This is a genomic window from Vreelandella titanicae, assembly GCF_014697095.1.
GTDB classification, from domain to species: domain Bacteria; phylum Pseudomonadota; class Gammaproteobacteria; order Pseudomonadales; family Halomonadaceae; genus Vreelandella; species Vreelandella titanicae.
The window spans coordinates 4,704,956-4,762,626 of sequence record NZ_CP059082.1 but is presented as its reverse complement, the minus strand read 5'-3'; the positions used below and the strand labels follow the sequence as shown (position 1 = coordinate 4,762,626).

52 protein-coding genes (2 of these 52 running past the window's edge) are annotated in these 57,671 nt (G+C 55.8%); 27 read left to right on the top strand and 25 right to left on the bottom strand.

Translation table 11 applies throughout. The features are described 5' to 3' along the window. From HZS52_RS21970 to sucD, 5 genes are all read left to right on the top strand, one after another. Positions 1-824 carry the 3' end of a 2-oxoglutarate dehydrogenase E1 component gene (locus HZS52_RS21970; RefSeq protein WP_027959716.1) on the top strand. The gene continues 2,011 nt to the left of window position 1, outside the view, so only the last 824 of its 2,835 coding nucleotides appear in the window; its start codon lies beyond the left edge, outside the window; its stop codon occupies positions 822-824. 38 nt (positions 825-862) lie between these two features. Beyond that, a complete protein-coding gene (odhB, locus tag HZS52_RS21965) occupies positions 863-2,437 on the top strand; it encodes a 2-oxoglutarate dehydrogenase complex dihydrolipoyllysine-residue succinyltransferase (RefSeq protein WP_190373695.1) in 1,575 nt (524 codons plus the stop codon). A 125-nt stretch (positions 2,438-2,562) separates the two neighbouring features. Beyond that, positions 2,563-4,002 carry a dihydrolipoyl dehydrogenase gene (gene lpdA / locus HZS52_RS21960; RefSeq protein WP_190373694.1) on the top strand — a complete coding sequence of 480 codons (1,440 nt, stop codon included), beginning with the start codon at positions 2,563-2,565 and terminating at the stop codon, positions 4,000-4,002. A gap of 146 nt (positions 4,003-4,148) precedes the next feature. Continuing rightward, positions 4,149-5,315 (top strand): ADP-forming succinate--CoA ligase subunit beta, encoded by a 1,167-nt coding sequence (sucC, locus tag HZS52_RS21955; protein WP_009287299.1) that lies wholly within the window; start codon positions 4,149-4,151, stop codon positions 5,313-5,315. Beyond that, positions 5,315-6,187 (top strand): succinate--CoA ligase subunit alpha, encoded by an 873-nt coding sequence (gene sucD / locus HZS52_RS21950; RefSeq protein ID WP_009287300.1) that lies wholly within the window; start codon positions 5,315-5,317, stop codon positions 6,185-6,187. The genes sucC and sucD overlap by 1 nt, the downstream gene beginning before the upstream one ends. Positions 6,188-6,277: 90 nt before the next feature. On the opposite strand, the gene HZS52_RS21945 is transcribed toward sucD, so the two are convergent. Both HZS52_RS21945 and HZS52_RS21940 read right to left on the bottom strand, forming a co-directional pair. Next, a complete protein-coding gene (locus HZS52_RS21945) occupies positions 6,278-7,303 on the bottom strand; it encodes a glucosaminyl phosphatidylglycerol flippase (protein ID WP_022520464.1) in 1,026 nt (341 codons plus the stop codon). Continuing rightward, positions 7,281-8,399 carry an N-acetylglucosaminyl phosphatidylglycerol synthase gene (locus tag HZS52_RS21940; RefSeq protein ID WP_190373693.1) on the bottom strand — a complete coding sequence of 373 codons (1,119 nt, stop codon included), beginning with the start codon at positions 8,397-8,399 and terminating at the stop codon, positions 7,281-7,283. Before HZS52_RS21940 ends, HZS52_RS21945 begins: the two co-directional genes overlap by 23 nt. Before the next feature lie 115 nt (positions 8,400-8,514). Here HZS52_RS21940 and HZS52_RS21935 point away from each other — a divergent pair, with 115 nt between their 5' ends. The 6 genes from HZS52_RS21935 (at position 8,515) to rfbC (ending at position 15,426) form a co-directional block, all read left to right on the top strand. After that, positions 8,515-8,871, top strand: a complete 357-nt coding sequence (locus tag HZS52_RS21935) for a PHB depolymerase family esterase (RefSeq protein ID WP_263364985.1) — start codon at positions 8,515-8,517, stop codon at positions 8,869-8,871. Between the two features lie 316 nt (positions 8,872-9,187). Beyond that, positions 9,188-10,813 (top strand): methyl-accepting chemotaxis protein, encoded by a 1,626-nt coding sequence (locus HZS52_RS21930; protein WP_190373692.1) that lies wholly within the window; start codon positions 9,188-9,190, stop codon positions 10,811-10,813. An 814-nt stretch (positions 10,814-11,627) separates the two neighbouring features. Beyond that, positions 11,628-12,728, top strand: a complete 1,101-nt coding sequence (locus HZS52_RS21925) for an NAD-dependent epimerase/dehydratase family protein (RefSeq protein WP_039859311.1) — start codon at positions 11,628-11,630, stop codon at positions 12,726-12,728. Between the two features lie 15 nt (positions 12,729-12,743). After that, positions 12,744-13,520, top strand: a complete 777-nt coding sequence (rfbF, locus tag HZS52_RS21920; RefSeq protein ID WP_190373691.1) for a glucose-1-phosphate cytidylyltransferase — start codon at positions 12,744-12,746, stop codon at positions 13,518-13,520. A gap of 7 nt (positions 13,521-13,527) precedes the next feature. Further along, on the top strand, positions 13,528-14,874 hold the full coding sequence (locus HZS52_RS21915; protein WP_190373690.1) for an NAD(P)H-dependent oxidoreductase: 1,347 nt from the start codon (positions 13,528-13,530) through the stop codon (positions 14,872-14,874). A 3-nt stretch (positions 14,875-14,877) separates the two neighbouring features. Next, positions 14,878-15,426: a dTDP-4-dehydrorhamnose 3,5-epimerase gene (rfbC, locus tag HZS52_RS21910; RefSeq protein ID WP_190373689.1), complete on the top strand. Its 549-nt coding sequence runs from the start codon at positions 14,878-14,880 to the stop codon at positions 15,424-15,426. A gap of 106 nt (positions 15,427-15,532) precedes the next feature. On the opposite strand, the gene HZS52_RS21905 is transcribed toward rfbC, so the two are convergent. Further along, positions 15,533-17,473, bottom strand: coding sequence for an exoribonuclease II (locus HZS52_RS21905; protein WP_190373688.1), 1,941 nt, complete (start codon positions 17,471-17,473; stop codon positions 15,533-15,535). Positions 17,474-17,646: 173 nt separating this feature from the next. Between HZS52_RS21905 and HZS52_RS21900 the strand changes: the two genes are divergently transcribed. After that, positions 17,647-18,444, top strand: a complete 798-nt coding sequence (locus HZS52_RS21900) for an HAD family hydrolase (protein WP_190373687.1) — start codon at positions 17,647-17,649, stop codon at positions 18,442-18,444. A 221-nt stretch (positions 18,445-18,665) separates the two neighbouring features. On the opposite strand, the gene HZS52_RS21895 is transcribed toward HZS52_RS21900, so the two are convergent. After that, complete coding sequence (locus HZS52_RS21895; RefSeq protein WP_155705729.1) at positions 18,666-18,806, bottom strand: hypothetical protein; 141 nt, start codon at positions 18,804-18,806, stop codon at positions 18,666-18,668. A gap of 64 nt (positions 18,807-18,870) precedes the next feature. Beyond that, entirely contained in the window at positions 18,871-19,656 is a 786-nt protein-coding gene (locus tag HZS52_RS21890; protein ID WP_190373686.1) for a hypothetical protein, read from the bottom strand. Between the two features lie 280 nt (positions 19,657-19,936). On the opposite strand from HZS52_RS21890, the gene HZS52_RS21885 reads away from it, so the two are divergent. The 6 genes from HZS52_RS21885 (at position 19,937) to HZS52_RS21860 (ending at position 26,735) form a co-directional block, all read left to right on the top strand. Beyond that, entirely contained in the window at positions 19,937-20,662 is a 726-nt protein-coding gene (locus tag HZS52_RS21885) for a response regulator (RefSeq protein ID WP_009287305.1), read from the top strand. Further along, the gene (locus HZS52_RS21880) at positions 20,659-22,170 is read left to right on the top strand and encodes an ATP-binding protein (RefSeq protein WP_022520452.1); all 1,512 of its coding nucleotides are present in this window, start codon (positions 20,659-20,661) and stop codon (positions 22,168-22,170) included. The genes HZS52_RS21885 and HZS52_RS21880 overlap by 4 nt, the downstream gene beginning before the upstream one ends. Positions 22,171-22,281: 111 nt before the next feature. Further along, positions 22,282-23,541 carry an ABC transporter substrate-binding protein gene (locus tag HZS52_RS21875; RefSeq protein ID WP_190373685.1) on the top strand — a complete coding sequence of 420 codons (1,260 nt, stop codon included), beginning with the start codon at positions 22,282-22,284 and terminating at the stop codon, positions 23,539-23,541. Positions 23,542-23,634: 93 nt separating this feature from the next. Beyond that, on the top strand, positions 23,635-24,561 hold the full coding sequence (locus tag HZS52_RS21870; protein WP_190374957.1) for a carbohydrate ABC transporter permease: 927 nt from the start codon (positions 23,635-23,637) through the stop codon (positions 24,559-24,561). Beyond that, positions 24,554-25,432, top strand: coding sequence for a carbohydrate ABC transporter permease (locus tag HZS52_RS21865; RefSeq protein ID WP_009287309.1), 879 nt, complete (start codon positions 24,554-24,556; stop codon positions 25,430-25,432). The genes HZS52_RS21870 and HZS52_RS21865 overlap by 8 nt, the downstream gene beginning before the upstream one ends. Positions 25,433-25,613: 181 nt before the next feature. Continuing rightward, entirely contained in the window at positions 25,614-26,735 is a 1,122-nt protein-coding gene (locus HZS52_RS21860) for an ABC transporter ATP-binding protein (RefSeq protein ID WP_022520449.1), read from the top strand. A 96-nt stretch (positions 26,736-26,831) separates the two neighbouring features. Here the strand turns inward: HZS52_RS21860 and HZS52_RS21855 are convergent, their stop codons facing one another. The 5 genes from HZS52_RS21855 to HZS52_RS21835 all read right to left on the bottom strand — a co-directional run bounded on the left by HZS52_RS21855 (position 26,832) and on the right by HZS52_RS21835 (position 32,330). Next, positions 26,832-28,472, bottom strand: coding sequence for a BCCT family transporter (locus tag HZS52_RS21855; RefSeq protein WP_190373684.1), 1,641 nt, complete (start codon positions 28,470-28,472; stop codon positions 26,832-26,834). Positions 28,473-28,581: 109 nt separating this feature from the next. After that, positions 28,582-29,619 (bottom strand): YcjF family protein, encoded by a 1,038-nt coding sequence (locus tag HZS52_RS21850; RefSeq protein WP_138799963.1) that lies wholly within the window; start codon positions 29,617-29,619, stop codon positions 28,582-28,584. Next, on the bottom strand, positions 29,616-31,019 hold the full coding sequence (locus HZS52_RS21845) for a YcjX family GTP-binding protein (RefSeq protein WP_190373683.1): 1,404 nt from the start codon (positions 31,017-31,019) through the stop codon (positions 29,616-29,618). The genes HZS52_RS21850 and HZS52_RS21845 overlap by 4 nt, the downstream gene beginning before the upstream one ends. A 188-nt stretch (positions 31,020-31,207) precedes the next feature. After that, positions 31,208-31,399, bottom strand: coding sequence for a hypothetical protein (locus HZS52_RS21840; RefSeq protein ID WP_022520445.1), 192 nt, complete (start codon positions 31,397-31,399; stop codon positions 31,208-31,210). A 61-nt stretch (positions 31,400-31,460) separates the two neighbouring features. Next, complete coding sequence (locus HZS52_RS21835; protein WP_022520444.1) at positions 31,461-32,330, bottom strand: D-hexose-6-phosphate mutarotase; 870 nt, start codon at positions 32,328-32,330, stop codon at positions 31,461-31,463. Between the two features lie 138 nt (positions 32,331-32,468). Between HZS52_RS21835 and HZS52_RS21830 the strand changes: the two genes are divergently transcribed. The 4 genes from HZS52_RS21830 to HZS52_RS21815 all read left to right on the top strand — a co-directional run bounded on the left by HZS52_RS21830 (position 32,469) and on the right by HZS52_RS21815 (position 37,300). Then, entirely contained in the window at positions 32,469-32,711 is a 243-nt protein-coding gene (locus tag HZS52_RS21830) for a GlsB/YeaQ/YmgE family stress response membrane protein (protein ID WP_008958536.1), read from the top strand. Positions 32,712-32,876: 165 nt separating this feature from the next. Next, entirely contained in the window at positions 32,877-35,354 is a 2,478-nt protein-coding gene (locus HZS52_RS21825) for a DUF1266 domain-containing protein (protein WP_190373682.1), read from the top strand. A 95-nt stretch (positions 35,355-35,449) separates the two neighbouring features. Next, positions 35,450-36,082, top strand: coding sequence for a C40 family peptidase (locus HZS52_RS21820; protein WP_223827989.1), 633 nt, complete (start codon positions 35,450-35,452; stop codon positions 36,080-36,082). A 27-nt stretch (positions 36,083-36,109) separates the two neighbouring features. Next, complete coding sequence (locus HZS52_RS21815) at positions 36,110-37,300, top strand: MFS transporter (RefSeq protein ID WP_190373681.1); 1,191 nt, start codon at positions 36,110-36,112, stop codon at positions 37,298-37,300. A gap of 177 nt (positions 37,301-37,477) precedes the next feature. Here HZS52_RS21815 and HZS52_RS21810 read toward each other — a convergent pair whose 3' ends face one another. The 5 genes from HZS52_RS21810 to HZS52_RS21790 all read right to left on the bottom strand — a co-directional run bounded on the left by HZS52_RS21810 (position 37,478) and on the right by HZS52_RS21790 (position 42,330). Next, complete coding sequence (locus HZS52_RS21810) at positions 37,478-38,092, bottom strand: ABC transporter ATP-binding protein (RefSeq protein ID WP_039859317.1); 615 nt, start codon at positions 38,090-38,092, stop codon at positions 37,478-37,480. Then, entirely contained in the window at positions 38,085-38,909 is an 825-nt protein-coding gene (locus HZS52_RS21805) for an ATP-binding cassette domain-containing protein (RefSeq protein ID WP_041157873.1), read from the bottom strand. The genes HZS52_RS21810 and HZS52_RS21805 overlap by 8 nt, the downstream gene beginning before the upstream one ends. A gap of 63 nt (positions 38,910-38,972) precedes the next feature. Beyond that, on the bottom strand, positions 38,973-39,773 hold the full coding sequence (locus tag HZS52_RS21800; RefSeq protein WP_009287317.1) for an ABC transporter permease: 801 nt from the start codon (positions 39,771-39,773) through the stop codon (positions 38,973-38,975). Beyond that, the gene (locus tag HZS52_RS21795; protein WP_039859319.1) at positions 39,770-40,750 is read right to left on the bottom strand and encodes an ABC transporter permease; all 981 of its coding nucleotides are present in this window, start codon (positions 40,748-40,750) and stop codon (positions 39,770-39,772) included. The genes HZS52_RS21800 and HZS52_RS21795 overlap by 4 nt, the downstream gene beginning before the upstream one ends. Beyond that, positions 40,741-42,330, bottom strand: coding sequence for an ABC transporter substrate-binding protein (locus tag HZS52_RS21790; RefSeq protein WP_190373680.1), 1,590 nt, complete (start codon positions 42,328-42,330; stop codon positions 40,741-40,743). The genes HZS52_RS21795 and HZS52_RS21790 overlap by 10 nt, the downstream gene beginning before the upstream one ends. 108 nt (positions 42,331-42,438) lie before the next feature. Here HZS52_RS21790 and nikR point away from each other — a divergent pair, with 108 nt between their 5' ends. Next, a complete protein-coding gene (gene nikR, locus HZS52_RS21785) occupies positions 42,439-42,840 on the top strand; it encodes a nickel-responsive transcriptional regulator NikR (RefSeq protein ID WP_027959689.1) in 402 nt (133 codons plus the stop codon). A 53-nt stretch (positions 42,841-42,893) separates the two neighbouring features. Here nikR and HZS52_RS21780 read toward each other — a convergent pair whose 3' ends face one another. After that, positions 42,894-43,376: an FKBP-type peptidyl-prolyl cis-trans isomerase gene (locus HZS52_RS21780; RefSeq protein ID WP_022520436.1), complete on the bottom strand. Its 483-nt coding sequence runs from the start codon at positions 43,374-43,376 to the stop codon at positions 42,894-42,896. A 176-nt stretch (positions 43,377-43,552) separates the two neighbouring features. Here HZS52_RS21780 and HZS52_RS21775 point away from each other — a divergent pair, with 176 nt between their 5' ends. Further along, a complete protein-coding gene (locus tag HZS52_RS21775) occupies positions 43,553-43,834 on the top strand; it encodes a hypothetical protein (RefSeq protein WP_027959688.1) in 282 nt (93 codons plus the stop codon). 86 nt (positions 43,835-43,920) lie between these two features. Here the strand turns inward: HZS52_RS21775 and HZS52_RS21770 are convergent, their stop codons facing one another. From HZS52_RS21770 to HZS52_RS21730, 9 genes are all read right to left on the bottom strand, one after another. After that, positions 43,921-44,391 (bottom strand): outer membrane lipoprotein, encoded by a 471-nt coding sequence (locus tag HZS52_RS21770; protein WP_022520434.1) that lies wholly within the window; start codon positions 44,389-44,391, stop codon positions 43,921-43,923. Positions 44,392-44,710: 319 nt separating this feature from the next. Beyond that, complete coding sequence (locus HZS52_RS21765) at positions 44,711-46,309, bottom strand: isocitrate lyase (protein WP_022520433.1); 1,599 nt, start codon at positions 46,307-46,309, stop codon at positions 44,711-44,713. A 400-nt stretch (positions 46,310-46,709) separates the two neighbouring features. Beyond that, positions 46,710-47,135, bottom strand: coding sequence for a GNAT family N-acetyltransferase (locus HZS52_RS21760; protein WP_039860133.1), 426 nt, complete (start codon positions 47,133-47,135; stop codon positions 46,710-46,712). A gap of 143 nt (positions 47,136-47,278) precedes the next feature. Continuing rightward, entirely contained in the window at positions 47,279-48,469 is a 1,191-nt protein-coding gene (locus HZS52_RS21755) for a cupin domain-containing protein (protein WP_022520430.1), read from the bottom strand. A 63-nt stretch (positions 48,470-48,532) separates the two neighbouring features. Further along, entirely contained in the window at positions 48,533-49,918 is a 1,386-nt protein-coding gene (gene purB / locus HZS52_RS21750; protein WP_190373679.1) for an adenylosuccinate lyase, read from the bottom strand. Positions 49,919-50,001: 83 nt separating this feature from the next. Continuing rightward, positions 50,002-50,640 carry a high frequency lysogenization protein HflD gene (gene hflD, locus HZS52_RS21745; RefSeq protein WP_039860134.1) on the bottom strand — a complete coding sequence of 213 codons (639 nt, stop codon included), beginning with the start codon at positions 50,638-50,640 and terminating at the stop codon, positions 50,002-50,004. Further along, positions 50,637-51,824, bottom strand: a complete 1,188-nt coding sequence (gene mnmA, locus HZS52_RS21740; RefSeq protein WP_141439641.1) for a tRNA 2-thiouridine(34) synthase MnmA — start codon at positions 51,822-51,824, stop codon at positions 50,637-50,639. Before mnmA ends, hflD begins: the two co-directional genes overlap by 4 nt. An 82-nt stretch (positions 51,825-51,906) precedes the next feature. Beyond that, positions 51,907-52,347 (bottom strand): NUDIX hydrolase, encoded by a 441-nt coding sequence (locus tag HZS52_RS21735; RefSeq protein WP_190373678.1) that lies wholly within the window; start codon positions 52,345-52,347, stop codon positions 51,907-51,909. After that, positions 52,347-52,982 (bottom strand): pseudouridine synthase, encoded by a 636-nt coding sequence (locus HZS52_RS21730; RefSeq protein WP_190373677.1) that lies wholly within the window; start codon positions 52,980-52,982, stop codon positions 52,347-52,349. The genes HZS52_RS21735 and HZS52_RS21730 overlap by 1 nt, the downstream gene beginning before the upstream one ends. 175 nt (positions 52,983-53,157) lie before the next feature. Here HZS52_RS21730 and HZS52_RS21725 point away from each other — a divergent pair, with 175 nt between their 5' ends. The 3 genes from HZS52_RS21725 to clpA all read left to right on the top strand — a co-directional run. Next, the gene (locus HZS52_RS21725; protein WP_190373676.1) at positions 53,158-55,392 is read left to right on the top strand and encodes an NADP-dependent isocitrate dehydrogenase; all 2,235 of its coding nucleotides are present in this window, start codon (positions 53,158-53,160) and stop codon (positions 55,390-55,392) included. A gap of 338 nt (positions 55,393-55,730) precedes the next feature. Beyond that, a complete protein-coding gene (gene clpS / locus HZS52_RS21720) occupies positions 55,731-56,039 on the top strand; it encodes an ATP-dependent Clp protease adapter ClpS (protein WP_035538640.1) in 309 nt (102 codons plus the stop codon). A gap of 139 nt (positions 56,040-56,178) precedes the next feature. Then, positions 56,179-57,671, top strand: partial view of an ATP-dependent Clp protease ATP-binding subunit ClpA gene (clpA, locus tag HZS52_RS21715; protein ID WP_022520422.1) — the 5' portion only. Its footprint extends 784 nt past the window's final position; 1,493 of the gene's 2,277 nt are visible here — the first part of the coding sequence; it begins with the start codon at positions 56,179-56,181; its stop codon lies off the right edge, out of view.

Sequence of the window (57,671 nt, the reverse complement as noted above, 5' to 3'; positions counted from 1 at the left end):
TGTTGGCATTTGAGTACGGCTACTCAACCACTGCTCCGAATGACTTGGTGATCTGGGAAGCTCAGTTTGGTGACTTCTTTAACGGCGCCCAGGTGGTCGTGGATCAGTTCATCTCGTCGGGTGAAACGAAGTGGGGCCGGGTGTGTGGTTTAACCATGCTGTTGCCACACGGCTACGAAGGCCAGGGCCCGGAGCACTCTTCGGCGCGTTTGGAGCGCTTCCTGCAAATGTGTGCTGAGCACAATATGCAGGTCTGCGTACCCACCACGCCCGCACAGATTTATCATCTACTGCGTCGTCAGGTGATTCGTCCGCTGCGCAAACCGCTGGTGGTGATGACACCTAAATCGCTGCTGCGTCATAAAGAAGCGATTTCGAGCCTTGAAGATCTCGCTCACGGTAAGTTCCATATGGTACTCGCCGACCAGGCAGATCTGGCGCCGAAGAAGGTCACACGCGTTGTGCTATGTGCTGGCAAGGTCTACTACGACTTAGCCGCTTGGCGCGCTGAGAATGAGCGTCATGACACGGCAGTTGTGCGTATTGAGCAGCTATACCCCTTCCCGAAAGAAGAGCTTCTGGAAGCGCTGCAAGACTATACCAACGTAGAAGATATTGTGTGGTGCCAGGAAGAGCCGCTTAATCAGGGCGCTTGGTACTCCAGCCAGCACAATATGCGTGCAGTGGCCGACATGCTGAAAGATGGCCTTGGTCGCGAGTTGAAATTTGCAGGACGTCCTGCCTCTGCTGCTCCAGCAGCTGGCTATATGTCCGTCCACACTGAACAGCAGCGCCAGCTGGTGGAAGACGCTTTTAATTTATAAGCGACCACCGGATTTAGAGAACATATAAGGGAAACGACATGGCTACTGAGATCAAAGCGCCAACCTTTCCGGAATCCGTTGCCGAAGGCACAGTGGCGGCGTGGCATAAAAAGCCGGGTGACAGCGTTGAGCGTGACGAGCTGATTGTTGAGATCGAAACCGACAAAGTGGTGCTGGAAGTCGTCGCACCGGAAGCGGGAACCCTGACCGACGTAATGGCCGAAGAGGGCGATACGGTTGCGTCAGAACAGGTGCTGGGCAAAATCGGCGAAGGCAGCGCGTCTGGCAGCCAAAAAGAAGAGAAATCTTCGGGCGATGACAGCGCTGAAAAATCCGAAGAGAAGTCTGAAGGTAAGAAAGAAGAGAAAAAAGCCAGCGGTGGCGGCAAGCAACACGACGTAAAAGCCCCCAGCTTCCCTGAGTCAATCCAGGAAGGCACCGTGGCGACCTGGCACAAAAAAGTCGGTGAAGCGGTCCAGCGCGATGACGTGCTGGCCGACATCGAAACCGATAAGGTTGTGCTGGAAGTGGTCGCTCCGGCCGATGGCGCCCTGGCTGAAATTAAAGCCGAAGAGGGTAGCCAGGTTGAATCTGAAGCGATTCTTGCGACCTTCACCGAAGGGGCCGGTGGCGACAGTGGAAGCGAAAGCGGTGGCGATTCAGCGTCCGCTAAAGCAGACAGCAGCGATGGCGATGGCGCCGACGAGAAAGTCGGTGACAAAATCCTCGCTCCGGCCGCACGTAAAATGGTTGCCGAGCATGACCTGGACGTTGCCAAGATTGAAGGCACCGGCAAAGGTGGCCGCATCTTGAAAGAAGACGTTCAGAAAGCGGTCAAAGACGGTTCTGCCAAGAAAGCAGCAAAATCGTCTGCACCAGCGAAAGCTGCCGCGGCACCAACTGCCGAAGGTGAGCGCATCGAGAAGCGCGTACCGATGAGCCGTCTGCGTCAGACCATCGCCAAGCGCCTGGTTCAGGCGCAGCAAACCGCGGCGATGCTGACTACCTACAACGAAGTGGACATGACCGAGATCATGGCCCTCCGTGCGCAGTACAAAGAGACGTTCTTAAAAGCTCACGACATTAAGCTGGGCTTTATGGGCTTCTTTGTAAAAGCGGCTTCAGAAGCGCTCAAGCGGTTCCCGGACGTTAACGCCTCTATCGACGGCACCGACATCGTTTATCACGGTTATCAGGATATCGGCGTTGCGGTATCCACTGACCGTGGTTTGGTCGTGCCGGTACTGCGTGACACCGACAGCATGAAAATTGCTGACGTCGAGCGCAAGATTGTCGACTTCGGCAAGCGTGGTCGTGACGGTAAGCTGGGCATGGACGACATGATCGGCGGCACCTTTACCATCACCAACGGTGGTACCTTTGGCTCGCTGATGTCGACTCCGATCATCAACCCGCCGCAAACCGCCATTCTGGGCATGCACAAAATCCAGGATCGTCCGATGGCCATCAACGGCAAGGTCGAGATTCGCCCGATGATGTATCTGGCGCTCTCTTACGACCACCGTATGATCGACGGCAAAGACGCCGTTCAATTCTTGGTCACTCTCAAAGAGTTGCTGGAAGACCCGGCACGTCTGCTGCTAGATATCTAAAAAAGCGTAAGCGTCATATTGATTCAGTACGCTGATGCTTAACCAGGATATATCTGCAATCGCACTCAGCCTCCCGCCCGGTTCGAGTTAAAATGGGGGGAGGCCAGCAAGCTAAAGGAGCCAACATGGCTGATAAGTTTGATGTGATCGTTATTGGTGCCGGCCCTGGCGGTTACGTCGCCGCCATTCGTGCCGCACAGATGGGCCTAAAAACGGCCTGTGTCGAAAAATGGGTTAATAAGGAAGGTAAGACAGTTCACGGCGGCACTTGCCTAAACGTGGGCTGTATTCCCTCGAAGGCCTTGCTGGAAACCTCGCACAAGTTTGTTGAGGCCCGTGACCATTACGCCGAGATTGGTATTGAAATCAGCGATGTGTCAACGAACATTGCCAAGATGCTTGAGTTCAAGGATCAGGTCATCGCCAAGAACGTCGGCGGTATTAGTGCGTTATTCAAAGCCAATGGTGTTACCGCCCTTGAAGGCACCGGCAAAGTAGTCGCGTCTAAGCAGGTCGAAGTTACTGGCCATGATGGTGAAAAAGCCACTTATGACGCTGACAACATTGTTATCGCAGCGGGCTCTGTGCCGGTTGAGATTCCGCCGACCCCGATGACCGAAGGCTTGATCGTTGACTCTAGTGGTGCGCTTGAATTTACCGAGGCACCTAAGCGCCTGGGTGTGATTGGGGCTGGCGTCATCGGTCTCGAACTGGGCAGTGTGTGGAGCCGCCTGGGCAGTGAAGTCACTATGCTTGAAGCCATGGACAGTTTCCTGCCGATGGTGGATACCGCCATCGCCAAGGAGACCCAGAAGCTACTCAAGAAGCAGGGCCTGGATATCAAACTCGGCGCTCGTGTGACCGGTTCGGAAGTCAAAGGCGAAGAAGTCGTTGTGAAGTACAGCGATGCCAACGGCGAACAAGAGATGACCTTTGACAAGCTCATCGTTTGTGTTGGCCGTCGCCCCTACACCAAAGGCGTAATTGACGAAGGCGTTAGCGTTGAGTTGGATGAGCGTGGCTTTATCTTTGTCGATGACCAGTGCCGTACCAACGTCCCGGGCATTTATGCTATCGGCGACTGTGTACGCGGCCCGATGCTGGCGCATAAAGCCTCTGAAGAAGGCGTTATGGTGGCCGATATTATCGCTGGCCATAAGGCTGAGATGAATTATGACGCTATTCCTAGCGTGATCTATACCGCACCAGAAGTGGCTTGGGTCGGTATTAACGAGCAGGAAGCCAAGGCTGCTGGAATTGAGATTAAAATGGGTTCTTTCCCGTTTGCAGCTAACGGTAGGGCGCTCGCCAACAACGCTTCAGATGGCATGGCTAAGATCATCGCTGATGCGGAAACTGACCGCATTCTCGGTATGCACATTGTGGGTCAACACGCTGGCGAATTGATTGCCCAGGGTGTGATTGCCATGGAGTTCGGCTCCAGCGCTGAGGATTTGGCATTGACGTGTTATGCGCACCCAACGACTGCTGAAGCAATTCATGAAGCAGCGCTTGCGGTAGATGGTCACGCGATTCATATGGCCAATCGCAAGAAGCGTAAGTAATTTAGTTAAACAACGAAGCGCCACCTTTTAAGGGTGGCGCAAACTTTCGGCTTTGTCTTAATCCACAAAGATCGAAAGAACGGGGATGGCCAGTTTTTTAGAAACTGATCATCGTTCGAGTCACATGCAACCAATGGCATGAATCGATGAATCTTCACGAGTATCAAGGTAAACAGCTGTTTGCCGACTATGGTCTACCAGTGTCTAAAGGCTTTGCAGTCGACACGCCCGAAGAAGCGGAAGAGGCTTGCAAAAAAATCGGTGGTGACATGTGGGTGGTTAAAGCCCAGGTTCACGCCGGTGGCCGTGGTAAAGCGGGTGGCGTTAAGCTGATTAAAGACCCGGCTGAAGCCAAAACATTTGCAGAGCAGTGGCTGGGTAAAAACCTGGTAACCTTCCAGACTGACGAAAAAGGTCAGCCTGTTGCCAAGATTTTGGTTGAGACCTGCACTGACATCGCCGATGAGCTGTATCTCGGTGCCGTGGTTGACCGTACTACCCGTCGTGTGGTCTTCATGGCCTCCACCGAAGGTGGTGTCGAGATCGAGACGGTTGCAGAAGAGACGCCGGAAAAGATTCTGAAAGCCGAAATCGATCCGCTGGTCGGCGCGCAGCCGTACCAAGCGCGTGAGCTAGCCTTTGAGCTGGGCCTGAAGGGCGACCAGATCAAGCAGTTCACCAAGATTTTCCTGGGTCTGTCTCAGTTGTTCCACGACAAAGACCTGGCGCTGTTGGAAATTAACCCGCTGGTCGTCACTGAAGAAGGCAATCTGCACTGCCTCGACGCCAAACTGGGTCTGGATAGCAACGCTCTATACCGTCACCCTGACCTGCAGGCCATGCGTGATCCTTCGCAAGAAGATCAGCGTGAAGCCGATGCGGCGAAGTGGGAACTTAACTATGTCGCGCTTGATGGCAACATCGGCTGCATGGTTAACGGCGCAGGTTTGGCCATGGGTACCATGGACATCGTCAACCTGAGCGGCGGCAAGCCCGCTAACTTCTTGGACGTTGGCGGCGGCGCCACCAAGGAGCGCGTGGCAGAAGCGTTCAAAATCATCCTCTCTGACGACAATGTTAAAGCCGTACTGGTTAACATTTTCGGCGGTATCGTTCGTTGCGACATGATTGCTGAAGGCATTATCGGTGCCGTTGAGCAAGTGGGTGTCAACGTACCGGTTGTCGTACGTCTGGAAGGTAACAACGCCGAGCTGGGTGCTGAAAAACTAGCATCTAGCGGTTTGAACATCATCGCGGCTACCAGTCTGACCGACGCGGCTCAGCAGGTCGTTAAAGCGGCGGAGGGCAAGTAATGAGCATCCTGATCGATAAGAACACCAAGGTCATCTGCCAGGGCTTTACCGGTGGCCAAGGCACGTTCCACTCCGAGCAGGCGATTGCCTACGGTACGCAAATGGTCGGTGGTGTTACGCCGGGTAAAGGCGGCCAGGAGCACCTCGGTCTGCCCGTTTTCAACACCGTGAAAGAAGCGGTAGCGAAAACCGGCGCGGAAGCCAGCGTTATCTACGTACCGGCGCCGTTCTGTAAAGACTCGATCCTTGAAGCGGCGAATGCCGGTATCAAGCTGATTGTGTGCATCACTGAAGGCATCGCCACGCTAGACATGCTCGAAGCCAAAGTGAAGTGCGACGAGCTGGGTGTACGTCTGATTGGCCCGAACTGCCCAGGTGTTATCACCCCCGGCGAATGCAAAATCGGCATCATGCCGGGTCACATTCACCAGCCGGGCCGCGTAGGTATCGTATCTCGTTCTGGTACCTTGACCTATGAAGCCGTCAAGCAGACCACTGATCACGGTTTTGGTCAGTCTACCTGTGTGGGCATCGGCGGCGACCCGATTCCGGGCTCTAACTTCATCGACATTCTTGAGATGTTCGAGAAAGACCCGAAAACCGAAGCTATCGTCATGATCGGCGAAATCGGTGGCACGGCTGAAGAAGAAGCGGCGGCTTACATCAAAGCTAACGTTTCCAAGCCCGTGGTTTCCTACATTGCCGGTGTTACTGCACCTCCTGGCAAGCGTATGGGCCACGCGGGCGCGATCATCTCTGGCGGTAAAGGCACCGCTGACGAGAAGTTTGCTGCTCTAGAAGACGCTGGTGTTAAAACCGTGCGCTCTTTGGCTGAAATCGGTGATGCGCTGAAAGAAGTGACTGGCTGGTAAGCCATTGACGTTTAGCTGCACGTTATAAGGGCGCCCCTCGGGGCGCCCTTATTCATTTCTGCACATTTAATGTTGTTCTGGCTAATGTTGCTATGGCGTCGGTGAGCGACGCAGCATGCGATAGCTATACAGTACAAAGAGCGGCGCGCCTGCCGCCAAATATAAATGGTAGCTGACCAACCGCCACACCAGTACCGCTGCTGCGGCCTGCTCGCGCTCCATCAACGGTAACAACAGGCTTCCTACGCCCACCTCCGCAGCACCCGCGCCGCCGGGCAGAAAACTAAATTGGCTGGCTGCCATCGCCAGCATCTGGGTCAAGAATGTCCACATCCAGTCCGCATGGCCACCTACTCCCAGTACTGCCAAATAGAGCAAGCTGTAGCGCATGAGCCAGTGCGCCGTCGTCAGCGCTAGCATGGTGATCAATATACTGCGCGGGAGCTTAAGGGTGACCTTTAACGCATGCCGACAGCGCAAGAGGCGCCGTACGAGCCAGCGTCGCTGATATCGGCTTGGCCATGGCGTGTTCACGCCGGGTGAACGCAATAGGCTGGGTAGATAACGCATTACGACAATCACCAGCGCTGCCATGAACGCTAATCCTACCAGTGCCCACTGCACGAGCGACTGATGTGGCCATTGGGTGTCGCTTAGCATTGAAAAGAGCACCAGGCCGCTCAGCATGGCCAGGAAGAACAGTAAATCGCAGCCTTGATCAATCAGGAACACCGCCGCGCCCTTGGCAGGCGGGAAACCGCGCCGCGCAAGCAACAACAACAGGGTTGCTGGGCCACCGCTGCCGCCTGGGGTGGCGCACAGGGCAAACTTGGACGCCAGCTCGATACCCAGCGCGCCGCGCTGGCCGAGCCTGCCCGCACGGCCACCCAGCATCAAACGTAGCCTTGCTGCATTCAGGTTCCAGCACAGAAAGGCCATCACCAGCATCAATAACAGCAGCCCAAGTGGGAAGTGTTTGACGCGCTGCAGTGCTTCAGCGCCACCCAACCAAGCAGTGAGCACTAGCGGTGCAATCAGCGCTAAGGCAATCATCACACCATGGATGGGTCGCCACTTCAGTAGCTGACGGCGACTAGTGGTGTTGGTGGAGTGCATACGGTTGGCTGCCGTGGCAAAGCTGCTGATAGTGCTCCAGCAGGGAATGCATGACACCATCCCAGTTGAAATGGCGCTCTACATGGCGGCGCGCATAGCGCCCACTGGCGGCGACATCATTACTGAACAGTGCCACACACGCCTCCGCCATGGCAACGGGGTCGAGCGGTTTGCATAAAATACCCGCCCCCAGCGGCACGTTTTCTGCCAGCGCCCCTGCGTTCGCTGCTATTACTGGAATGCCGCTTGCCATCGCTTCCTGAGCAATTAAGCCGAAGGTTTCTCGGGTGCCCGCATGTAACAGCGCATCGCTACTGGCTAGCGCCTTCGCGACCTCGTGGGCGCCACAACAGCGATCAACGATGGTGACATTACTGGGTACGTGATGTGGCATGCCGGGCCCCATCAGCAGCAAATGGTAATCGCTGCCTAGCTGACGCATCGTCGTAAGCAGCACATCAATATTTTTCTCGCGGGAATTGCGGCCCACAAAGATCAGCAGCTTTTTGTCGCTGGGTATACCCATGGTTTGGCGAAACGCAGAGTCACACTGCTGGGGATTGAATTGCGCCAAATCGACGCCCAATGGCTGAACGCGAACGTTATCGATGCCCCAGTCATTCAGTCGATTCGCCATCGCGTTACAGGGTGCCAGCACGCTATCAAACTGGCTATAAAGCGTCGTGACATAGCGGGTTAAGCGTTTCTCAACATAGCGCCCAAAGCGATCACCCATCAGGCGCGGAAGATCAGAGTGATAAAAGCCCACCACAGGCACGCCGAGGCGTTGCCCCGCATCGAGCGCCGCCCAGGCCGTTACATAGGGGTCGCCAGCCTCTATCAGATCGGGCTTCAGATCAATCAGTGCATCACGCCACGGAGAACCGCGTAGCGGAAAGCGGTAACCTTGCCCCAAAGGAAGGTGTAACGCCGGTAGCGTGTGGTGGTCGCCAAGACTATCCCGCTCCGCCCCCGGCACCAGCAGGCTGGTACGCAGCTGTGGAATACGCGAGAAAACACGGTGTTTGGCCTGCAAATAGGTACGCACACCGCCGCTGGCGGGGGCATGAAACATCGTCACATCGGCAATGTGCAAGCTAACCTCCAACCCCAAAGAGTGTCATCGTTTCACCATAAAGGAGAAATAAGTCAGTTCAGAGACAACGGAGCCCGTTCGTGTCTATGTGGCAGGGCGCTCGGCAGGCGCCGCCATGGCGACCACTCTGGCGATGATTTACCCGGATATCTTTGCGGCGGTAGGCGTGCACTCTGGGCTGCTCCACGGCGTGGTCAAGAGTTTCCCCGATGCCTTGGGGGTCATGCAGGGAGGCACAGGGCCCCTCGCTGGCGGTAACAAAGCAAAAGGAGCCGGGTGGGCGTCGGATGTGCCAGCGATTATGTTTCATGGCGACCGCGACACCACCGTGCTCCCCCGCAGCGCGGATCGCGTGGCCGCCCAGTACAGCACATCGCGTCAAGCAGGAGCGACGGTAGTGCAAGGCAACGTTCCAAGGGCCGCGGCTACACCTGTACCACCCACCGTGATGCTTCGGGTAAGCCATGCTTAGAGCAGTGGCGTATCCATGGGGGCATGGCTTGGTCAGGAGGTAGCAAAAAGGGCAGCTATACCGACCCTCAAGGCCCTGACGCTGCCCGGGAAATGCTGCGGTTCTTCTGTCAGCATCGGCTGATAGTGTCATAGAACTGGCCGATATCGCTCAGATTATGTCTAGTCTGTCAGTAAGTTAGCGCAGGTGAGACGCGCTGGTATAGTAGATACTCTTTGATTATGTATAAAAGTTGACAATAGTTTGCAAAGGTTGAGTTACAGTTTTCATTCTTGTTGCCTAAAATCCTAGCTCTTTCACTTGTTAGGATTTGGCAATGCTTTCACGGTTCAAGATCGGTACACGGCTCGCACTGGCTTTTGGCTTGGTCTCGCTATTGCTTTTGGGCACTTTAATAGCGGGAATTATGGGCATCACCTTCACCAAGGATACTGCCCAAAAAACCTTGGACACGGACGTAGCACTCGCAAGCAATGCCGCAGAAATTCAGCGGCTGGCATTGCAAGCGCGGCGTTTTGAAAAAGATATCTTCATCAATATCGACAGTAGTGATCGGGTAGCGGCTTACCAGCAAAGTTGGACGGCGACCATCGAAGCAATACAGGCCGCCTTCCAGGCGGGTAGCCAAATTGCCGATAAGGATAGCCTCGATGCTTTGTACCAACAGGCAGGAAGAGCCCTCCAGGGGTATGAAGAGGGTTTTTTGTCAGTCTATCGCCAAATTGAACTAGGCAGTATTACCGAAACCTCTCAAGCCAATCTGGCTTTCGGTGAGCATAAAGAGAGTATCTACCAGCTTGAGGAGTTGGCTGATGAAATTAGCCTAGTGGCTGCTGAAGGGGTCAAGACGGCTAACGAGGCGATAAATGCCGAGTATCGTTTGGCTATTTGGCAGCTTTGTATTTTCGCGGGGGTGGCGTTGTTGATGGCGCTGGCGCTGGCAATTGCTATTACGCGTAGCATTGTATTGCCTTTGCGGAGAGCGGTTGAGGTTGCTAGGCGCGTTGCGGAAGGAGATTTGCGACACGATATCGTAACCACAGGACGTGATGAAACGGCTCAGTTATTAACCTCCATGGCCGAAATGAGTAAAGAGCTCACTACCTTGGTCGCATCACTACGTGACTCTAGCGAGAATGTCTTGAACGGAGCCAATGAAATTGCCCAAGGTGGGCAGGAGCTCGCCGCTCGTACTGAGCAGCAAGCAGCTGCCTTGCAGGAGACGGCTTCAAGTATGGAGGAGATGACGGCAACGGTTCGCCAGAATAGTGATTCAACCAAAGAGGCTGATACGCTGGCCCATAATGCTTCGCAACAGATGCAAAGCAGTGGTGAAGAAGTTTCCCGAAGTGTGGAATTAATGCGCGAAGTGACAGCCGCATCGCTAAGCATGGATAAGATCGTTGAGGCCATCGATACGATTGCATTTCAAACCAATATCCTGGCTTTAAACGCCTCCGTTGAAGCGGCGCGTGCTGGTGATAAAGGCCGTGGATTTGCAGTGGTCGCTACAGAAGTTCGTGCGCTAGCAAGCCGCAGTGCCGCTTCAGCAGGTGAGATTCGTAGTATGCTCGACGATACGCGTAGCAAAATAAAGCTATGTTCTGACCAAGCGGAGCGAGGCGCTGCGACCATAGGTGAGACGGAAGCGGTGATCCAGCGCCTCGCTATGCTGATGGTCGAGGTCTCCTCTGCCACTCGGGAGCAAAGCAGTGGTATTGAGCAGATCAATACTGCTATTACTGAAATGGATTCTACCACTCAGCAAAACAGCACCTTGGTTCAGCAGTCGACTAATGCAGCATTTTCCCTGGAAGATCAGGCTGGGCGACTTCGCGAGCTGGTAGCTGCCTTTCAAATAGATGAAGCTGTTGTGAAAAAAGCAACAGAGTACAAGCCTGCAATGGCCTTATCCTCGGCTGCAAGACAAGCAGAGTTCTAATAATCTGATAACAACAGTGGCGCCTCAAAGGCGCTGCTGCTTTTTAATGGGCTAATAAAGTTTTTCACTAGGTTGTGCCATCAGGAAGTGGTCCTCTTCGCGCAGCGAACTGACAAGCGTATAACACTCTAATTCTTCGGTCTGGGTACGCTCTTTTTTGTCATCAATCACTCCTCTGCCGTAGTCAATGGGAACAAACACCACTGGCATCAACGCCGAGGCTTTATCATAGGCTGGGTGAGCTGCTAGTAAGACTGATTGATGGCAGATTTTATAAAAAGTATATAGAGAAATAAAAAGCAATGTTTGAAAAAAGCACTCTTTTTTTTGCTTTATTACATGAAAAAAATAGTACTGCAGACTAGATTTTTAACCCGCCTCTATTCTTGACAGTAAAAGCGGTGTCACTTATCTTTAAAATGTAATCTTTGGTAATTTTTATGTTTCTTATTGTAATATGTGTGGATGTGTGGCTTTTCATGAGGGCTACCGGAAGAAATTTAATTATAAAGATCATAATACATTGATTTTTTAATACATTAAAAATCTAGTGCTGGAGTGTAGTGTTGTTAGTTTACATGTGATTTTTACTTATATAAGCAGTAGTCACATTGTCCGGCTTAAGTGTTTCTGATTGGGAAGTGGCAATTTTTTTATTGCTTTAAAGTATCCTTGTGTTACCTGCTATACACTTTTTAGTCCAGAAATATGCAATGCAACAAGTAGGCATGAATAAAAACATCGGAATTAAATAAGCTTGAAAATAAGAGCGTAGGGAAACTCGTTTAATTGACGATAATGGCGAGGTGGTATTTTGAAAATCTTGGTCATAGGGAACATGGGCTATGTTGGCTCCGTTGTGGTGCGGGAGCTAGCCTTACGTCACCCATCCGCCACTCTTCATGGGTATGACACTGCCTACTTCGCACACTGTTTGACGAATGCCGAACTTCTTCCTGAGCGCTATCTCGACCAGCAGTTTATGGGGGATGTGCGAGATATTCCGGCTGATTTTTTTGAAGGTTATACGGCTGTAGTTCAACTGGCGGCGATTTCCAATGACCCCATGGGAGACCGTTTCGCCGCAGTGACAGCTGAGGTCAATCAGCAGGCGACGGTTGAGATTGCCAAGGCAGCGGCTCAGGCGGGGGTAGAAAACTTCGTTTTTGCCTCAAGTTGCAGCATTTATGGCATCGCTTTAGGGGCTCCGCGCAGTGAGTTGGATCCCGTGGCTCCCGTTACCGCCTATGCCTGCTCGAAAATAGCAGCTGAAGAAGCGTTAGCCGGCATTGGGGGCGACATGGTGATTACCAGTTTACGCTTTGCGACTGCTTGCGGAATGTCAGAGCGTTTACGGCTGGATCTGGTGCTCAATGATTTCGTTGCCTGTGCCCTAAGTCAGCAGCATATTACCGTGCTTAGCGATGGGTCTCCCTGGCGGCCCTTGATCGACGTCTCCGATATGGCCAGAGCTGTCGATTGGGCAGTACAGCGCAAGCCTGAAAACGGCGGGCGCATACTCAATATCAATACCGGATCGAACGAACGCAATCATCAAGTGCGAGACTTAGCCACTGCAGTGGCCAAAGCCGTTCCCGGCACCACGCTGAGTATCAATACCCAAGCCCCGGCGGACAGTCGCTCCTACCAAGTGGATTTCAGCCTGTTTGCCAAGTTGGCACCTGAGCACCAACCACAAATGACGCTAATAGATTCGATCATGGGATTGATCAATGGGCTCAAAAGCATGGAGTTTTCCGATACCCAGTTCCGAGCCTCGCGCTATATGCGTCTGCATGCGCTGCAGGCACATATCACTGCGCGCCGTCTATCTGAAAACCTGCGCTGGCAAATGTGTGATGCAGTCACCCCGAGTGCTTTGTCTGCTGCTACCCACATTAACCTTGAGGCCTGAAACGGAGGCTAGACTATGAAAGTCGCAATTTTCGCGGGAGGGTTCGGAACGCGCTTAAGTGAAGAAACAGCCATTCGCCCCAAGCCCATGGTGGAAGTGGGTGGTCGGCCGATCCTTTGGCATATCATGAAGATGTACGCCCATCATGGCTTAAAGGAGTTTATCGTCCTGGGTGGCTATAAGGTGGAGTACATCCGTGACTATTTCCTCAATTATCGCGGCAATCGAACCGATTACACCATCGATCTGAAGACAGGTAACGTCGATTGGCTTCAGAGTGTGAATGATGATTGGAAAATCACCGTGCTGGATACAGGCGCCGATGCCATGACCGGAGGGCGTCTCAAGAAGGCAATGTCTCTCCTGGCAGATGAGCCTTTCTGTTTGACCTATGGCGATGGGTTGAGTGATCTGAATATCAATGCCTTGATCGACTCACATCTGGCCTCGAAAAATTGGTGCACCCTGACGGCAGTAACGCAGCCGGGCCGCTACGGTGCCCTGCGTTTGAAAGAGGGCAACAGCCAGGTAGAGGGCTTTCGTGAGAAGGGCGAAATAGATGGAGGGCTGATCAATGGCGGCTTCTTCGTCTGTAATCCGGAAGTGTTCGAGATGATCGACGATAGCCAGACCGTATGGGAAAACGAGCCCATGAACCGGATGATCGAGCTGGGGAAATTGGGCTACTTCCATCATAACGGGTACTGGCAAAGCATGGATACGCTGAGAGACAGAATGGTACTCGAGACCGCCTGGGTAGAAGGCGCCCCCTGGAAGCTCTGGAAGGAATGAACCATCAATGATTATTGTTGATACGGCGCTTGCCCAACGAGAGGCGCAGGGTAATCCCATTCGAGTGGGGATGGTCGGGGCGGGGTTCCAAGCGGGCGGTATCGGTCTGCAGATTATGACCGCTACGCCCGGGATGCGCCTTTGTGCGATTGCCAATCGTCATTTGGATACAGCGATCAAAGTCTTCCAGCAAACCGGGATTGAGCCAGTCGCCTGCGAGACTCAGCAGGAACTTGAAGCGGCGATTGCGGCTGGGCGACCGGCAGTCACCGAGGATGCCGTGGCACTGGCACGCGCAGAGGGATTGGATGCAATTATTGAAGTCACTGGCTCGTTGGAGTTCGCGGCGCATGCCGTCCTGGCGGCGCTGGAAAGTGGTAAAGACGTCATTCAAATGAACGCGGAACTCGACGGCACGATCGGCCCCATCTTGAAAGTGAAAGCCGATGTGGCAGGGGTTGTCTACAGCTTTGCCGATGGCGACCAGCCTGGTGTACAGATGAATCTCTATCGGTTCGTCGCCGGGCTAGGCATTAAGCCGGTACTGTGTGGCAACATTAAAGGCTTACATGACCCATATCGCAATCCGGCTACCCAGGAGAGCTTTGCTAAACGCTGGGGGCAAAAGCCGGCAATGGTGGCCTCTTTTGCTGATGGCACCAAGATATCGTTCGAACAGGCGATCGTCGCCAATGGAACCGGTATGCAAGTGGCGCAACGCGGTATGTTGGGCCCTGATTTCTCCGGTGGCGTAGCCGGTGGCCCTTTACTGCCCATCGAACAGGCGGTGTCGGCATTTGAACCCTACTTGAACCCAGAGGGGCCGGGGTTTGTTGATTATGTTGTTGGAGCGCAGCCAGGGCCGGGCGTATTTGTGCTCGGGACGATTGATAGCCCTCGCCAGCGCCACTACCTCGAACTCTACAAGTTGGGCGAGGGGCCATATTACTGCTTCACAACGCCCTACCATCTTTGCCATTTCGAAGTGCCCACGTCCGTTGCCCGTGCCGTGCTTTTCCGTGATCCAGTGTTATCCCCCTTAGAGGGCCCGAGGGTGGGCGTTATCGCCATAGCCAAAAAAGCGTTGCGAGAGGGGGAAACAATAGAAGAACTCGGCGGTTTTGAAGTCTATGGTGTGGCGGAAAACATTGAGGTAATACGCAGGGAACGGCTGTTGCCTATCGGGCTAGCGCTGGGCTGTCAGGTGGTGGGCCATGTGGAAAAGGATGCGGCGCTGACCTTTGATGATGTGCGTATACCGCCAGGGCGGCTGATCGACCGTCTTTATGCCGAACAGGAAGCCATGTTTGCCCTGGAATTGACGTCTGGTGTCGCTGCTACTTTCACGGAGTAAGACATGCATTTTCATCAAACGAACCTCAAGGATGCCCGCCTGATAGAACTTGAACCACATGGTGATGAACGCGGTTTTTTTGCCCGCACCATGTGCCGTGCGGAGTTTGAGCGCCATGGCCTGCTGAGTGATTTTGTGCAGCAGAATACCTCCTTTTCTGCTCATCGAGGCACCTTAAGGGGATTGCATTATCAGCGCCAGCCCCATGCCGAAGCCAAACTGGTGCGCTGCATTCGAGGCGCGATTGTCGATGTCATCGTGGATATCCGTAAAGACTCGGAAACCTACTTGCACCATCAGTTATTTGAATTAACCGACGCAAACCGGCACCAGCTGTATGTACCGCCAGGCTTTGCGCACTCCTTTCAGACGCTGACCGACGATGTTGAAGTCAGCTATCTGGTCTCGGCGGCCTATCATCCCGAGGCTGAAAGTGGTTTGCGCTATAACGATGAACGTCTCGCGATTGAGTGGCCGATTCCACCCACAGTGGTGTCTGAAAAAGACGCTAGCTGGCCCTTAATCAGTGAGCGAAACGAAGCGCTTTTTTAGTTATTAGCGAATAACTAGTAGCGAATCCAGGTATCAACCAAACACACTAAAAAAGGGGCAGCGTGATTGCTGCCCCTTTAGGTAATATCTAGCTAGTGATGACCCATCAATCAGTGGGCTTTGCCACCAGCGAGCGGGTCTCTTCACGTGCTTCGGTGAGCACTACGCGTAACGGATCACCAAGCTTGTAACGCTCTTTGCCCTCGATCTGGATACGGCCCTCTTTATCGTCAATGACCACTTTGCTGCGGTCACTGTGCATCAAGGGCGCGGGCACAAACGCCGTTGCGCCATTTTCCACCAGACGAACGCGCATGCCGCCACGGTTGATGGCCATGATTTCGGCCTCAAACGTATCCTGGTTCTGTGCAGCGGGCGTTAGGTAACGCACGTAGAGCCAGTCTTTCACGTCGCGCTCGGCCATACGGTTCAGGCGGCGGCGTTCCGTCAGTTGCTCGGTGAGCTGCTGGGTCGCTTCGGCGGGGGCCTGTTCGCCTTTCAACACGCGTTTGATCAGGCGGTGGTTGACCATATCGCCATACTTACGAATTGGCGACGTCCAGGTAGCGTAGGCGGCTAGGCCCAGGCCAAAGTGTGGGCCGGGCTGGGCCGACATGCTGGTAAAACCCTGGAAGCGCCGCAGGCGCGCATCCAGCCAGGCATCATCGCGGCTTTCCAGCGCACGCTTAAGCTCAGTGTAGCGGGCAAGCTCGGTGAGCGCTTCGCGCTCAACCACGATCTCCTGACCTGCCAGGAACTCCTGGGCGGCTTCGGCTTTTTCGGGCTCGAACGCACGGTGCACGTTAAAGATACCGTGGCCGATATGCTGGGCCAGGAAGTCCGCGCAGCAGGCGTTGGCCACAATCATCGACTCTTCGATCATACGGTTGGCAATGCGGCGCTCTTCGGTGCGCACCGCCAATACGTTACCGGCGGGATCGAGATCAAACACGTAGTCGGGTCGGTCTTTAAACACCAGCGCGTGTTCATTGCGCCAAGCGGTACGCGCTTCGGTCAAATCACGCAGCGCAGTAAGCTGCTCGGCGATCTCATCCGCGGGTGCCCAGTCGCCTTGACCTTCGATCCAGTCGGAGACGTTGTCGTAAACGAGCTTGGCGTGAGATTTAACGTTCGCCGCAAAAAAGCGGTAATCGCCCATGCTGCCGTCGGCATTAATATCCAGCGTACAGGCCAGCGCAGGGCGTTCCTTGTCTTCCCACAACGAGCAGAGATCATCCGCTAGCTGCTCTGGCAACATAGTGACGTTCTGGCCAGGCAGGTAAACGGTAAAGGCGCGAGTGCGGGCTTCTAAATCAGCCGCATGGCCCTCTTCCACATAAGCGGTGGGGTCGGCAATCGCTACGCTCAACCGCCAGCCGCCTTCCGCACGGGTAGCCACGTGCAGCGCATCATCCATATCGCGGGTCTTCTCACCATCAATGGTGAAGAAGGGCGTAGACGTTAAATCTTCGCGAGTCAGGCCTTCATCGATCAGCGGCCAGTCGGTGCCCGCATCGGGGCACTCTTGCTCCAGCGCATGGCGTGCAAGTGTGACGCGCCATGGCACTGCCGGATCATCGCTTTTGGCGACCAGCTCATCAATCTGGGCAAAGAAAGCGCGGTCGTCGGCTTTTAGCGGATGGCGTACCAAGCGGGCAACGACCCAGTCGCCGTCAGCAATGGTGTCCTCATCAAGGCTGTTCTTAATCCGTGCCTTGATCACATTTTTAATCGACGGGTGGTCGGGTACGACGGACAGGCGACCTTCGCGCTTCTGCACCCGGGCGACAAACCGATCAAGACCCGCTTCAATCAGCTTTTCCGGCTCAATGGACTTTTTGTCACCGTTCTCGTGAATCACGCCTTCCACGCGATCACCATGAATCACCTGCTTCATGGCGGGCGGCGGCACGAAATAGGATTCACCGTCGTCGGTTTCGAGAAACCCGAAACCTTTGTCGGTGGCTTTGATCACCCCTTCAGCACGGGGGGTGGTTTGACGAATCTGTTGCTTGAGCTGGGCAAGCATGGCGTTGTTCTGAAGCATGAGCTCAATCAGTTGGCGAGAGTTAGGCTGCCACTATACGGATTCCCGCAGGCTGCGCCAATTGTCGCTATGCGATGTTGGCCCTGATGTTGGCTTTGGTAACGGCGAGTCAAAGGCTTACATGCGCTCAAGGGAATCGGTTAAGCTGAATATTCATACTCACGGAGCGCGCTATGACACCTCGCCTGATTGTTTCTGACCTGGATGGAACCCTATTAGGAAGCGACCACACCCTGCACGACAGCACTGTAGAGGTGCTAAGGGCATTAGTAGAGCAGGGGCATCATGTCGCGCTCGCATCCGGACGGCATTATCACGATATGAAGGTGTTTCGTGATCAGTTGGATATTCCCGCACACTTGATTAGCACCAATGGTGCTTATGTACATAATCCCGACGATGCCTTGTTGGCGGCTAATCACCTGGAGCCTGAACATGCAAAGACGCTAATCGGTCTTCCGCGTCCGCCTCAAGTACGGCTTAACCTTTATCGCGAAAGCGGCTGGCATATTGATTCAGAGGCTCCACATTTATTATCACTTCATGCTTCTACCGGTTTTGGCTATGAAGTCGTGCCGCCCGCGCAAATGGACACTAACGGTGTAGGCAAAGTGCTCTATCTAGGCGATCCGAAGGCGCTAAAACAGCTGGAAGCACAGGCGCAAGAGGCCCACGGCGACGGGCTGCATATTACCTATTCCACCATTGATTCTCTGGAAATCATGGCCGGTGGGGTCAACAAAGGTGTGGCGCTTTCATCACTGCTGGAACGCTTGGGTTTAGCGCCCGTCGATTGCCTAGCGTTTGGCGATAATCTTAACGATACCGAAATGCTCGATTTAGCCGGGGAGGCCCAGGTAATGGCCAATGCCCACCCGGCGCTATTTGATCGTGTCACCGGCGCTGAGCGTATCGGTCACCATGGCGAAGCTGCCGTTGCCGAGTGGCTGAAAAAGCGCTTTGGGCTGTAGGGTTACGTATTAATTAGTGGCTCTTAATTTCGTCACTTGCAGCGACTTGGGGCTGAGGTCAATCTGAAGCAGCTCAACAGCTTGGCCTAAAATTTGGCGAGCTGCCTGTTTGGGCAGAACAGCGGCTGGAGCAAGCAACGCCTGCGCAGTTGGATGAGTGGTCTGGAGCGATCTTGACCGCCAACTCCCTTGATGAGCTGTTCAAAGACTGACGTTACGCTTTATTTATTCGCTGGTGGTTTCAGCCAATCAAACATTTTCATTATAAAGCTACGTTCAGTGGGTTTTTCATCGTTTTTGCCAATAAAAGCCTCAAGCAGACTTTGATTAAGCTGTTGAGGAAGAGCGTTGGCATCGGCCATGAGCGCTTCGCGTGAAATATCTTCCTCAGCGCTAGAATTGCTTCGCATTTACTATTATCTCTTTTCAACTAATCGTTGAGTTAGCAAAGCGTTTACCAAGGTTAGCGAAGTCTTCACTTGACATTAGTATGTCAAAAATATCTTCAGGTGCCCCTTTGCCTTCGGCGCGGTGGGTTATAAAGTTGAAGTCCATCTCGATCAGGTGCTCAAGGCGTGGGGCATAGAAGTCGGGATATTGTGCCTGCATGATGGGAGGCAGGTCGTTGTAATTCCCCAGCACTTCTTTGAAGAAGTCGGTCATCTTGCCGGTTTGGCTGTACTCCAATTTTCCGCGAGCTATAACTGCCTGTTTCCATTCCTGTCGCTGATCATAATCTTCTTGCCAGGCTGCGCGCTGTTCATTGGCCGTAAACGTGCCACTATCGTCATAAATAATCAGTACTAATTGATCTTGAGACAAGCCGCTAAAAGGATTGCTACCTCTGCCATTAACAAAGGAGGTGGCCTGCTTTGCTCGCTCCAAGAGCTCTGGGTCATCGGTGTTGGGCACTTCGGCGTCGTATCGTGCTCGGTTATTATGGTAGCCTTGGCCGGTAATCTGGCTGAGCAGTGCATCGGCTTTTTGGCCTAACGCTTTACGATCCAGGCTAGCATCACGCTCTTCGGCACGTAGGGCGCTGTCACTTAACTGCTGAGCCAACGTGGAAAGTTGGCTTGTTGGCTTCGATGAACCAGAAGTAGGCGTTGCGTTTTCGCCTTGTTCAGTTCCCTTGGTTGATACACCCTGAGTGCGGCTACCCGATGTAGATTGAGAGGTCACCGGAGTAGATGGCCCGATACCGATTGTCATTGCAATACCTCCTTGTGGCTTTGCTTAACCGTCATCAATATGTGGCCGATGATAGTGGCGAAAGCGCTGGTTATTGCTCTATATCTACATTATTAATCGGCTAAGCAAACAAAAGCATTAAGTAAATATTGTATTTTTTTGTTAGCATTCTTATTAATACACAGAAATAGCGTAGCCACAGGTGATTTCATCATTAGTCGAAGGGGGCTTGAGATGCACAGTTTCCTCGACCATCATCAAGGCCCAATAACGACAATAGCGTAGGGCTGAACCCGCTGAGATGACGACAACCCCTGCTACTTTGATTGTGGTCGACGATGACCCAGAGATTTGTGAACTGCTCGCTGACTACCTGGGGCGCCATGGCTATCGGGTATTCACAGCGGACGGTGCGCAGGCGTTGCATTCTCTGCGTGCAGAACACGCCCCCGACTTGCTTATTGTCGATTTAATGCTCCCCGGTGACGATGGCTTTACCATCTGCCGTGACGTCCGAAAGCACAGCGATGTGCCGATCATAATGCTTACCGCCAGCGCCGATGAGACCGATCGCATTCTGGGTCTGGAGCTGGGTGCTGATGACTACTTGGGCAAGCCGTTTAATCCCCGCGAATTGCTGGCGCGCGTCAAAGCGGTACTGCGACGCACCCGCAGTGCTCCACCAGAGTTGCCTGCGGGGCAGGCGCGCTGGGTCAGTTTTGGTAATTGGCAACTCGACCGCATGACCCGCGAGTTGATTGACCTGCAGGGCGAGCGCGCCGCGCTTTCAGGGGCTGATTTTCAGCTATTGCAGGTGTTTTTAGAGCATCCGGCGAAGGTGCTCACTCGGGATGATCTATACGCGCTTACCCGTGGGCGGGACGCGCCGCCGCTTGATCGCTCCATTGATGTCCACGTTTGCCGCCTGCGCCAACGGCTGGGTGAAGATGCCCAGCACTCGCAGTTGATTCGAACGGTGCGCGGGGCAGGCTATGTGTTAACCGCCCAAGTAGATGCATTAACGTGAGACGCGTGGAGTGGGCAACCATTCGTCGACGCTTATCCCGACGAGCTGCCCGCTGGCTGCCGGCGTCGCTGCGCGGGCGCTTCGTGATCATCATGATCGCCGGAGTGCTTGTCGCCCAAGGGGCCAGCTACGCCATCTGGACTTCCCAGGTGCGCTCCAGCCACTTGGCACAGCTTGATGAGCTGTCCACTAATATGGCGTTTAGCATCGCCTCCACCATGAAGTTTTTCCGCTCACTGCCCGTTGACTACCGCCATATTGTGCTCGATCAGCTGCGTAATATGGGGGGCACGCGCTTTTTTGTTAGCGTCAACGAACGCAGGCTGGCCATCGACGATATCGGCTCGGGGCCGGAAAAACAGGTGGTGGTGAATAATGTGCGCTCGGTGCTTACCCAGCAGCTTAATATTGATGACGTGATTGTCGAGTTCTCCCGTCCGGAAAACCTGCGAGTGCTCAATAACGAGGTACTGCTTTACGACCTGCCGCCCCGCTGGGGGCAGCACAGCCTGCTGATGGAGCCACTCTCGCCGCCGATTTTAGTGGTTCAACTGGAGCTTGCCCCAGGCACCTGGCTCTATGTTGCCACGCTGCTGGGCGTACCCGATATTTTCAGCGGTTATCGCTGGCTTTCTGAAGAGCGTTTGCTGGTCGGGTTACTGGTGCTGCTGAGTGTGCTGGCGCTTTCTCTATTGGGTATTACCAGCGTGACCCGGCCACTGGCGCGGCTTTCACGGGCAGCGAATCAGTTGGGCGATGATTTGGATATGCCGCCACTACGGGAGAGTGGCCCCAAAGAAGTGGCCGCCACCGCCGCGGCGTTCAATCGTATGCAGCGGCGTATTCGTGAGCAGATTGAGGAGCGCGAACGGCTGTTTTCAGCGATTTCCCATGATTTAAAGACCCCCTTAACCCGCATGCGCCTGCGCGCTGAGATGCTCGATGACGACTATCAGCGCGAGCGTTTTTGCGCCTCATTGGATGAGCTGGATAGCTTGGTTAAAGGTGCCTTGGCCTCGGTAAAAGGCTTAGACCTGCATGAGGAACCCGCGCCCGTTGATCTAACGCACCTGCTCGAAGAGCTGGCCGAAGAGCTTAGCCTTCAGGGTGGTAAGGTCACTATCGAGATTAAAAGTGGTTCTCTTATCGCGCCGCTGATTGTCAAACCGGTAGCGCTTAAACGCTGCCTGGCAAACCTGCTTGAGAACGCGGTGTTCTATGGCAAGCAGGCCGATGTGCAGCTAATAGATCACGGTAACGCGGTCACCATGCGTATTCGTGACCACGGCCCAGGTATACCCGAAGAGCAATTGGGGCGGGTGTTTTCGCCCTTTGTGCGCCTGGAGCCCTCACGCAGTCGACACACGGGTGGTAGCGGCCTCGGGCTGGGCATTGCCCGGCATATTGCCCGTGCCCATGGCGGCGATATCACGCTCGCCAACCATGCTGATGGTGGGCTGGTGGTGACTCTCTCGCTACCCCGCCAGGAAACTATTACAGGTTTGTAATAAAACCCCAACACTATGCAGTACTCGGTAACTCCCGTTGACGCTCCCCTTGGCGTAACCTCTTGGATGTCGAACGTCCGAGAGGACAATAACAATATAAGGAGTTACTCCATGTCGACGCTTAAGAAGACGACCCTCGCGCTTGCTCTGGCAGGTGCCACGCTAGCCACCACCGCTCAAGCGAATGAAGTTGAAGTGCTGCACTGGTGGACTTCCGGTGGTGAAGCTCGCGCTGCCAACGTGCTTAAAGAGTTAATGGAAGCTGAAGGCTACGGTTGGCAGGACTTTGCAGTGGCAGGCGGCGGCGGTGAAACCGCCATGACGGTGCTTAAATCTCGTGCCATGTCGGGCAACCCACCCTCTGCAGCCCAAATCAAAGGCCCCGAAATTCAGGAGTGGGGTGAGCTTGGCTTGCTCGGTGACCTGAACGGCGTTGCCGATGCGGAAGGCTGGGATGAGCTGCTGCCGGAAGTCGTGGCCGATATCATGCGTCACGACGGCCAATACGTGGCGGTACCCGTCAACGTACACCGGGTAAACTGGTTGTGGGCCAACCCCGAAGTGCTCGAAGCGGCAGGGGTAGAGATGCCCACCACGCTGGATGAACTATTCGAGGCAGGTGAGGCTATCCGAGAAGCGGGCTTCGTACCGCTGGCTCATGGCGGCCAATCCTGGCAGGACGCTACGGTCTTCGAAAGCGTACTGTTAGGTGGTCAGGGTAGCGAGTTTTATCAGCAGGCATTGGTAGAACTAGACCCTGAAGCCCTGGGCGGCGAACAAATGATCGATGCCCTTGAGGACTTCAAGCGTACCCGCGAGCTGATGGATGAAGGCATGCCCGGGCGTGACTGGAATGTTGCCACGGCAATGGTGATTGAAGGAGTGGCAGGGTTTCAGCTGATGGGCGATTGGGCCAAAGGGGAGTTCACTGCGGCTGGACTGACCGCCGGGGAAGATTACCTCTGTGCCGCAGCGCCGGGCACCGAAGATGCGTTCACCTTCAATATCGATAGTCTGGCCATGTTCCGGGTCACTGACGACGATGAGCGCGAAGCGCAGCAAGCGTTAGCCCGCCTAGTGCTTGAGCCTACTTTCCAGGAAGCGTTTAACCTTGCCAAAGGCTCGATTCCTGCGCGGCCAGATCTGGACATGAGCGAATTCGATAGCTGTGCCCAGCAGTCGTTGGCTGATTTTCAGCGCACCGCCGAAGAGGGTGGTCTAGTGCCCAGTATGGCTCACGGTATGGCCGTACGTGCGGATGTACAGGGTGCCATTTTTGATGTGGTCACCAACTACTTCAACGACGCCGATATGCCTGCTGAAGAAGCGGCAGAACGTATGGTGAGCGCTGCCGAAGCGGCCTCTTTCTAGGTTTTCCTAGAGCTTGCGTTCTTCAGGCGCCGCCGCAACGGCGGCGCCTTCGTTGCTTGGCAAGGATACTTCTCCATGAGAGATTCCCTCCCCATGAAAAATACCTCTGCGACGCCTTTAGGGGCTGGCGCTAAGCGGTCGACGCCATCCGGTGGTTTGCAGGCGTGGCTGCCTCGCTTGGTACTGGCACCGTCGGTGGCCATTTCGCTGTTCTTTGTTTACGGCTTCATGCTGTGGACGTTCGTACTCTCGCTAACCAGCTCGCGCATGCTGCCCAGCTATGACTTTGTTGGCTTTGGCCAGTATGCACGCTTAATGGCCAATGAGCGCTGGTGGGTCGCCTCAACCAACCTGATGATTTTTGGCGTGTTGTTCGTGGTGGTTTGCCTGGTGATTGGCTCGCTGCTGGCAATTCTGCTCGATCAGAAAATTCGCCAGGAAGGCGCACTGCGCACCATCTACCTCTACCCCATGGCGCTGTCGTTTATCGTTACCGGGGTGGTGTGGAAGTGGCTACTTAACCCGCAGCTGGGCATTCAGGCGATGGTGCAAGGCTGGGGCTTTGAGTCGTTTCGCTTTGACTGGATTGTCGATCCGGATATGGCGATTTATACCCTGGTGATTGCCGCCGTGTGGCAAGCGTCAGGCTTTGTGATGGCGCTGTTTTTAGCCGGGCTGCGGGGTATCGACGACAGCATTATCAAAGCAGCGCAACTAGATGGCGCTAGTCTGCCGCGGATTTATCTGCGCGTGGTGATGCCCTGCCTACGCCCAGTCGTGTTTAGCGCGGTGATGATTTTGGCCCATATTGCGATCAAGAGCTTTGATCTGGTCGTCGCGCTCACCGGCGGCGGGCCTGGCTATGCCACCGATTTACCCGCCACCTTTATGTACGCCCACGCCTTTACCCGGGCGCAGATAGGTTTGGGCTCTGCCAGCGCCATGCTGATGTTGGGCGGCGTGTTGGCGATTTTGATTCCTTATCTCTACTCCGAATTAAGGAGCCGCAAGCATGGCTAATGTGATTCGTCGTCAGACGCCCGCTGCGCGGCTGGGCCGTGGTCTGCTCTATGGTGTGCTGATACTCGCCGCGCTGTTCTATATTCTACCGCTGGTGGTCATGCTGATGACCTCGGTGAAGCCGCTGAGCGAAATCAGCGCCGGGTCGCTGCTCTCGTTTCCGCAAAATCCTACTTTCGCGCCGTGGACAAAAGCCTGGGGTGAAGCCTGTACCGGCATGCGCTGCGATGGCGTTGGCGGCTACTTCTGGAACTCCTTTGCGATTGTGATTCCAGCGGTGCTGATCTCAACCACTATCGGTGCCCTTAACGGCTATGCGCTAACCAAATGGCGCTTCAAAGGTTCTGAATTAGTCTTCGCATTAATGCTGTTTGGCTGTTTTATTCCTTTCCAGGTGGTGCTGTTGCCCATGGCGCAAACCCTCGGCTGGCTGGGGATCTCCAGCTCCCGCGCCGGGTTGATCCTGGTTCACGTGGTATTTGGCATCGCTTTCACCACGCTGTTTTTCCGCAACTTCTACGTGGGTATCCCCAACGAGCTGGTATCGGCGGCGAAGTTGGATGGCGCGGGCTTTTTCCGCATCTTCTGGCGCATTCTACTGCCGGTTTCGGCTCCGATTATTGTCGTCTCAGTGATTTGGCAGTTCACCCAAATCTGGAACGACTTCCTGTTTGGCGTGGCGTTTTCAGCCCACAACACCCAGCCCGTTACCGTGGCGCTAAACAACCTAGTGAATACCTCCACCGGCGTTCGCGAGTACAACGTGGATATGGCGGCGGCGATGATTGCCGCGCTGCCCACTCTGGTGGTGTACGTGCTGGCGGGAAAATACTTCGTACGCGGGCTGACAGCCGGTTCCGTTAAAGGCTAATAACAACTAGGTGAGTGGCAACCATTTCTAGAAGGTCAGAAGCAGCCCGTAGCGGGGGTCTTTCGCCAGGGATGGCGAAAGTAGCGCCCAGGGATGGGTTCACAGCGCCCCCGCGGAGGGCTGCTTCTGGCCAACCCAGATGAATGGAGTTTGTCAGTCGCTTTAGAATAGGATTTTCATTATGGCAGCTTTAGAAATCCACAACGTGCGTAAAGAGTTTGGCAGCGAGCGGGTGCTCAAAGACGTCAGCATCTCGATCGATTCCGGCGAGTTCCTGATTCTGGTTGGCCCCTCGGGCTGCGGTAAGTCCACGCTGATGAATGCCATTGCCGGGCTTGAGCCAGTGACGTCCGGCAATATTTATATCGATGGTGAAGACGTAACCTGGCGAACCCCCGCGGATCGGGATATCGCCATGGTGTTTCAGTCCTACGCGCTTTACCCCAGCATGACCGTACGCCAGAACATCAGCTTCGGGCTTGAGATGCGCAAGGTGCCCAAAGCCGAGCGGGAAGCCGCGGTGGAGCGGGTAGCCGATCTACTGCAAATTACCCACCTGCTGGAACGCAAGCCTGCACAGCTCTCCGGCGGGCAGCGTCAGCGTGTAGCCATGGGACGTGCGTTGGCTCGGGAGCCAAAGGTGTACCTGTTTGACGAACCGCTCTCTAATCTGGATGCCAAACTGCGCGTGGATATGCGCACCGAGATCAAAAAGCTCCACCAGCGCCTGGGCACCACCATTGTTTACGTCACCCACGACCAGGTCGAAGCCATGACCCTGGCCGACTGCATTGCGGTGATGCGCGACGGCCATATTCTGCAGCTCGGCTCGCCGGATGAGGTCTACAACAACCCGGTGGATATGTTTGTGGCTGGCTTTATGGGCTCGCCGTCGATGAACTTCATTCGCGCCACACTGGAGGACGATAACGGTGGGTATCAACTGAGGATTGCCACGCCAGGTGAGGATGAGCTGGTGCTACCCTGGCCGGAGGAGCGCATCGCACCAGATATGGCCGAGCGGTTGAATCAGCCGGTGATTCTTGGCCTGCGTCCGGAGCACTTCAGCGAAGAGGATGAGCGGTTAACGTCCCAAGCCGAAGGAACGCTGCTGAGCGCCAGTGTGGCGGTGGTAGAACCTACCGGGGCGGATATCTTGCTGCGTTTACCCCTGGGCGAACAGGAAGTTACCGCCCGTGTTGGGCCTAAATGCGCAGTGGTTGCAGGGGAGCGCTTATCGCTACGTGTTGATATGGGCAGAGCGATTCTATTTGATGCCGAGACCGAGCAGCGTATTGCGTAAGCGGTTTGACTTGAACCTGTTGTGAAATAGTAGGCCCCCTGCTGGTTTCAGCAGGGGGCCTCTTTTGTAGTTACCTAAAGGTTTCAACTGCAGGTATTACTTACGAATAAGCCGTAGCTCGCCATTGAGCGCCTTGATGATCGAGTAGCACATCAGCAGCATCACAATCGAGAACGGAATAGCGGTGGCGGTAACACCGGCCTGAAGGGCGGTCAGACCACCACCGATAAGCAGCACAATCGCGATGAGGCCCTCGACGACTGCCCAGAACATACGCTGTGGCCGCGGAGCATCGATTTTACCACCGGCGGTGATGGTATCGATGACCAGGGAGCCGGAATCCGAGGAGGTGACAAAGAAGATCAGCGCCAGGACGATACCCAGGGTCGACATCAGGCCCGTCAAGGGTAGTTCGTTCAGCATGCCGAACAGCGAAAGCTCGGGTCTGTAGTTGTCGATTACATACTCTTTAACCAGGCTGCCCACCGGGTCAGCATAGAGCTGTTCAAGGGCGGTTGAGCCAAAGACGCCCATCCAGACAAAGATAAACAGACTGGGAACCAGCAAAACGCAGAGGATAAACTCACGCACCGTACGGCCCCGGGAGACGCGAGCGATAAACATCCCCACGAAAGGTGCCCAGCTAATCCACCAGGCCCAGTAGAAAATCGTCCAGGACTGGCGGTAGGCATCATCCTCACGACCAAAGGGCGCGGACAGAGGAATAAACTCAGTGACATAGGTGGTAAGCCCCGACCAGAAACCCGTCATAGCCAGCAGAGTAGGGCCAGCGAAAAGCACAAAAAAGAAGAACAGAACGGCCAGGATCATGTTGATCTCTGAGAGCTTCTTCAAGCCGCCCTCAAGACCGCGCCAAACCGACACCAGCGCCACCGCCGTCACCAGAATGATGACGATGACCTGGGTCAAGGTGCTTACTTCCAGGCCGAAGACAAAGTTCATCCCCGCATTAGCCTGCTGTGCCCCAAGCCCAAGGGACGTTGCCAGCCCGAAGAGGGTGGAAAACACCGCCAGGATATCGATCACATGGCCCCACCAGCCCCAGACGCGCTCACCGAGAATGGGAAAAAACGCCGAGCGAATCGAGAACGGCAAGCCTTTGTTATAGGTAAACAGACCCAGCGCCAGCGCCATGACTATATACACCGCCCAGCCATGGATACCCCAATGGAGATAGGTACCCGCCAGGCCCATGGCGCTGGCGTTATCAACAGCGGCTGGATTCAGCGCCCCATCGGCGCCGAAGGGGGATGCGATGCCCAGAGGCAGCGAGACATTGGCGTGATAAACCGGTTCTAGTACGCCGAAGAACAGCAGGCCGATGCCGATTCCCGCGGTGAACAGCATGGCGAACCAGGAGAGATAGCTGTGATCCGGTCGCGCATCGGCCCCGCCCAGCCTGACTGAGCCATAAGGCAGAACCACCAGCGCTAAGCAGAACAGAATAAAGAAGTCGACCAGAATCATGAAATACCAGTCCAACGTTCCCGTCGAGAAGGCAACAATGGACTGAAAAGTGCTCCCCGCTCGCTCTGGAAACAGCAGGGTGAGGACGATGAAGATAGCGGAAGCAAGCGCGGATACCACAAAAACGCGGTTGTGGATGTCGAAACCGATGGGGCCAAGCTGCCCCTTGATATTGTCCTGGCCGACGACATAGTCGGTCTGCATGTCGCTCGTTACCGAAGGCGACTCAGGATCATTGGGATGGTTCATACACTACGTCTCCTCAGTGGAAGATGCCATGTCAAACCCCCATCATGAGGATAAACAGCGTTGAATCCCATTTTGTGGCCGAAAAGGAGGGGTGCCGCCGTTTAACCCTTTAGCGATTCTGCGGCACCTTTTCTTTATCGAGCCGTTTGATTTGCCGCCACAGGTCTTGGCGTAGATCGGCGATTTTGGGCTGCTCATCGGCAGTGAAGGGCACCGGACGACAGAGCCGCTGGGCGCGTAACCCAAGGCGCGCGCTAAGCAGCCCGGTGGCGAGGCCTTGACCCGCACGGGCGGAAAGGCGGCTGGCTAAATCCAGCGAGAGCATATCCATACTGGCGTCGGTGGCCAGTTCGCTGGCACCGGCAAAAGCCATGTTGTGCAGCACGTTACGAAACAGCCGCAGGCGGCTGGCGTAGCCCAGCTCAAGCCCATAAAGGCGGCAGAGTCGATCCACCATCGCCAGGCTGCGCCAAGCCACCAGCGCCATATCCACCAGCGTTAGGGGGCTGATGGCGACCATGATGGCGGTTTCGCCGGACATACGCGTAATCAGGCGCTGGGCCTCGCGATCACGCGGCGCTAGCAGGTGGTAACGCAACAGCGTCTGGATCTCCTCACCACTATGGTGGGGTTGGCAAGCGCGCTGAAAGGCTAGCCAGTGCGGGTCATCGTCGGCGAGTTTGAGCTGACGTCTTAGCTGCTCGGCCATCGCCCGGGCCTGCTTGGGCGAGCGTAGCGGCAGCTCGGCCAGATCGCCGCGCAGTTTGTCGTGGCGCTTGAGACGGCGCAAACGGCCCACCTCTTTGAGCAGGGAGAGGCCGCCCAAGCCAATCAGGCTGACCCCGAACAGCTGCCAGGCCATGGCTAGCCACTGCGACTGAGCCATCGCATCAGGAATGCCGGTGACCAGTTCTGCCGTGCCTAGCCCGGCACCACCCACCAGGGCAAATAGCAGCCCCCAGCGGCGTTTACGCGGCGCACCTAAACTGGCGGCAGGCAGCGCTTTATCTTCTGGCAAGGGCGCCAATGGATGATGCTCGCTGGCGCCAGCAAAGGCTTCGCGCTGACGTAGGACTGTCTCTGCATCAGCGGCCTTTTCAGGCTGGTCATCCAGCGTGAAGTGGCGGCGTGGCTGTGGGGTGGTCATGTCAGTTTATCTCCAATCAGCCAGTCGATGGCGGCGTCCATGCGGATATGATCCAACGCTTCTGAGCTGGTTGGCATCGGGCGAAAGGCGGGGAAGTCGAAGCCCTGCTGCTGCCAGAAATCGGCAGCGGGCAGCCGGGCGGGCACATCGCCGGGGTAAACCAGCACCTCTTCGCCCTCTAGTGTGGTGCCTCGCAGTGCAGGTGAACGCTTACCCTCATGGGTTACCTCACGGGCTTCAGTGGCACGAATGGCCGCCAGCGAGAGCGCTTTAACCGGCACGTTGGCAAAGCGAAGGTCTTTGAGAGGCTCTGCCAGCAGGGCCTCCAACAGCTGTACCAAGTGGCCGTGTTGATCGGGAGTGACGTGATCGGCTTTGGTGGCGGCAATCGCCAGGCGGTCAATTTTAGGTGCGAACAGGCGCGTAAGTAGGCTGCGTTGGCCATAATCGAAGCTGTGCATTAACTGGCATAGCGCGCTGGAAAGGTCTTCAAAGCGTTCTGGCCCGGCATTGAGCGCGCCAAGCACGTCCACCAGTACAATCTGGCGGTCAAAGCGGCGGAAGTGATCGCGATAAAAGGGCTTGACCACTTGCTGCTGGTAGTAGCGAAAGCGCGCCGCCAGGGTAGCGTAAAGGCTATTGGCAGGCAGTGCCTCCAGCGTTTCTCTAGAGGTGTTGAGTTGAGAGTCGTCGAGCTGCGGTAGCGGAAAAAACTGCAGCACCGGCGCACCTTCCAGTTCGCCGGGCAGTAAAAAACGCCCTGGCTGCAGGTCGGAAAAACCGGCCTTTTTGGCGCGGCGAAGGCCTTGAGCGTACTCCTCGGCAAGAGCAGCAAGCTGGGCTTCATCCGCTTCGCCAGCGGGGTCGAGCTGTTCTACTGCGGCAAGCCATTCGCTAAACAGGCTGCGGCGCTGTTCGCCCTCGTGTAACGCCTGGGCCTGGCTCCAGCTATAAAAGTCGTGCTGCAGCAGCGGCAAATCGAGCAGCCACTCGCCGGGGTAGTCGAATAGATCCAGGGTAAGGTGGGCGATTTCAGGGGTTAGCCAGCCGCTGCGGGCAGGGCGGCAGCGCAGCTGTAAGCGTAACTCGCTGATGCCGCGGGTGGGCTCCGGCCAGCGCGGCGGCGTATCGCGTAGTGCAGCCATGCCGGGGTCGTAGGGAAACCGTGGCACGCCTAAGTCGGGCTGGTTAAGCCGCTGGGCACCCAGCAAGCGGCCTTCCCGGGCAGCGGGTAGCAAATCGAGCTGCGCCTCAACGCCCGCATGACGCAGTTGATTGACCAACGACGTCAAAAACGCGGTTTTCCCCGCTTGGGAAAGGCCGGTGACCGCCAAGCGCAGCTGGCGATCTCGCCCACGCTCTAATAAATTGCTCAGTTCGCGACTTAACGGCTGGCGCATCCTTTCGATCCCTTTGTAGGAGCCTGTCTGACTTAACACTGATCTACTGCGAATCCCGGTATTTTGGCCAACTTTATTCGATCGATTTCGTTAAATAGCACGCTATTCGCCTCAATCGATCGATAAATTTGGCTCAAAATCCGCGCTTCTCGCGACGATCGGCCAAGCCAGGCAGGCTCTCTTAGCCTTTACTGGCTAAACATTAATACCAGTTGCGAAAGCATCGGTAGGGTGGCGATCAAAAAGCCAACCCCCGCCAGTGTGTAGCCTGGCCAGCGCCGGGTCATCTTCTGCGCCAAGGTTAGGCCCACTAAGCACACCACCATACCGATTAAATTAAACGCCAGCGTGGCGGCTTCTAGCCATTGTTGCGGATCCATTGGATCTCCCTAGCTCTAATGCCATTGAGCACATGATAGCAAAGCATTGATGAACCGAAGATTAACTGCGGCTGAGGGTGGTGCCTAACAGGTGCTGGGCGCCAGGCACTAGCCAGACTGGGTCTAGGCGTGTATTGGCGGCTTCAACGCAGATAAAATGTCGTGCTACGTCGACGGGCGTGTCGCTGGGAAGGTCGTTGTTGGGGTGCCACACTACCGTGGAGTCGCTGGACTGCTTGCCGATGCGCAGGCTGCGCTCACCATCGTTGAGCAGCACAGCTTCATTGGTGTGATAAATGCGGTCAACGGCGCCTTGAACGGCCAACGTGCCTTGCTGTTCGCTCTCCGCAAAGTCGCGCAGTTTGTCAAGATAGCGCGCGCCGGAAAGGCCTTCCAGACGACACTGGTGGGTATCGGCAACGGCTAAATAGGTATGCAGCGCACCGCTGGTTTTAATCGGCGTTTCGCCGATGTTTTCGCTAATCAGCTCAACGTTCAAGCGCTGGGCGTTGGCTTGTACCACCAGGCGCGCGGTAAGCAGTGTATGTAGGGGCTGTGCTGGAGAGAGGTGGAGCTCAATTCCCTCGGCGTGCTCATCAACAGCGTCTAGACGCCACTCAGCATGGCGTGCAAGGCCATGGAAAGGGCCGTTGTGGTTGGGGCTCTCATCGGAATAGCGCTCGTCGGCAAACCACGGCCAGCAGAGCGGAATACCACCCCGGATAGCGCCTGGCAGCGCCTGGGGCGTAGGCGTCAGCCATAACCAGCCGGTATCACCAGCAGGGCAGAAGTGCAGCACTTGAGCGCCCTGGAGACTAACCACCAACTCGCCCCAAGGCATATTGAAAAGCACCACGTCGCGGCCTTCCCACTGTGTCGTTTGCTGTCCTTGAGTGCTTTTAATCAGTTGATTGAGCGAGTCGGGGATCATGAATTTTCCTTTAAGAGTTGCCAAGCATCGATACCGAATAGGCGCCGAACACTAACGCTGTGTGCTATGGTAGAACAAGCGTGACTCTAAGGTAAAACGCGTAACTGCAACCCGTAATCGAGATAGTAAGGAGACTATATGGGCTTTATTGCATGGTTAATCATTGGTGGCCTGGCTGGTTGGATTGCTGGCAACATCATGCGCGGCGGCGGTTTTGGCATCCTGGGTAACATCGGTGTCGGTATCGTTGGTGCGGTTATAGGTGGTTTTTTGTTTAGCCTTCTGGGCCTCTCGTCCGGTGGCTTTATCGGTTCGCTAGTCACCGCGATCGTGGGTGCCGTGGTGCTTCTTTGGGTAATCAGTAAGGTTAAAAAAGCGTAGCGATTGAGTTGCTACCTGTATGTCACCGCCCGGCCTTTTGCCGGGCGGTGTCGTTTTATGCATACCGAGGCCTAAGGCTATCGGTGTTCGCACCACTTTCCGTTACACTAGGCAGCTTTACTTCCGGCTATTGGCTGGTGTTATTGTGCTTTTTCGAGGTGCCTCTTGATCGACGTGTTAAATGCCTGGTGGGCCCAACAGCTGGTGCTGTGTGATTGGGCGTTTACTCCTCATCCGCTGGCGGTCGATGCAGGGGCGGCAGAGCAGCGCCTGCTACAACTGGGCATTACCAATCGAGGCGAGCTGGCCGAACAGCTCTTCCACGGGCTGGGGGCTCCCGCAGGTAGCGCTGACCGTTTGCTAGGCGCTTTGGAATGGGCCGCGTTGGCGGGAGCGGCTGGCTGGTTAGAGGCTGACCAAGCCCGTCATTGGGCGCACCACCTAACCCGCCGCATCACCAGTGATTACAGCGACCTACGTGCCTGGCTAGCAGACCTGCGCCGTGCGTTAGGCGCGCGGGGCTGGGAAGTGGGGGCCGATGACCGTTTTATTGACGCTTGCCAAGCGCTGGCCAAGCTTGAAACCGATGGCGAGGGGGTTACCTGGGATACGCTTGAAAATGCCCTGGCTGAACTGCCGGCTCCCGCTTCGCTATGGCCCCAGCAGCCCGAAGCGCAGAGCTGGCGGCTATGCGCGCTGTTCCGGCCGGTTATTGTCTATCCTGCCAGCCAAACCGACTGGCCCGAGGCCACCGAGTGGCTGGCCCACGTGTGGGATGTCCATGACCGTGATGCGCTAATTGGCGTGATACTTTGGCTAGGCGCTCAAGGTGAGCGCCAGCGCTGGGATATTGAAGCACGCGAATTGCTCAGTATGGACAACGCCCAACGCATGGAGTGGCAGCGTAGCGTTGTAGAAGATTCGCCCTATGCGCCGGTGCTGAATAAGTTCGTCACTCAAGGCGAGCCCCTGGAGTGGGCGGCTTGGGATTGGCTACGGATTGTGGAACTTGCATGGGCTGGTGCCTGCTGTGGCTTGCTGAGCCAGGAAGAGGCTGATGACTTAGCGGGGCACGCCGCTGATTTACTCAGTCGGCGCTACCACGACTGGTATGCCGTGCTGAATGCGTACGGGCGCGGGCAGAGTCTGTTTGACGGCATCGATCGGCGGGGTAAAACACCCAGCGAGCGGCATCAGTTATTGCTGCACAGCGCCCATAGCCCTTGGAATAGCCCCTGGAAATGTCTCCCAGGGGAGTTATTGGATGAACCTACGCGCAAGGCATCCCAAACGCGCATTCGGCAGTGGCGCAATACGCCCCATCACTGGTTGTTGGCGCTGGCCAGCGTACGCGAACCGGATGCCATGCTGCGCCAGATAGCCCCCTCCTCGGCGCTGCCGGAAGAGCAGCGTGCCGATGCGGCGCTCTATTTGCAGGAGTCACTTGGCTTACATGCCGATGAAGGCGCTCATGCACTGGCACGCTACTGGTTACCCGCCCAGGCGCACCATCTTAATCAGTTGGCGGCCGACGCCGTGCATGGCGTTTTGCCTCCCTCGCAAAGCTGGTTTGGTCAGCCGACTCCGGAAGAGCTTAAGCAGCGCAATGCGGTTAAAGGGGTAAGCCGCCATGCGGCGACGATCCATATGGCCGAAAAATTCGCCTTCTATCTGCATATGTCCCTCGACAGCGGCTTATTCGATCGCGCGCCGTTAATGGAGTATGCCAGCGCACTGCGAAGCTGCCTGTGCCGTTTTTATCCCAATGCCAAACGGTTGTTAGAAGCCTGGTTCGCTTGGGAGAGCTGTCTGCCCGAGCCTGAGCACGCCTCGCTGGTGAATGAAATTATTTGGCACATTGAAGATCCTGGCAGTCTGTTTCACTGGTTGGATTGGCGTCACGACGCCTGGCGCGAACCGGGTAGCCGCCCCACCTTAAGTCACTTCACCGCAATGTCGCTGGTGGGCCCGTTGAACAGTGCGGTATGGAGTGAGCCCCAGCCTGAGAGTGCCCGTGAGTGTGCCGAGATTCGCGAGTGGGTGGAGAGCCACTACCACTTGAGCAACGCAGGCGATATGCAGGAGTTTTTGACCTACATGCTCGAATCGGGGGATCGCCAGGAGTATCAGATTAACTACGCGCCCTATACCCTCAATACTGAACGCTTAAGCGCTGAGATCGCCATTCTTGAATCCGGCGACTGTGCTGAAGATGAACGCCACCACCTGCTTCGCTTACGTCGTGTGCGCGACAACGAAGATGGTTGTAATGAGGTGGATATGGCGGCCTGGGATATTGCCCAGCTGGTCGATTTGGCCATTGCCGCGCGGCAGTTAAACTGGCTGGATAGCGCTGCTTTCGCTAAGGTGTTGGATCGTGCTTACCAACTGGCGGCAGATCACTATGCCGGATGGCAGGAGTACGCCATGGGGATGTACGCAGGCTTCTCGTTTTTTATGGGCGAAACCCCGGAGCGAGAAAGCTTTTTAGCTGGTTTTCGTCAGGCGCTGGTGGCCTGGATATGCGGTGCGCCGGTTTTGGCTGGCCCATGGGTGAGCTTGGATTTTCCAGGCAATAAACCACGCCATTTTGCGCCACTGCATATTGATACCTTACCGGGCGATCAGCGCACATTACATTGATGCTCGCCAAACATATGATAATTAGCTTATAGTCGTGCTTAGAAAAAATGAGTTTTGTCATACCGCCCTCTTATTAATGTCACGAGGTTAATCGCATGGTTGCGTCGCCACGCCCCGCTGTGACCGCTGTCCGTGTCGTAAGTGTCTGTTTTTTAGTTACATTGTTCGCTGGCTGTGCAGGTTCAGCGCGACAAAACTATATTCAGGCCCCCGAGAATTACTTTTCAATGACGTTGCCGGGAATGGGGGCGAACCCGCAAATGTCCCCGGTTGATCCCATCGATGCGCATTTGCGCAGCTTGCAAGTACCGCCGCCAACAGTGGTTCGCGAGGCGCTGATGGCGCAACACCAGCGCTGGGCAGGAACGCCTTACCGAATTGGCGGCACCTCAGAAAGAGGCATCGACTGTTCGGCCTTGGTTCGCAATGTTTACCGTGACACCTTTAATTTAGAGCTTCCGCGCTCCACCCGTGGTCAAGTACACGAGGGACGCCCGATCGACCGCCAAGAGCTGCAGGCGGGCGATCTGGTGTTCTTCCGACCGCCGGGTCGTTATAACCATGTGGGTATCTACGTGGGCGATGGGTATTTTCTCCACGCCTCGACCTCAAAAGGGGTCATTATCTCCAGCCTGAATAATAGTTACTGGCAGCGCTACTACTGGCAGTCACGTCGCGCGCTGGAGCCAACGCATCTGGCCCAGCTGGGTGGCAGCGTTTTCCAGTAGCCAGATCGAACACGTTTTAGGAACGGCATGATTGAAGCCAAATCGCGCGCCTGGTGGCGCGCCACCTTGGCGCTTTGCCTCGGCTCATTTCTTGTTTTTATCAATTTATACGCACCACAGCCGCTGCTGCCGGGGTTAAAGGAGACCTATCAGGTCTCGACCTTAGGTGTCAGCCTGCTCATGTCGGTGTCAACTCTCTCCTTAGCCATTGCGCTGTTGGTCTTTGGGCCACTCTCGGATGCCATTGGTCGCGAAGGCATAATGCGCATTACTCTGCTGCTTGCAGGTGGCTGTTCTATTGCCTTGGCATTCGCCCCCACCTTTGAAAGCTTGCTGTTTTTGCGCCTGGTGCAGGGCTTTGTGCTGGGCGGGCTGCCAGCGGTGGCGATCGCCTGGATGGGCGATGAGTTTGAGAAGCCTGCGCTGTTAAGCGCTGTAGGACTCTATATTGGCGCTAATTCACTTGGCGGAATCAGTGGGCGTATCGTCGGTGGCGGTGCCGCTGAAATTGGCGGCCCCACGGCGGCATTTCTAGCGGTCGGCATTATGACGCTAATTGGCTGTGGAGTGTTTTGGCGCCTGTTGCCCAATAGCCGCGCCTTTACTCCCCAGCGCTTTGAGCTGCGCAAAGCGGCAAGCGATTTAGTCAATCATTTGCGTAACCCGGTGCTACTCGCTGCTTATTGTCTGGGGGGTATCAACTTCCTGATTTTTATCAATCAATACAGCTATATCACCTTTCGGTTGGCGGCAGCGCCGTATCAATTAGCCGCCAGTGGTCTGGGGCTGATTTTTTTGACCTATCTCGGCGGCACCTTCGGTTCGATGATTTCCGGGCGTCTGGCTGGGCGGTTTTCTCCCGCAGCGTGCATGATGGTGGGGGTGGTGATTTTAATGCTGGGCACGGCGATTACCTTAGCGGATTCGCTGCTGCTGATTATCGTCGGTTTAACCGTTAATGCCTTTGGCTTTTTCCTGGCCCATTCGTTGGCCTCCAGCTGGGTAGGGCGCTATGCCCAGGGCGCTCGGGGCAGCGCCTCGGCGCTCTACTTGGTGTTTTACTACCTGGGGGCCAGTTTGGGCGGCTTCTGGCTGGAGCCGTTCTGGCAATGGGCCGGTTGGCCAGGGGTGAGCGTCGGTTCGTGGCTGCTGCTGAGTATCACGCTGATAATTGCCTTCGGCCTATGGCGTTTTGAGCGTCGCCAAGCGGTTGGCTAACCTTCACCAGTTGCACGCATTGATGCCGAGCGCAGGTTTCCGCGAGGGCGCTGTGAACCCCTCCCTGGGCGCTACTTTCGACATCTGACCGCCAGGGATGGCGGAAATGCCGGAATGGTCGGGAATATTTTTCCGGCCATGTCGAAAGACCCTCGCTTCAACCTGCCCTGGCATCAACTACCATGGCTTCAGCTGCCCTTCGCTTAAGTGCAAGCGCTGTGGGCAAAGCCGTTCCAGTAGGGCGGTGTCGTGGCTAATCACCAGCACGCCCAGCTGGCGTTGTTCCGCCTCCCGTTTTAATGCCTGCCAAAGCTCAACCTGGGTAATGGGGTCGAGCATGGTGGAGATCTCATCGGCGACGAGAAAGCGTACTCCCGGCGCGAGCGCCCGCAACACGCATACCCGCTGCAGCTCTCCCCCTGATAACGATTGAGGGAAGCGCGACAGCCATTTTGCTTGTACGCCAAACGCTTGGCACTGGGTGTCAGAAGGCGTCCAGGCTTCGCGCAGTATCTTACCTACCCGCCAGCGTGGATTCACCGCTAGCTCCGGCGATTGCGGTAGCCACTGCACGGGCTGCACACCGCTTTTCGGTAGCGCCTCGCCATCCAGGGTGACATCACCTGCCTGGGGCGCTAAGTAGCCCGCCAGCAGTTGGCCTAGCGTCGATTTACCCGCCCCCGAGTCGCCGCTTAACCCTAGCCACTGACCCGCGCACAGCGTTAGCGAAATGTCCTGAAGTAGCGGTACCTTGGGGGCAAAGTGAAAACTCAGTTGGCGTGCTTTAAGCAACGTGCGCCTCCTGTTCACGCCGGCTTATGGCAGTCGTTGCAAAAGCGTTGTCCGGCAGCGCCAGCCACAATGCCTGTGAATAAGCGTTGGTAAGCGAAGCGCCGCTGTCCTGAAAGGCGCAGGCGGGCGCAGTTTCGACCAGCTTGCCGTCACGCATAATGGTGACGCGGTCGGCGATTGGCAGCGCATGGCGCAGGTCATGGGTAATCAGAATCACGCTTTTGCCCTGGTTGGCCAGTTCGCGCAGCGCATCCAGCACCCGCTGACGCTGGTGGGGGTCAAGGCCTACGCTGGGTTCATCGGCAATCACCAGCTTGGCTTGGCTGACATGGGCCATGGCCGTCAACACGCGCCGGGCCATGCCGCCGGATAGCTCATGGGCATAGGCCTGCTGTGCACGGGCATCTAGCTGATAGTGATCAAGGGCTTGTTGGGAGGCGTGCCAAGCATGTGCTGATGGCTGGCCTGCGCGCTGGGCTGCCCAGGTCACCTGGCGCTGAGTACGCACCAGCGGATCTAAGGCGCTTAGCGATTGGGGGATCAGCGCCAGCTCACGGCCGCGAAGCTGGCGTTGGCGTGACGCGTTAAGCGGTTTGCCTTGATAGTAAAGCTGACCGTTTAAGCGTGCAGGTGTTGGCAGTAAACCCATAATGGCATAAGCCAATAGGCTTTTTCCGGCACCGGAGGCGCCTACCACCGCATGAACCTCGCCAGGGAACACCGTTAGTGAAAATTCATCCAGGCAGGTGGCCCAGTCGCGCTTCCACCAGGAGGCATACAGAGGTAGCTGTAGCGATAATTGATCAATCGTTAACACGGCAGGCCTCCCATTAATAGTTTTACAGCCAGTGGTTTTTACAGCCAATTTTTCTGAAAAGCGCTAAAGCGCACGGCGTAGGTGGCTTGAGAGGCGCTCGAAACCCAGCACCATCAGTAACAGCCCCAAGCCGGGAAATACCCCCAGCCACCAGTAACCGCCGCTTAAGTAGCGCATGGCATCGGCCAGTAATACGCCAATAGCGGGCTGGCTGGGGCTTAAGCCAAAGCCCAAAAAGGTCAATGCGGCTTCGTGGAGAATGGCGTGGGGAAACAGCAGTAACGCGCCAACCAGGCAGTGGGGAATAAGATGGGGAAGCAGATGGCCGTGGAGCACAAACCAGCGCGATTTACCTAGAGCGCGGGAGATGCGCACATAGGGCGCCTGCCGTAACTGCCATAGTTCGGCGCGCAACACTCGGGCTAGGCTTGGCCAGTGGGTCACCGCAACGGCAATAATCACTGCCTGGGTACCGCCACCCAGGGCAAAAGCGATCAGCATTAATAAAATCAAATGAGGCACGCTAAGCAGCGTATCAATCAGCAGACTCACCAGCGCATCCAGCCGCGCTGACAGCGTGGCTATCGCTGCCAGGCTCAAGGCAATCAGCGTGCTCAGTAGCGCCGCCAAGCAGCCCACCCAGAAGCTTAGTGCCAGCCCCGCCAGAGTGCGCGCCCAGAGTTCACGGCCCAGCGCGTCGGTGCCCAACCAGTGGTCAACGCTGGGCGGTGCCAGGCGGGCGTCAAACTGCATCTGTTGCGGTGAATCACCCAGCAGCCACTGGCTAGCGACTAGTCCCATGACCAGCAGGGCGGTGACACCCAGGCTGAAGGCGGCACGAAGGCGCGGTTGAGCCTGACTCATAAACCACTTGCCTTAATGCGCGGGTCAATAACGCCATACAGGCTATCGGCGATCATATTGCCGACGCTGACAAACAGGGCGGTAAAGAGTGCGATGCCCAGCAGCAGTGGGACGTCACTGCGCAGGCCCGCTGCCACTGTAGCCTGACCTAAGCCGGGGTAAGCAAATACCTGCTCGATTAAAATGGAGCCGCCAAACAGTTCGCCCAGTGAGGCAAACGCTAGCGTAATCGCCGGTACACTGGCGTGGCGAAGACCGTGGCGCCAAGCCACATCAAGACGGCTGGCGCCCTGAGCAAAGGCGTGAGTAGCAACGTCTGAGCGCATTAGCTCAAGCATGCGGGTGCGGGTGTGCAGGGTGATACTGGCGATGCCCAGCAGTGCCAGGGTCGCCACTGGCAGCAGTAAATGGTGCAACCGTGTGGCGAGGGTGACTTCCTGGTTTAACGCCCCGGCGGGGCCTGCGCAGCAGGTGGGTGTCCATCCCAGGGTTACCGAAAATAGCAGCACCGCAAGTATCGCCAGCCAAAAGGCGGGCGTGGAGGCGGTAATAAAGGCGTAGGTGCTGATGATGTTATCCAGCTTGGAGCCCTCTTTGGCACCCGCCACCACACCCAGGCTAAACCCCACCAGCGCTGAAATGAGCCAGGCGCTGCCCAGTAGCGCAATGGAGCGCTGAAAGCGCTGAGCGATTACCTCACTGACCGGCTGGTTGTATACGTGGCTCCAGCCTAAGTCACCACTGACTAACTGGCGCAGCCAGTGGCCAAACTGAACGGCAACTGACTCATCAAACCCCCAGCGTTGGGCAATCAGTGCGCGCTGCTCTGGGCTCACTTGGGCCATTTGTGGGCCTAGGTAGGCATCAACGGGGTCAATGGGGGAGGCCATCATAAGCCCATACGACACTAGGGCGACGCAGGTTAATACCAGCGCCAGGCGAGCCACGCGCTTGGCGATAGGCGCAATTAGTCGCACGTCCAGCGCCACTCAAGCAGGTTGGCAGTGATTGGCCAGCCGTGGCCGTGGGGCGCTACACCTAGATCTCCGACATCTAAGCAGGTATTGGTAAAATAGACATGCTCAAGATTGACCAGCCAGGCCCAGCTACTATCGCCGCGTACTCCGTAGCCGGTGGTGCCGTCCCACTGCGCTGCCTGCCACTCGCGGTTGGCTTGCTCAAAGCTAGACGCCGCCTGGGCGGCGTCCAAGTGGGCATCCACCTCTGGATTAGCGTAGAAACCACTGTTGTAGAAACCGTTGCCCGCATGCTGACTGTGGAAGAGGTAGTAAACTTCCTGGGGGCTATGGCTGCCAAAACCGAACATAATGGCATCCTGGTGCAGTGCTTCGCGCTGGATTTTGTCCCAGTGACGGCCGGTGGGTTGTATCTCAATTCCCAGTGGACGCACCATCTCAGCACTGACTTCCGCAAGCAGCTGTCGGGTGGTATCGCTGGAGGGGTAGGTAAGTCGAAAGCTAGCGGGCAGGCCATCTTTATAGCGCAGGCCATCATCGCGTAGCTGCCAGCCTGCGGCGTCGAGTATCTCCTCCGCCCGGTCAAGGTCGGGAGCGGTAAGGCGCTCATCGCTATCGCTCCAGGGGAGGCCGTCCGCCGGGCCAAAGGCGGAGCGCCCATAACCGTGCAGTGCCACTTCCACCAGCGTATCGCGGTCAACCGCAAGGTTGATCGCCTGACGTATAGCAATATCTGCCGTCACATTGTTACCAACCGGCGCGCCGGAGGCGGCGTGTTCGCCATTGGCAGGCTGCATGGGAAAAAGAATGCCGCGATTATCGACACTCTCCATAATCACCCGCTGCATATGTGCTGGCACATTGGCCGCCAGTGCCGGGGGAACCGAGGCGATATCCACTTGGCCGGCATGGGCGGCACTTAGCGTGGCGTCTTCACCGGTAAAGAGAAATACCAGCCGTTCAAAAGCAGGCGTAGGGCCGTAGAAGTAAGGATTACGCTCAACAATTAGCTGCTCGCCTTCCTGCCACTCTACCAACTGATAGGGCCCAGACCCCAGGGGATGACGACCATACTGATCACTGTAGCCGTTATCACGCTCGGCGCGGGGCACAATGCCCAGTGTCAACAGCTGATCAATAAAGGTAATGCGCGGGGCCTTCAGGCGGAGCGAAACAGTGTACTTATCAAGTGCGGTTGCTTCAGCCAGGGCGCTAAGATCCGCTCGCCCGCCCGCCTGGGCTGCCGCATTAAAAGTATAAGCCACATCTTCAGCGGTCAGCGGCGTGCCGTCGGCAAAGCGGGCGTCCTCGCGGAGTGTGAGTGTCCAGGTCAGGCGGTCTTCAGAAAGCCGCCACTCAGTGGCCAGCTCTGGCTGCGGCGCAAGATCCTTGCCCCGTGAAAGTAGCGTCGACTGAAACAGTGGATTGCCATACTGCCCCCAGCCCAGCAGTGGGTCGAAACCCTGTTCGGGTTCGCCGCCAATGGCAAGTACCAGCTGTTCTTTTGCCTGCGCAGTGGAGGCTACGACTAAACAACTTAGCGCAATACCCAGTAAGATGGGCCGAGTTGGTTTAGTCATCGCTTTATCCTTTATGCTGTTAGCGTCACTAGTATGATGTTTTTACAATAACATCATACTACCGGTGGTGGCAGCGCATGCAAAGTTAATCAGTACAGGGGGGCGTGAATGCAGCGTGTAACGGTAACGCTTGATGAGGAGCTGGTGGCAGAAGTGGATGCGTTGATGCGCGAGCGCGGCTATCAAAACCGCTCAGAGGCGATTCGCGATTTGACCCGCAGCGGCTTAAAACAGGCGAGAGAAGAGGCTGCACCTGACTCGCCCTGCATGGGCGCGCTGGTGTATGTCTATGATCATGCCGCTCGGGAGCTGTCCAAGCGTTTAACGCGTCACTCCCATGACCATCATGACCTGACGCTTTCGACTCTGCATGTACATATCAACCATGACAGTTGCCTGGAAGTGGCGCTGCTCAAAGGCCAGGGGCGGGCGCTCAAACAATTTGCTGCTGAAGTCACTTCGTCGCGCAGCGTGCGTCATGGGCAGTTAGTGCTGATACCTGACGAGTAGGCATAAAAAAGGTGACCCTGAGGTCACCTTTTCTGATCGGTAGCGCGAGCGTCTTAGTGCTCAACGCCGCCTTCGCCGTGCACGTGGCCGTGCTCAACTTCTTCAGCACTCGCTTCACGTACTTCAGCGATCTCAACATCAAAGTTGAGCTGCTGGCCGGCCAGCGGGTGGTTGCCATCGACAACGACCGTATCGCCTTCGACTTTCTTGACGGTCACCATCAGAGGGCCGCCTTGAGTCTGGGCTTGGAACTGCATACCCGGCTCAATGCTTTCAACGCCTTGGAACGCATCGCGGGGTACTTCTTGCATCAGCTGCTCTTGCAGCTCGCCATAACCCTCCTCAGGGGATACGGCAACGTTCAGCTTCTCGCCTGCTGCACGACCTTCCAGCTCTTTTTCAAGACCCGGAATAATGTTACCAGCGCCGTGGAGGTAGGTAAGCGGCTCACGGCCTTCGGAACTGTCTAGCACTTCACCTGCATCGTTGGTCAGGGTGTAGTGAAACGCGACAACCGAGTTTTGCGCAATTTGCATGGAATAACCTTTCGGTGAGTGCATGTCCCAATATGGTAACGCGTGTGCGCTGGCTTGTCAGGGGGTAGCGACGCTTTTTCCTACTCACCACTTTCGGCGGTATTGCGCGTCAGGGTGACCAGGGATACCCTACAACCATTATTTTTTCCTTTGCCCTATCACTTTTGGAGCATGTAATGACGATCTTGATTATTTGGCTTATCGCTTTTTGCCTGATTGCTTATTTTGTCTATCAGCGCTGGAATAGCGGCGTTAGCGAGGGGTTAGATAAGGTGTTGCCCGGTTTTTTGAAAAGCCATGGCGACAATCGCTATCTATGGGTGATTACGCTGGCAGTGTTGGGGGCCACCACCCTGGTGCAGCCGGTTGAAATGCTGCTGGTCGTCATCCTGCTTGCCCTGATTGGCTGGGCAATCATGGCGCTGGCTAAATGGGCTGGGAATAAAACCCATCACTAAGCTGTTCGCGATAAAATAAAAAGCCCGGTCCTCTCATTTGATGGCCGGGCTTTTTTGATACTTAAGCGCTAGATTAACGCTCTCGATTAATAGGGTGCCACGCTCATGTTGGCGCCATTGCCAATCAAACGCACACGCTGGCCGGCTTGGAACTGGCGATCCGCACGCTGAACGACAACCACGTCGGTACCGTCATCGCGACGAATTTCCATCTCCAGCGCATTAACGCGGTTAGTCGCATCTTCAGCGGCCGTACCTGCCACAGCGCCGCCCAGGGCGCCTGCCACAGTCGCCAACTGACGACCAGAGCCACCGCCGACCTGGCTACCCAGAAGACCGCCGATAACCGCGCCACCGCCGCTACCTAAAAGGCCGCCGGCACGGCTTTCCGCTTGGATCTGCACCGGGCGAACCGCCACGATAGTGCCGTAAGTAACACTTTGACCGGTTTTGGCTTGGCTGCCGCGATAGACATCACCAGAGTAGCCAGACGTATTGGCACAGCCTGCCAGCGTGAGAATGCTCAGTGCGACAACAGGTAGAAGAAGACGTTTCATTAAAACCTCCAGAGTGTCTATTTTTATAACTGTCATCCATTGGCCTGTTATCCATATAGCGCTCATAACTGGGCAGGCACAGAGTAGACGTAGTTATAGAACAGTGTTCGTTAAAGATAGCCGATGCTAACGGCTTTGACCAGCGTTCATGAAAAAAGATCAAAGTTGGTAGAGCAGTCGCCAAAAAAAGCTTAACCGAGAGTTTAACAGTGTATTAAGAAAACAGTGTGCAAATACGTATAACCAAGCAAAAACAGGAGACCCGAAGGCCTCCTGTTGCAGGGGTACATAGTGATCTATGGCGTTGAAACCTGCTAAATTAGCCAAACTGGTTCATGGTGTTGTCTTTGCCACCGGCTTTGAGCGCGGCATCGCCGTGGAAGAACTCTTTATGGTCATCACCGATATTGGAGCCTGCCATATCCTGGTGGCGAACGGTTGCAATCCCTTGGCGAATTTCCTGACGCTGTACGCCTTTCACGTAAGCCAGCATACCTTCATCGCCGAAGTAGCCTTTCGCTAAGTTGTCGGTGGACAGGGCAGCCGTGTGGTAAGTTGGCAGCGTGATCAGGTGGTGGAAGATGCCCGCTTCGCGAGACGAGTCGCGCTGGAAATTGCGTGTCCACTCATCGGCCAGCTGGCCAAGCTCGGTATCGTCGTACTCTGCGCTCATCAGCTTGTCACGCTGGTAAGCCGAAACGTCTTTACCCTCTTCCTGCCATGCATCGAACACCTGCTGGCGGAAGTTCAGCGTCCAGTTGAACGACGGAGAGTTGTTATAGACCAGTTTGGCATCCGGCACGACCTGGCGAATGCGGTTGACCATGCTGGCGATCTGGCCAACGTGGGGCTTCTCGGTTTCGATCCACAGTAGGTCGGCGCCGTTTTGCAAGCTGGTGATGCAGTCCAGTATAACGCGGTCTTCGCCGGTGCCGGGTTTAAACTGGTAGAGGCCCGAAGCGAGGCGCTTGGGTTTAACCAGTTTGCCGTTCTGCTTGATGACCACATCGCCGTTGTTGATATCGGCGGCGTTTTCAATCACATCGCCGTCCAAAAAGCTGTTGTACTGGTCGCCGAGATCGCCTGGCTCGTTGGTAACGGCAATTTTCTGCGTCAAGCCCGCGCCGAGTGAGTCGGTACGCGCAACGATAACGCCATCTTCAATGCCGAGTTCCAAAAAGGCGTAACGCACGGCGTTGATTTTGGCCAGGAAGTCCTCGTGGGGCACAGTAACTTTACCGTCCTGGTGACCACACTGCTTCTCATCAGAGACCTGGTTTTCCAACTGGATGCAGCAGGCGCCCGCTTGAATAAACTTTTTGGCTAACAGGTAGGTGGCTTCTGCATTACCAAAGCCAGCGTCGATATCAGCAATAATCGGTACGATATGAGTTTCGTAGTTATCGATTTTACCGATCAGTTCCTGCTCTTTTGATTTGTCGCCAGCCTCTTTGGCTTCATCGAGGGCGCGGAACAAGTGGTTAAGCTCCCAGGCATCGGCTTGTTTTAGAAAGGTATAGAGCTCTTCGATCAGGTTCGCGACGGAGGTTTTTTCGTGCATCGACTGGTCGGGCAGCGGGCCGAACTCGGAGCGCAGCGCGGCAACCATCCAGCCGGAAAGGTAGAGGTAGCTACGTTTGGTGGTGCCAAAGTGCTTCTTGATCGAGATTAGCTTCTGTTGACCAATGAAGCCGTGCCAGCAGCCTAGCGACTGGGTGTACTGGGCGGTATCGGCATCATAGGCGGCCATATCTTCGCGCATGATCTTGGCGGTGTAACGCGCAATATCCAGGCCAGTGTGAAAGCGGTTCTGTGCACGCATGCGAGCGGCATACTCAGGTTTGATGGTTTCCCACTTGCCGCCTTGAGCTTCGCGTAGTTGGGCCATGGCTTTGATATCGTCGAGCAGTCCTGTCATGAGCTTATCCTCTTCGGGCTGGATAGTGTTTCGCAAATCAGCTTTTGCTTATGCTGCACCTGCGAAGTTGTATTTAGCATTATTGATTTTCGTGATTGTGTCTCTAGGTCAATCGTCTCTCATGCAAACGTCTTGAAAGCTGGAAGCAGTAACGCTAGAGACCTCAGCTACAGCGTTGAGCTTGATGGATTGACCCAATCCGCTTAACGCTGCAATGCAATAACTATCCACGAGGATGGCGCCTTCAACAATTGACACTTGGGGGCAGAGGCCGTTGTAACCCGACGACAGGGAGGTAGAGGAAGGGAGGGTTTGTGTAGTCGTTTTTCGTCAAGATGGCGGCAAGAGCGCATAAAAAAGCACTGCCGAGGCAGTGCTAGAGATCAATCAAGAGGGCTTGTTAATCGAGCGAAAGCGTCATTTCTCGATGAGGGATGCCTGCATCCAGAAACTCATCGCCATGGGCGATAAAGCCTAGACGCTCATAGAACGCCAGTGCGTGTACCTGGGCACTCAGGGCCACTTGGGCGTGGCCCGCATGGCGTGCCGCTTCAATCGCGGCCTGCATCAGCAGTACACCAATACCGCTGCCGCGGGCATTAGCGAGTACGGCGACGCGGCCTATATGCCCGTCGGGCAGCAGTCGTGCGGTGCCTACCGGCTGCTGATCAAGCATGGCGAGAAAGTGCTGGCACGCCGGATCCAGGCCATCCCACTCCTCATCCTGGGGCACGCTCTGCTCTTCAATAAATACCTTGCGGCGGATCTCGCTGGCCGTTGGGCCCAGCGTTTCCCAACTGCCAGTGCTAATGTGGGTAATCGCCATTAGGAAACCTCCGATTAACTATTGCGCTTGGCCATACTGCGTTAAAAATCGCCTCAAAATACTCATTTACACCCCGTAAACTCCGTTTTTTCGTTGATTTTTGCCTTGTCTGGCCTGCGCTCATCACGTTAATCAGAGGTTCCTTAGTACTCCTCGTCATCATCACCTTCATCACTCATAAAGCCGAGGCTGCCGGTATTGACCAACTGGGTGATGAGCGCAGTTGCGCCGTCAAGCTCAAGGTCTTCGGCGTAGAGAGGGGTGGTGTCGGCTAGGCGTTTGGCTAATTCAGTTGAACAGGCGTGGCCGTCACCATCCACAAATAGCGTGGTACCGCTGGCATCGCGACGCCAGGCAAAGCGTGAGCCAGGCATATGGTAGAGCGGCTCCCCCTCTTGTAGTTGAGCAACAAGCGCCTCTTCGTCCAACGGTGTTTCAAGCGGTACCACTTGATCGACATATTTTGGCTGAGTCATCACCCGGCCAAACCACTGGGCAATCTGAGTAGGGTTATCCAGCGTCGACATAATCAGCTGACGCATACGCTCAACGGCTGCGTCGTCCAGTTCACCGACCTGCTGAGCAGGCGCCATGCCCGCATCGCTGTAACGCTGAGAGGCAGGCAACTGCTCACCCAAATAGTCGGCGTAGGAGGTGATCGCCTCATCGGCCGAAGGAGCGCGAAAGCCAACTGAAATGGTCATGCAGTCATCGCTTTGGCTAACGCCGTGATGCGCCCAGCCGGGAGGGAGATAAAGCATGTCGCCGGGGTCAAGCACCCAGTCGGAGTCGGGCTCTACGGTGAATTCTTTCAGGATGCGGAGATCGATACCTTGGATGATCGGCGCATCTTCCGTGAGCTTGCCGCCCAGCTGCCAGCGGCGGTGGCCGCTGGCCTGGAGTAAAAAGACATCGTACTGATCGATGTGCGCACCCACATTTCCGCCAGGAGGTGCGTAGCTGATCATCACGTCATCGAGCCGCCAACGAGGTAGGAAGTCAAACTCATTCATTAGCGCAGCCACCGATGGAACATAGTGGTCAACCGCTTGCACCAGAAGGCTCCAGTTTTTTTCCGGGAGCCGTTCAAAAGTGGCTTCATCGAAGGGGCCGTGGGAGACCTGCCAAGGGCCATCCGGGCCCTCCTCTTCAACCAAACGCGCTTCTACGCCAGGCTCGCAGGCGAGTCCAGCCAGTTCATCGGCTTCAATCGGGCTGATGAAGTCGGGCATGGCGCCACGAATCAGCAGCGGCTTTTGCTGCCAATAATTGGCCAGAAAGTCTGCGGCGGTAAGATCGCCCAGCAGTGTTAGCGGCTTATCGTGATGGTTCATGGCGTGTCCTGGTGTAGTGGTCGCAGTAACGTTGGTCACAGCAAGTTGGTCACAACAAATGGGTTACAGAGAGTTTAACTGATGTGTCAGTGCTTCGGCTTGCGTCTGGGCATTACCAATATAGTTGGCCGGTGAGAGCGCCTTCAATTCGGTTTTGACCTCGCTGGGCAGTTCAAGGGTATCAATAAACGCCGCAAAGCCTGCTTGGTCAATACGTTTGCCACGAGTCAGTTGCTTGAGTTTTTCATAGGGCTTTTCAATACCGTAACGGCGCATCACCGTTTGAATCGGCTCGGCGAGCACTTCCCAGCTGTTATCCAGATCAGCATCTAAACGCTCAGGATTGGCTTCAAGCTTGCTGATGCCTTTGAGGCTGGCGTGGTAAGCAATCAACCCATATGCCAGGCCCACGCCAAGGTTACGCAGCACGGTGGAGTCAGTCAGGTCGCGCTGCCAGCGGGAGATTGGCAGCTTTTGCGCAAGGTGGCTAAGCACAGCGTTGGCCAGGCCCAGGTTGCCCTCGGAGTTTTCAAAATCAATCGGGTTGACTTTATGTGGCATGGTCGAGGAACCGATCTCGCCCTCAACCGTGCGCTGCTTAAAGTAGCCCAGTGAGATATAGCCCCATACGTCGCGATCGAAGTCGATCAGGATCGTATTAAAGCGGCAAATGGCGTCAAACAGTTCGGCGATATAGTCGTGGGGCTCGATCTGGGTAGTGTAAGGGTTAAAAGTCAGCCCTAAGCCTTCCACAAAGGTGCGGGCATTGGCTTCCCAGTCGATCTCCGGATAGGTGGTCAGGTGGGCGTTATAGTTGCCCACAGCGCCATTGATTTTGCCGAGTACTTCCACCGCTTCGATCTGCTTCAGCTGGCGCTTAAGGCGGTACGCCACGTTGGCCATCTCTTTGCCCAGCGTGGTCGGGGTGGCGGTTTGACCGTGAGTACGCGACAGCATCGGCTGGGCGGCGTGGGCAATGGCTAGCTTGGCAATGTCATCGGCAACCTCGTGCATGGTGGGCAGCATGGCGTTCAGGCCGTCGCTGAGCATTACGCCGTAAGAGAGGTTGTTGATATCTTCGCTGGTGCAGGCAAAGTGAATAAATTCGGTGACCGCATGCAGCTCGGTTTGGCCTGCAATCTTCTCTTTTAGGAAGTACTCAACCGCTTTGACGTCGTGATTGGTGGTGCGCTCGATCTCTTTGATGCGTTCGGCATCCGCGATAGAAAACTCACGAATCAATTGCTCAAGGAACGCGGTAGCCTCAGCAGATAAGCGCGGTACCTCGGTAATCTGAGCATGCTCAGCCAGGCGCTGTAGCCAGCGAACCTCCACAATCACACGGGCGCGAATAAGGCCGAATTCACTGAAGTGTTCGCGCAGGGCGGCGGCTTTAGAGGCGTAGCGGCCGTCGACGGGGGAGAGGGCGGTCAAAGCGGAGAGTTGCATGGCATCGTTTCCAGGAGGTTCGAAAGAAAATTAGTCGAGAGCAAGTTAATTGAAAAGACGTCGATCGAGAACAGAGTAGCCGTCTAGTCGAGGCTATCCAGTGCCCGGCGTAGCGCTTTACGCTGGAATACCAGTTTCCAGCGGCGCCCGCCTTGCTGGTGCCACAATAATCCAAAGCGAATCCCCGCCATTAAGCAAGCGCGTACACGCTCAGGCATCATGCGGCTCTGCAGCAGTGATGGATCCCCTTGCACCACAATGCGGGTTTTAAAGGTGGATATCGTCTCTTGGTACGCTTCCCCAAGACTGGCCACCACGTTTTCATGGGTAGTGCCAAAGTGCTCGGCTTGACCCTGAATGCGGGTTAATTTTTGGCCCAGTGAATCCATCATGTCGTTATTGGTACGCAGCTTATTCATTAGCATCAGCAGCGAAAAACCGTAGCGCAACACCACCGGGTTCGCCTGCTTACGCCCCACCAGGGCTTCTAAGGTATCCAGGCCGCGGCGCAGATTATTGGGGTGCCCGCCATAAATCGCCTCGAAGCTTTCCGGGTTAGTATCCACAGTGGCCTCAATCAGCGTTTCCCAGGCGCGGGTGTCGACCTGCCCGGTGCGAGCCAGCTCATCGACCAGGCTGGCGGCTTGAAAGACGCCAGCAAGGGCAAGTGCTTGGCGGACTGCCGGAGAATCGGGGGCGCGATGAATCGGGGTAGGATTCATGCAGCAGCCTCCGCGGCTTTCTTCCAGGTAGCGCGAATAACGCCGCCGCCCAAGCATATGTCGCCATCGTAAAGCACCAACGACTGGCCAGGGGTGACCGCCCACTGCGGGTCGTCAAACGTGACCTCAACGCCACCGTCGGGCAGCGCGCGCATTTCACAGCTGCAGTCGCTTTGCCGATAGCGCGTCTTGGCGGTAAAGCGCCCCTGCTGAACCGGCGGCTCACCCGCCACCCAATCCATGGCCTCTGTGACCAAGGTATCGGAGTAGAGCAACTGGTCATGCTTACCCTGCACCGCGATCAGTACATTGCGATCAAGATCTTTTGCCGCCACGTACCAGGGGTCTTCGGAGTAGTTGGCAAGCCCGCCAATGCCTAGACCCTGGCGCTGGCCCAGGGTGTAGTACATCAGCCCCATATGTTTGCCGATGACATCGCCATCCGGCGTTTCAATGGTACCGGGCTGGGCGGGCAGGTACTGCTGGAGGAAATCGCGAAACCGGCGCTCGCCGATAAAGCAGATGCCGGTGGAGTCTTTTTTCTTAGCGGTGATCAAATCGTGCTGTTCTGCAAGCGCGCGTACGGCGGGCTTTTCCAGCTCACCTACGGGGAACAGGGTACGGGCAATGGCGGCTTCTGGCACTGCATGCAGGAAGTAGCTTTGATCTTTATTGCTATCCAGGCCTTTCAGCAGGCGCGGGCGAACATCGCCATCGCCTTGGCTAACATGCCCTTTACGAACATAGTGACCAGTGGCGATTTTGTCGGCTCCGAGCATTTCAGCGTACTCAAGGAAGACCTTAAATTTGATCTCCCGGTTACACAGAATATCCGGGTTGGGCGTGCGGCCCGCTTTGTATTCGGCTAAAAAGTGCTCGAATACATTATCCCAATACTCGGCGGCAAAGTTAGCGGTGTGCAGTTTAATGCCCAGTTTGGCGCAGACCGCCTCGGCGTCGGCGAGATCCTCTTTGGCCGTGCAATATTCGGTTCCGTCGTCTTCATCCCAGTTTTTCATAAACAGGCCTTCGACCTCATAGCCTTGTTGCATGAGGAGAAGGGCCGAAACGGACGAGTCGACGCCGCCGGACATACCGACAATCACTTTGCCATTAGCGGCTGTGGCGGATGACTCAGTGGTGGATGAGCCTGGCGTAGTTGGTTCAGTGGATGACATGGGCATCCTCAGTTGAAGTAGGGTGCAAATAAGCAGTGTGCAGTTGGGCGAGGATTATACACGATGGGGGGTAATGGCTTCGAGTGCTTCACTCGCGAATCACCGACAGGGGATAGCCAGGCTCGCTGAGTGCATCCTCGATACGTTTGAGTACCAGCGGGCTGCGTAGGCGCGCCTGCTGATCTAACGACCGTATTTGCTCAATGGTAAGCCAGTGGGTGGCGAAGATATCCGGGTCGAGGGGGAGGTCGAGTTGATGAAGCGGTGCGGCAATAAAGCCGTGGCTGTGAAACGTTTGCCCTTCGTCGGTATGAAATACGTATAAACCCAGATATCCGGTGAGCGATACCTGCCAAGCAGTCTCTTCCAGTACCTCGCGCAGAATGGCTGCTATGGGGCCTTCGCCGGGTTCAATATGCCCAGCGGGCTGGTTAAACACACTCTGCGGGCCGCCACGCTGCTCTTCTACCATCAAAAAGCGCTCGCCCTGCTGGATGACGCAGGCAGCCGTGCTGCGAATAAGGCTCATCAGGGGTTCCTGCGTTTTGTGGTGGGCCGCCTACGCTGATCTTTTCGCGGAGCTATTCGTCGCTGACTTGGAGGCGTATTCGTCGGTCTGGGCGCGTGTAGGGTTTCTTTGCGCCATTCGCCGGGCGCCAAACCATCCAGCCGCCAGGGGCCGATCGCTACGCGAATCAAGCGCAGGGTGGGGTAACCGACATGGGCCGTCATACGGCGAACCTGGCGGTTACGGCCTTCGCTTATGGTTAGCTCCAGCCAGCTAGTCGAGGGGTGGCGTTTGGGGTCGATGGGAGGGTGGCGTGGTGCGGTCGTAGGCGGATCTATTCTGTGCGCCTTGGCTGGCTGCGTTGGGCCATCCTTCAGCGCAATGCCTTGGCGCAATGCCTTCAATGCCGTGTCATCGATTTGCCCTTCCACCTGGGCCCAGTAGGTTTTGGGCTGCTTATGGCGCGGATGAGAAATGCGGTGAATCAGCTCGCCATCATCGCTGAGCAGCAGTAGGCCTTCAGAGTCGTAGTCAAGCCGTCCTGCGGGGTAAATATCTTTCACATCGACATAATGCGCCAGGGTTTGCCGCCCCTCACGGTCGCTGAATTGGCTCAGTACCTGGAAAGGCTTATGCAGTAAATAAAGGTTGCTCATGACTTCTCGTTGCCCCTTTTACTTTCTATTCGCTCTCAGGAATAGGTATGTCGACAATGCGCACGGCGGGCAGCGCTGGTATACTCCGGCTACCTGATGGGGCGCCCATCGTTGAGCTCGCGCTCCGCTCAAGATTTCTTGCCATCGCAGCGAAAAGAGAGAGGTTAACGCACAAATGACCAAAACGCCGAAGATCATCTATACGCTCACTGACGAAGCGCCCGCGCTCGCGACGCACTCCCTACTGCCGATTATCGATGCCTTTACCGATTCTGCCGGCATTCAGGTAGAGACCCGCGATATTTCCCTGGCCGCTCGCATCATTGCTCAGTTCCCTGACTATCTGAGCGAAGAGCAACGGATCGGCGATCACTTGGCGGAGCTTGGCGAACTGACCAAGACCCCAGAAGCTAATATTATCAAATTGCCCAACATTAGCGCCTCTCTGCCTCAGCTAAAGGCGGTGATTAAAGAGTTGCAGCAGCAGGGTTACAAACTTCCTGACTACCCTGAAGCGCCCCAAAGCGATGAAGAGAAAGACATTCAGGCGCGCTACGACAAAACTAAAGGCAGCGCCGTTAACCCGGTGTTGCGTGAAGGTAACTCGGATCGCCGCGCTCCGCTGTCGGTCAAGAATTACGCCCGCAAATATCCCCACCGCATGGGTGAGTGGAGCAGCGACTCCAAGTCCCATGTGGCGCATATGAGTGGAGGCGATTTCTACGGCAGCGAGAAGTCCGCGCTGATTGAAAAAGCCACCGATCTCAAGATCGAGCTGGTCGCTAAAGACGGCAGCACCACGGTGCTCAAGCAGAAAACCTCGGTACTGGAAGGCGAAGTCGTCGACGCTGCGGTCATGAGCCGTAACGCGCTGCGTCGTTTTGTGGCCGACGAAGTCGCTGACGCAAAAGCCAAAGACGTGCTGTTCTCGCTGCACCTTAAAGCGACCATGATGAAGGTCTCTGACCCGATTATGTTCGGTATGGTGGTCAGCGAGTTTTATCAGGACGTGCTGAGTAAGCACGCAGATGACCTCCAGCAGGCGGGCTTCGACCCCAATAACGGTATCGGCGATCTCTATTCGGCCATTAAGTCACTGCCGGAAGAGCGTCAGACCCAGATTGAGGATGAGATTCAAGCACTTTATGCCGAGCGCCCGCGTTTGGCGATGGTGAACTCCCATAAAGGGATCACCAACCTGCACGTGCCCAGCGATGTGATTATCGATGCTTCCATGCCGGCGATGATCCGCGATTCCGGTAAAATGTGGGGCGCCGACGACCAACTGCACGACGTCAAAGCCGTCATTCCTGATCGTTGCTACGCCGGTATCTATCAAACGGTCATCGATGATTGCAAACAGCACGGTGCCTTTGATCCGACGACTATGGGCAGCGTACCCAACGTAGGCTTGATGGCCCAGAAAGCCGAAGAATACGGCTCCCACGATAAGACCTTCCAGATTCCTACCGACGGTACCGTACGCGTCACCGATGCCAGCGGCAATGTAGTGCTTGAGCACAGCGTTGAGCAGGGCGACATTTGGCGGATGTGCCAGACCAAGGATGCCCCGGTTCGCGATTGGGTGAAGTTGGCGGTTAATCGTGCCCGCGAAAGCGGAACGCCGGCTATCTTCTGGCTGGACGCCCAGCGCGCCCACGATGCTCAACTGATCAAGAAAGTCGAGAGCTACTTAAAAGAGCACGATACCACTGGCCTGGATATTCGTATCATGACGCCAGAAGAGGCCATGCGCTTCTCTCTGGAGCGTATCCGCAAGGGCGAAGACACTATCTCCGTCACTGGTAACGTACTGCGCGACTATCTGACTGACCTGTTCCCGATTATGGAGCTCGGCACCAGCGCCAAGATGCTCTCAATCGTACCATTGATGAATGGCGGTGGCTTGTTTGAGACCGGCGCTGGCGGCTCTGCTCCCAAGCACGTTCAGCAGTTGCTGGAAGAGAACCATCTGCGCTGGGACTCGCTGGGCGAGTTTTTGGCCCTGGCGGCATCCCTTGAACACCTGGGCAGCACCTTCGATAACGCTCGGGCAAAAATGCTGGCTAAAGCGCTCGATCAGGCGAACGGCAAGTTCCTGGATAGCAACAAGTCGCCGTCGCGCAAAGTGGGTGAGCTGGACAATCGCGGCAGCCACTTTTATTTGGCGCTATACTGGGCTGAAGCGTTGGCAGAGCAGAGCGAAGATAGCGAAATGCAGACGCTGTTCAAACGCTTGGCTGACGCGCTAACGGCCAAAGAAGCGACCATTGTCGATGAGTTGAACAGCGTTCAGGGCCAGCCTGCGGATATTGGTGGCTACTTCCACCCGGATCACGAGCTGACGGCTAAGGTGATGCGCCCCAGCCAGACTCTCAACGAAACGCTTGCCATGGTCGCAAAAGGCTAATAGAGACCGCCTGTGATTAGGCTGATTGACCCCCGTCCGCTTGGCGGGCGGGGGGGTTGCATTGCACTCGCTATTGCGCTCTGTAATATTTTAAGTTTTCCATGAACCCTTGCTGATCGAAAGCGTCTTACGTTTAGGCTAATAAGCTATAGTAGTTAAGAAATTATAGTAGTTAAGAGGCTACAGTTAAGAAACTACACTAGTGAATTGGCGATGTGAGGTCTGATAAACGCTTCCATCGGTCAGTGTCGAGACAACCAACCGTGCAGCTTATGCCCAACCAAGATAGTTCATACTTGACCGTGTTACCCGTAAAAGCGGGGATGACGCGGCCAGATATGCCCGATGAAGATGGTGATATAGCGGTACAGTCAGCAGAACCGGCGCTGGCGCAACCACCGCTTTATAAGGTAGTGCTTCACAACGACGATTACACGCCGATGGAATTTGTCATTGAAGTGCTGCAAGATTTTTTTAACATGGACAGCGAGACGGCCGTTCAGGTCATGCTCGCCGTACATACCCAAGGAAAGGGCACTTGTGGCGTGTTTACGCGCGATATAGCCGAAACAAAAAGCTATCAGGTAAATGAATATGCCCGTGAGTGTGAGCACCCGTTGATAAGTGATATTGAGGCCGCCAATTAAAAGCGTTGAGAAATAATTGGTGGTGAGACTTGCAACCGTGCCATTTGTACCCGATGTTGAGAGTGCCGGTCGACTAAATTGATCCGACGCAAGCCCTAGGTGGCGACACGCCCTAGGTAGTAGCGAAAAGGGGACTGCCATGCTGAGCAAAGAACTTGAAATGACCCTGAACACGGCCTTCACCGTGGCGCGTTCAAAGCGCCATGAGTTTATGACCGTTGAGCACCTGCTGCTAGCGTTGCTAGATAATGCCTCAGCGGTAGACGTACTGAAGGCCTGCGGGGCTAACCTCGACAAGCTGCGGTCCGATCTGCAGGATTTTATTAACTCGACTACGCCACTGATTCCAGAAGGCCAGGGTGATCGTGAGACCCAGCCCACGCTTGGTTTTCAGCGTGTTTTACAACGGGCGGTCTTCCACGTTCAGTCATCTGGCAAAAGCGAAGTGTCCGGTGCCAATGTGTTGGTGGCGATCTTTTCCGAGCAGGAGAGTCAGGCGGTATACTTCCTTAAGCAGCAGAACGTTGCGCGGGTCGATGCAGTCAACTACATCGCCCATGGTATCTCCAAAGTGGCCGGTCACGGGCCGTCTCCCTCGCCTTCTTCACCTGAGAGTGAAGACGCGGAGGAGGGTGGCAGTGAGGGCGCTGCGCATCCGCTCACTGGCTACGCTACCAATCTCAATGAACAGGCACGGCTGGGTAAAATTGACCCGCTGATTGGCCGCGACCACGAGCTTGAGCGCGTGGTGCAAATTCTGGCCCGTCGGCGCAAAAACAACCCGTTGTTAGTCGGTGAGGCGGGTGTAGGTAAAACCGCCGTGGCCGAAGGCCTTGCCAAGCGTATCGTCGAAGAAGACGTTCCCGATGTTATTGCCGATGCGGTGGTCTACTCGCTGGACATGGGCGCGCTACTGGCCGGTACCAAGTACCGTGGTGATTTTGAAAAACGCCTCAAAAGCCTGCTGAGCGAACTACGCAAGCAGCCTAACGCTGTGCTATTCATTGATGAGATTCACACGGTGATTGGTGCAGGTGCCGCCTCTGGTGGCGTGATGGATGCGTCCAATCTGCTCAAGCCGCTGCTCTCTTCGGGCGAATTGCGCTGCATTGGTTCGACTACGTTCCAGGAGTTCCGCGGCATCTTTGAGAAAGATCGTGCTCTGGCACGGCGCTTCCAGAAGGTGGATGTGATGGCACCGTCGGTGGAAGACACCATCAAAATCCTCAAAGGGTTGCGTTCACGTTTTGAAGAGCACCACGAACTTAAGTACACCGATGGTGCGCTTGAAAGTGCCGCACGCTTAGCGGATCGCTACATCAATGACCGCTTCCTGCCCGACAAAGCGATTGACGTGATTGACGAGGCAGGGGCTCACCAGCGTCTATTGCCGCCAGAAGTGCGCGCCAAGACGATCGATGTCGAGCAAGTGGAAGCCGTGGTAGCGTCCATTGCACGTATCCCACCGAAGAGTGTTTCAAGCTCCGACCGCAAGCTGCTCGAGAAGCTGGATCGTGACCTGAAGATGCTGGTGTTCGGTCAGGATGAGGCGATTGATAGTCTCTCTGCGGCTATTAAGCTGTCCCGGGCCGGGCTTAAATCTCCCGATAAGCCCGTTGGTAGCTTCCTGTT

Coding starts and splice junctions, on each gene's coding strand:
- HZS52_RS21820 (WP_223827989.1), top strand. CDS start 35,450: ATGGTTGCGTCGCCACGCCCCGCTGTGACCGCTGTCCGTGTCGTAAGT.
- HZS52_RS21850 (WP_138799963.1), bottom strand. CDS start 29,619: ATGACCACCCCACAGCCACGCCGCCACTTCACGCTGGATGACCAGCCT.
- nikR (WP_027959689.1), top strand. CDS start 42,439: ATGCAGCGTGTAACGGTAACGCTTGATGAGGAGCTGGTGGCAGAAGTG.
- lpdA (WP_190373694.1), top strand. CDS start 2,563: ATGGCTGATAAGTTTGATGTGATCGTTATTGGTGCCGGCCCTGGCGGT.
- HZS52_RS21770 (WP_022520434.1), bottom strand. CDS start 44,391: ATGAAACGTCTTCTTCTACCTGTTGTCGCACTGAGCATTCTCACGCTG.
- HZS52_RS21840 (WP_022520445.1), bottom strand. CDS start 31,399: ATGGATCCGCAACAATGGCTAGAAGCCGCCACGCTGGCGTTTAATTTA.
- HZS52_RS21790 (WP_190373680.1), bottom strand. CDS start 42,330: ATGACTAAACCAACTCGGCCCATCTTACTGGGTATTGCGCTAAGTTGT.
- HZS52_RS21845 (WP_190373683.1), bottom strand. CDS start 31,019: ATGCGCCAGCCGTTAAGTCGCGAACTGAGCAATTTATTAGAGCGTGGG.
- HZS52_RS21935 (WP_263364985.1), top strand. CDS start 8,515: ATGGCGACCACTCTGGCGATGATTTACCCGGATATCTTTGCGGCGGTA.
- HZS52_RS21815 (WP_190373681.1), top strand. CDS start 36,110: ATGATTGAAGCCAAATCGCGCGCCTGGTGGCGCGCCACCTTGGCGCTT.
- HZS52_RS21775 (WP_027959688.1), top strand. CDS start 43,553: ATGACGATCTTGATTATTTGGCTTATCGCTTTTTGCCTGATTGCTTAT.
- HZS52_RS21875 (WP_190373685.1), top strand. CDS start 22,282: ATGTCGACGCTTAAGAAGACGACCCTCGCGCTTGCTCTGGCAGGTGCC.
- HZS52_RS21900 (WP_190373687.1), top strand. CDS start 17,647: ATGACACCTCGCCTGATTGTTTCTGACCTGGATGGAACCCTATTAGGA.
- rfbF (WP_190373691.1), top strand. CDS start 12,744: ATGAAAGTCGCAATTTTCGCGGGAGGGTTCGGAACGCGCTTAAGTGAA.
- HZS52_RS21945 (WP_022520464.1), bottom strand. CDS start 7,303: ATGCACTCCACCAACACCACTAGTCGCCGTCAGCTACTGAAGTGGCGA.
- HZS52_RS21905 (WP_190373688.1), bottom strand. CDS start 17,473: ATGCTTCAGAACAACGCCATGCTTGCCCAGCTCAAGCAACAGATTCGT.
- HZS52_RS21930 (WP_190373692.1), top strand. CDS start 9,188: ATGCTTTCACGGTTCAAGATCGGTACACGGCTCGCACTGGCTTTTGGC.
- HZS52_RS21755 (WP_022520430.1), bottom strand. CDS start 48,469: ATGAACCATCACGATAAGCCGCTAACACTGCTGGGCGATCTTACCGCC.
- sucC (WP_009287299.1), top strand. CDS start 4,149: ATGAATCTTCACGAGTATCAAGGTAAACAGCTGTTTGCCGACTATGGT.
- hflD (WP_039860134.1), bottom strand. CDS start 50,640: ATGAATCCTACCCCGATTCATCGCGCCCCCGATTCTCCGGCAGTCCGC.
- HZS52_RS21855 (WP_190373684.1), bottom strand. CDS start 28,472: ATGAACCATCCCAATGATCCTGAGTCGCCTTCGGTAACGAGCGACATG.
- HZS52_RS21730 (WP_190373677.1), bottom strand. CDS start 52,982: ATGAGCAACCTTTATTTACTGCATAAGCCTTTCCAGGTACTGAGCCAA.
- HZS52_RS21835 (WP_022520444.1), bottom strand. CDS start 32,330: ATGATCCCCGACTCGCTCAATCAACTGATTAAAAGCACTCAAGGACAG.
- HZS52_RS21895 (WP_155705729.1), bottom strand. CDS start 18,806: ATGGCCGATGCCAACGCTCTTCCTCAACAGCTTAATCAAAGTCTGCTT.
- clpS (WP_035538640.1), top strand. CDS start 55,731: ATGCCCGATGAAGATGGTGATATAGCGGTACAGTCAGCAGAACCGGCG.
- HZS52_RS21765 (WP_022520433.1), bottom strand. CDS start 46,309: ATGACAGGACTGCTCGACGATATCAAAGCCATGGCCCAACTACGCGAA.
- HZS52_RS21725 (WP_190373676.1), top strand. CDS start 53,158: ATGACCAAAACGCCGAAGATCATCTATACGCTCACTGACGAAGCGCCC.
- mnmA (WP_141439641.1), bottom strand. CDS start 51,824: ATGCCCATGTCATCCACTGAACCAACTACGCCAGGCTCATCCACCACT.
- HZS52_RS21830 (WP_008958536.1), top strand. CDS start 32,469: ATGGGCTTTATTGCATGGTTAATCATTGGTGGCCTGGCTGGTTGGATT.
- HZS52_RS21870 (WP_190374957.1), top strand. CDS start 23,635: ATGAAAAATACCTCTGCGACGCCTTTAGGGGCTGGCGCTAAGCGGTCG.
- odhB (WP_190373695.1), top strand. CDS start 863: ATGGCTACTGAGATCAAAGCGCCAACCTTTCCGGAATCCGTTGCCGAA.
- HZS52_RS21885 (WP_009287305.1), top strand. CDS start 19,937: ATGACGACAACCCCTGCTACTTTGATTGTGGTCGACGATGACCCAGAG.
- HZS52_RS21890 (WP_190373686.1), bottom strand. CDS start 19,656: ATGACAATCGGTATCGGGCCATCTACTCCGGTGACCTCTCAATCTACA.
- HZS52_RS21780 (WP_022520436.1), bottom strand. CDS start 43,376: ATGCAAATTGCGCAAAACTCGGTTGTCGCGTTTCACTACACCCTGACC.
- HZS52_RS21735 (WP_190373678.1), bottom strand. CDS start 52,347: ATGAGCCTTATTCGCAGCACGGCTGCCTGCGTCATCCAGCAGGGCGAG.
- HZS52_RS21865 (WP_009287309.1), top strand. CDS start 24,554: ATGGCTAATGTGATTCGTCGTCAGACGCCCGCTGCGCGGCTGGGCCGT.
- HZS52_RS21800 (WP_009287317.1), bottom strand. CDS start 39,773: ATGAGTCAGGCTCAACCGCGCCTTCGTGCCGCCTTCAGCCTGGGTGTC.
- HZS52_RS21760 (WP_039860133.1), bottom strand. CDS start 47,135: ATGGCGATTACCCACATTAGCACTGGCAGTTGGGAAACGCTGGGCCCA.
- rfbC (WP_190373689.1), top strand. CDS start 14,878: ATGCATTTTCATCAAACGAACCTCAAGGATGCCCGCCTGATAGAACTT.
- HZS52_RS21860 (WP_022520449.1), top strand. CDS start 25,614: ATGGCAGCTTTAGAAATCCACAACGTGCGTAAAGAGTTTGGCAGCGAG.
- sucD (WP_009287300.1), top strand. CDS start 5,315: ATGAGCATCCTGATCGATAAGAACACCAAGGTCATCTGCCAGGGCTTT.
- purB (WP_190373679.1), bottom strand. CDS start 49,918: ATGCAACTCTCCGCTTTGACCGCCCTCTCCCCCGTCGACGGCCGCTAC.
- HZS52_RS21915 (WP_190373690.1), top strand. CDS start 13,528: ATGATTATTGTTGATACGGCGCTTGCCCAACGAGAGGCGCAGGGTAAT.